The 56,073-nt window shown below is 72.7% G+C and carries 53 protein-coding genes, 1 tRNA gene and 1 pseudogene (1 of these 55 cut by a window edge); 21 read left to right on the top strand and 34 right to left on the bottom strand.

Going from position 1 to position 56,073, the window contains the following annotated elements:
• The first annotated feature begins 38 nt into the window (after positions 1–38).
• Positions 39–1,043 (top strand): SDR family oxidoreductase, encoded by a 1,005-nt coding sequence (locus tag NBH00_RS03820; protein ID WP_254572025.1) that lies wholly within the window; start codon positions 39–41, stop codon positions 1,041–1,043.
• On the opposite strand, the gene NBH00_RS03815 is transcribed toward NBH00_RS03820, so the two are convergent.
• Both NBH00_RS03815 and NBH00_RS03810 read right to left on the bottom strand, forming a co-directional pair.
• A complete protein-coding gene (locus NBH00_RS03815; protein ID WP_254572024.1) occupies positions 1,026–1,787 on the bottom strand; it encodes a helix-turn-helix domain-containing protein in 762 nt (253 codons plus the stop codon). The genes NBH00_RS03820 and NBH00_RS03815 overlap by 18 nt on opposite strands.
• A 22-nt stretch (positions 1,788–1,809) precedes the next feature.
• Positions 1,810–3,582 (bottom strand): glycoside hydrolase family 15 protein, encoded by a 1,773-nt coding sequence (locus NBH00_RS03810; RefSeq protein WP_254572023.1) that lies wholly within the window; start codon positions 3,580–3,582, stop codon positions 1,810–1,812.
• A 100-nt stretch (positions 3,583–3,682) separates the two neighbouring features.
• On the opposite strand from NBH00_RS03810, the gene NBH00_RS03805 reads away from it, so the two are divergent.
• Positions 3,683–3,895 (top strand): hypothetical protein, encoded by a 213-nt coding sequence (locus NBH00_RS03805; RefSeq protein WP_254572022.1) that lies wholly within the window; start codon positions 3,683–3,685, stop codon positions 3,893–3,895.
• On the opposite strand, the gene qcrB is transcribed toward NBH00_RS03805, so the two are convergent.
• The 9 genes from qcrB to NBH00_RS03760 all read right to left on the bottom strand — a co-directional run bounded on the left by qcrB (position 3,892) and on the right by NBH00_RS03760 (position 13,809).
• Entirely contained in the window at positions 3,892–5,235 is a 1,344-nt protein-coding gene (gene qcrB, locus NBH00_RS03800; RefSeq protein ID WP_254572021.1) for a cytochrome bc1 complex cytochrome b subunit, read from the bottom strand. The two genes, NBH00_RS03805 and qcrB, sit on opposite strands and share 4 nt — an antisense overlap.
• Positions 5,232–6,212 carry a QcrA and Rieske domain-containing protein gene (locus tag NBH00_RS03795; protein WP_254572020.1) on the bottom strand — a complete coding sequence of 327 codons (981 nt, stop codon included), beginning with the start codon at positions 6,210–6,212 and terminating at the stop codon, positions 5,232–5,234. Before NBH00_RS03795 ends, qcrB begins: the two co-directional genes overlap by 4 nt.
• Positions 6,209–6,958 (bottom strand): cytochrome bc1 complex diheme cytochrome c subunit, encoded by a 750-nt coding sequence (gene qcrC / locus NBH00_RS03790; protein WP_254572019.1) that lies wholly within the window; start codon positions 6,956–6,958, stop codon positions 6,209–6,211. Before qcrC ends, NBH00_RS03795 begins: the two co-directional genes overlap by 4 nt.
• Positions 6,955–7,614: a cytochrome c oxidase assembly protein gene (locus NBH00_RS03785; protein WP_254572018.1), complete on the bottom strand. Its 660-nt coding sequence runs from the start codon at positions 7,612–7,614 to the stop codon at positions 6,955–6,957. The genes qcrC and NBH00_RS03785 overlap by 4 nt, the downstream gene beginning before the upstream one ends.
• The gene (locus tag NBH00_RS03780; RefSeq protein WP_254572017.1) at positions 7,611–7,952 is read right to left on the bottom strand and encodes a hypothetical protein; all 342 of its coding nucleotides are present in this window, start codon (positions 7,950–7,952) and stop codon (positions 7,611–7,613) included. The genes NBH00_RS03785 and NBH00_RS03780 overlap by 4 nt, the downstream gene beginning before the upstream one ends.
• Positions 7,949–9,574 (bottom strand): cytochrome c oxidase subunit I, encoded by a 1,626-nt coding sequence (locus NBH00_RS03775; RefSeq protein WP_254572016.1) that lies wholly within the window; start codon positions 9,572–9,574, stop codon positions 7,949–7,951. The genes NBH00_RS03780 and NBH00_RS03775 overlap by 4 nt, the downstream gene beginning before the upstream one ends.
• On the bottom strand, positions 9,571–10,182 hold the full coding sequence (locus NBH00_RS03770; RefSeq protein WP_254572015.1) for a cytochrome c oxidase subunit II: 612 nt from the start codon (positions 10,180–10,182) through the stop codon (positions 9,571–9,573). The genes NBH00_RS03775 and NBH00_RS03770 overlap by 4 nt, the downstream gene beginning before the upstream one ends.
• 110 nt (positions 10,183–10,292) lie before the next feature.
• A complete protein-coding gene (locus tag NBH00_RS03765; RefSeq protein ID WP_254572014.1) occupies positions 10,293–11,204 on the bottom strand; it encodes an amidohydrolase family protein in 912 nt (303 codons plus the stop codon).
• A 127-nt stretch (positions 11,205–11,331) separates the two neighbouring features.
• Positions 11,332–13,809 (bottom strand): putative bifunctional diguanylate cyclase/phosphodiesterase, encoded by a 2,478-nt coding sequence (locus NBH00_RS03760; protein WP_254572013.1) that lies wholly within the window; start codon positions 13,807–13,809, stop codon positions 11,332–11,334.
• Positions 13,810–13,935: 126 nt separating this feature from the next.
• Here NBH00_RS03760 and NBH00_RS03755 point away from each other — a divergent pair, with 126 nt between their 5' ends.
• Together NBH00_RS03755 and NBH00_RS03750 are read left to right on the top strand one after the other, a co-directional pair.
• Positions 13,936–14,469, top strand: a complete 534-nt coding sequence (locus NBH00_RS03755) for a hypothetical protein (protein WP_254572012.1) — start codon at positions 13,936–13,938, stop codon at positions 14,467–14,469.
• 91 nt (positions 14,470–14,560) lie between these two features.
• Positions 14,561–15,592, top strand: coding sequence for an IS110 family RNA-guided transposase (locus tag NBH00_RS03750; RefSeq protein ID WP_254569497.1), 1,032 nt, complete (start codon positions 14,561–14,563; stop codon positions 15,590–15,592).
• 204 nt (positions 15,593–15,796) lie between these two features.
• Here NBH00_RS03750 and NBH00_RS03745 read toward each other — a convergent pair whose 3' ends face one another.
• Positions 15,797–16,519: a GntR family transcriptional regulator gene (locus tag NBH00_RS03745; protein ID WP_254572011.1), complete on the bottom strand. Its 723-nt coding sequence runs from the start codon at positions 16,517–16,519 to the stop codon at positions 15,797–15,799.
• Positions 16,520–16,602: 83 nt separating this feature from the next.
• On the opposite strand from NBH00_RS03745, the gene NBH00_RS03740 reads away from it, so the two are divergent.
• From NBH00_RS03740 to NBH00_RS03730, 3 genes are all read left to right on the top strand, one after another.
• Complete coding sequence (locus NBH00_RS03740) at positions 16,603–17,712, top strand: chloride channel protein (protein WP_254572010.1); 1,110 nt, start codon at positions 16,603–16,605, stop codon at positions 17,710–17,712.
• Positions 17,713–17,724: 12 nt separating this feature from the next.
• Positions 17,725–17,964, top strand: a complete 240-nt coding sequence (locus tag NBH00_RS03735) for a hypothetical protein (RefSeq protein ID WP_254572009.1) — start codon at positions 17,725–17,727, stop codon at positions 17,962–17,964.
• A 177-nt stretch (positions 17,965–18,141) separates the two neighbouring features.
• Complete coding sequence (locus NBH00_RS03730) at positions 18,142–18,573, top strand: ATP-binding protein (RefSeq protein ID WP_254572008.1); 432 nt, start codon at positions 18,142–18,144, stop codon at positions 18,571–18,573.
• Here the strand turns inward: NBH00_RS03730 and NBH00_RS03725 are convergent.
• Positions 18,570–18,905 (bottom strand): hypothetical protein, encoded by a 336-nt coding sequence (locus tag NBH00_RS03725; RefSeq protein WP_254572007.1) that lies wholly within the window; start codon positions 18,903–18,905, stop codon positions 18,570–18,572. The genes NBH00_RS03730 and NBH00_RS03725 overlap by 4 nt on opposite strands.
• A gap of 58 nt (positions 18,906–18,963) precedes the next feature.
• Here NBH00_RS03725 and NBH00_RS03720 point away from each other — a divergent pair, with 58 nt between their 5' ends.
• Complete coding sequence (locus NBH00_RS03720; RefSeq protein ID WP_254572006.1) at positions 18,964–19,434, top strand: carboxymuconolactone decarboxylase family protein; 471 nt, start codon at positions 18,964–18,966, stop codon at positions 19,432–19,434.
• A 10-nt stretch (positions 19,435–19,444) separates the two neighbouring features.
• On the top strand, positions 19,445–20,329 hold the full coding sequence (sigJ, locus tag NBH00_RS03715) for an RNA polymerase sigma factor SigJ (protein ID WP_254572005.1): 885 nt from the start codon (positions 19,445–19,447) through the stop codon (positions 20,327–20,329).
• 447 nt (positions 20,330–20,776) lie between these two features.
• Here sigJ and NBH00_RS03710 read toward each other — a convergent pair whose 3' ends face one another.
• The 3 genes and pseudogenes from NBH00_RS03710 to NBH00_RS03700 form a co-directional block, all read right to left on the bottom strand.
• Positions 20,777–24,178, bottom strand: coding sequence for a hypothetical protein (locus NBH00_RS03710; protein ID WP_254572004.1), 3,402 nt, complete (start codon positions 24,176–24,178; stop codon positions 20,777–20,779).
• Positions 24,179–24,627: 449 nt separating this feature from the next.
• Positions 24,628–25,011: a MerR family transcriptional regulator gene (locus tag NBH00_RS03705; protein WP_254572003.1), complete on the bottom strand. Its 384-nt coding sequence runs from the start codon at positions 25,009–25,011 to the stop codon at positions 24,628–24,630.
• An 8-nt stretch (positions 25,012–25,019) separates the two neighbouring features.
• Positions 25,020–25,937 (bottom strand): annotated as a pseudogene (locus tag NBH00_RS03700) (SulP family inorganic anion transporter); the annotation flags it as partial.
• Positions 25,938–26,073: 136 nt separating this feature from the next.
• Here NBH00_RS03700 and NBH00_RS03695 point away from each other — a divergent pair.
• Positions 26,074–27,159: an IS630 family transposase gene (locus tag NBH00_RS03695; RefSeq protein ID WP_254569016.1), complete on the top strand. Its 1,086-nt coding sequence runs from the start codon at positions 26,074–26,076 to the stop codon at positions 27,157–27,159.
• Here NBH00_RS03695 and NBH00_RS03690 read toward each other — a convergent pair.
• Positions 27,156–28,250, bottom strand: coding sequence for an AAA family ATPase (locus NBH00_RS03690; RefSeq protein WP_254572001.1), 1,095 nt, complete (start codon positions 28,248–28,250; stop codon positions 27,156–27,158). The genes NBH00_RS03695 and NBH00_RS03690 overlap by 4 nt on opposite strands.
• A 377-nt stretch (positions 28,251–28,627) precedes the next feature.
• On the opposite strand from NBH00_RS03690, the gene NBH00_RS03685 reads away from it, so the two are divergent.
• Positions 28,628–30,060 (top strand): IS3 family transposase gene (locus tag NBH00_RS03685; RefSeq protein ID WP_254573690.1). Its coding sequence is split into 2 segments (ribosomal slippage): positions 28,628–28,976 and positions 28,976–30,060, totalling 1,434 coding nucleotides; the frame shifts between segments, so codons are not numbered across the junction.
• 788 nt (positions 30,061–30,848) lie between these two features.
• On the opposite strand, the gene NBH00_RS03680 is transcribed toward NBH00_RS03685, so the two are convergent.
• Both NBH00_RS03680 and NBH00_RS25410 read right to left on the bottom strand, forming a co-directional pair.
• The gene (locus NBH00_RS03680) at positions 30,849–32,132 is read right to left on the bottom strand and encodes an IS1380 family transposase (protein ID WP_254570445.1); all 1,284 of its coding nucleotides are present in this window, start codon (positions 32,130–32,132) and stop codon (positions 30,849–30,851) included.
• Positions 32,133–32,179: 47 nt separating this feature from the next.
• Positions 32,180–32,623, bottom strand: coding sequence for a DUF429 domain-containing protein (locus tag NBH00_RS25410; protein ID WP_367401281.1), 444 nt, complete (start codon positions 32,621–32,623; stop codon positions 32,180–32,182).
• On the opposite strand from NBH00_RS25410, the gene NBH00_RS25405 reads away from it, so the two are divergent.
• Complete coding sequence (locus tag NBH00_RS25405) at positions 32,525–32,971, top strand: YbjN domain-containing protein (protein WP_437126603.1); 447 nt, start codon at positions 32,525–32,527, stop codon at positions 32,969–32,971. The two genes, NBH00_RS25410 and NBH00_RS25405, sit on opposite strands and share 99 nt — an antisense overlap.
• 112 nt (positions 32,972–33,083) lie before the next feature.
• On the opposite strand, the gene NBH00_RS03670 is transcribed toward NBH00_RS25405, so the two are convergent.
• Together NBH00_RS03670 and NBH00_RS03665 are read right to left on the bottom strand one after the other, a co-directional pair.
• Positions 33,084–34,337, bottom strand: a complete 1,254-nt coding sequence (locus tag NBH00_RS03670; protein ID WP_254569724.1) for an IS701 family transposase — start codon at positions 34,335–34,337, stop codon at positions 33,084–33,086.
• 603 nt (positions 34,338–34,940) lie between these two features.
• Positions 34,941–35,504, bottom strand: a complete 564-nt coding sequence (locus tag NBH00_RS03665; protein ID WP_254571999.1) for a TetR/AcrR family transcriptional regulator — start codon at positions 35,502–35,504, stop codon at positions 34,941–34,943.
• Positions 35,505–35,577: 73 nt separating this feature from the next.
• Between NBH00_RS03665 and NBH00_RS03660 the strand changes: the two genes are divergently transcribed.
• The 5 genes from NBH00_RS03660 to NBH00_RS03640 are packed head-to-tail and all read left to right on the top strand — an operon-like array spanning position 35,578 to position 40,106.
• The gene (locus NBH00_RS03660; RefSeq protein ID WP_254571998.1) at positions 35,578–36,435 is read left to right on the top strand and encodes an SDR family oxidoreductase; all 858 of its coding nucleotides are present in this window, start codon (positions 35,578–35,580) and stop codon (positions 36,433–36,435) included.
• The gene (locus tag NBH00_RS03655) at positions 36,432–37,292 is read left to right on the top strand and encodes an alpha/beta fold hydrolase (protein WP_254571997.1); all 861 of its coding nucleotides are present in this window, start codon (positions 36,432–36,434) and stop codon (positions 37,290–37,292) included. Before NBH00_RS03660 ends, NBH00_RS03655 begins: the two co-directional genes overlap by 4 nt.
• Positions 37,292–38,146 carry an SDR family NAD(P)-dependent oxidoreductase gene (locus tag NBH00_RS03650; RefSeq protein WP_254571996.1) on the top strand — a complete coding sequence of 285 codons (855 nt, stop codon included), beginning with the start codon at positions 37,292–37,294 and terminating at the stop codon, positions 38,144–38,146. The genes NBH00_RS03655 and NBH00_RS03650 overlap by 1 nt, the downstream gene beginning before the upstream one ends.
• The gene (locus NBH00_RS03645; protein WP_254571995.1) at positions 38,143–39,381 is read left to right on the top strand and encodes an NADH:flavin oxidoreductase/NADH oxidase family protein; all 1,239 of its coding nucleotides are present in this window, start codon (positions 38,143–38,145) and stop codon (positions 39,379–39,381) included. The genes NBH00_RS03650 and NBH00_RS03645 overlap by 4 nt, the downstream gene beginning before the upstream one ends.
• On the top strand, positions 39,378–40,106 hold the full coding sequence (locus NBH00_RS03640) for a hypothetical protein (RefSeq protein WP_254571994.1): 729 nt from the start codon (positions 39,378–39,380) through the stop codon (positions 40,104–40,106). The genes NBH00_RS03645 and NBH00_RS03640 overlap by 4 nt, the downstream gene beginning before the upstream one ends.
• Positions 40,107–40,333: 227 nt before the next feature.
• Here the strand turns inward: NBH00_RS03640 and NBH00_RS03635 are convergent, their stop codons facing one another.
• The 8 genes from NBH00_RS03635 to NBH00_RS03600 form a co-directional block, all read right to left on the bottom strand.
• A complete protein-coding gene (locus tag NBH00_RS03635; protein WP_254571993.1) occupies positions 40,334–40,531 on the bottom strand; it encodes a hypothetical protein in 198 nt (65 codons plus the stop codon).
• Positions 40,532–40,548: 17 nt separating this feature from the next.
• The gene (locus NBH00_RS03630; RefSeq protein WP_254571992.1) at positions 40,549–40,944 is read right to left on the bottom strand and encodes a hypothetical protein; all 396 of its coding nucleotides are present in this window, start codon (positions 40,942–40,944) and stop codon (positions 40,549–40,551) included.
• Between the two features lie 106 nt (positions 40,945–41,050).
• Positions 41,051–41,308, bottom strand: a complete 258-nt coding sequence (locus NBH00_RS03625; protein ID WP_254571991.1) for a hypothetical protein — start codon at positions 41,306–41,308, stop codon at positions 41,051–41,053.
• Positions 41,309–41,415: 107 nt separating this feature from the next.
• Positions 41,416–42,579, bottom strand: a complete 1,164-nt coding sequence (locus NBH00_RS03620; protein WP_254571990.1) for a site-specific integrase — start codon at positions 42,577–42,579, stop codon at positions 41,416–41,418.
• Complete coding sequence (locus tag NBH00_RS03615) at positions 42,566–42,808, bottom strand: helix-turn-helix domain-containing protein (RefSeq protein ID WP_254571989.1); 243 nt, start codon at positions 42,806–42,808, stop codon at positions 42,566–42,568. Before NBH00_RS03615 ends, NBH00_RS03620 begins: the two co-directional genes overlap by 14 nt.
• Before the next feature lie 280 nt (positions 42,809–43,088).
• Positions 43,089–44,519 (bottom strand): IS66 family transposase, encoded by a 1,431-nt coding sequence (gene tnpC, locus NBH00_RS03610; protein ID WP_254569056.1) that lies wholly within the window; start codon positions 44,517–44,519, stop codon positions 43,089–43,091.
• A gap of 87 nt (positions 44,520–44,606) precedes the next feature.
• A tRNA-Thr gene (locus NBH00_RS03605) sits at positions 44,607–44,679 on the bottom strand.
• An 84-nt stretch (positions 44,680–44,763) separates the two neighbouring features.
• Entirely contained in the window at positions 44,764–45,183 is a 420-nt protein-coding gene (locus tag NBH00_RS03600) for a CoA-binding protein (RefSeq protein ID WP_254571988.1), read from the bottom strand.
• Positions 45,184–45,304: 121 nt separating this feature from the next.
• Between NBH00_RS03600 and NBH00_RS03595 the strand changes: the two genes are divergently transcribed.
• Both NBH00_RS03595 and NBH00_RS03590 read left to right on the top strand, forming a co-directional pair.
• Positions 45,305–45,541 (top strand): hypothetical protein, encoded by a 237-nt coding sequence (locus tag NBH00_RS03595; protein WP_254571987.1) that lies wholly within the window; start codon positions 45,305–45,307, stop codon positions 45,539–45,541.
• Positions 45,542–45,569: 28 nt separating this feature from the next.
• The gene (locus tag NBH00_RS03590; protein WP_254571986.1) at positions 45,570–46,094 is read left to right on the top strand and encodes an NUDIX domain-containing protein; all 525 of its coding nucleotides are present in this window, start codon (positions 45,570–45,572) and stop codon (positions 46,092–46,094) included.
• A 374-nt stretch (positions 46,095–46,468) separates the two neighbouring features.
• Here NBH00_RS03590 and NBH00_RS03585 read toward each other — a convergent pair whose 3' ends face one another.
• The gene (locus NBH00_RS03585) at positions 46,469–46,858 is read right to left on the bottom strand and encodes a response regulator (RefSeq protein ID WP_254571985.1); all 390 of its coding nucleotides are present in this window, start codon (positions 46,856–46,858) and stop codon (positions 46,469–46,471) included.
• Between the two features lie 171 nt (positions 46,859–47,029).
• Positions 47,030–47,398 (bottom strand): FKBP-type peptidyl-prolyl cis-trans isomerase, encoded by a 369-nt coding sequence (locus NBH00_RS25400; protein WP_367401300.1) that lies wholly within the window; start codon positions 47,396–47,398, stop codon positions 47,030–47,032.
• A gap of 319 nt (positions 47,399–47,717) precedes the next feature.
• On the opposite strand from NBH00_RS25400, the gene NBH00_RS03575 reads away from it, so the two are divergent.
• Positions 47,718–48,896, top strand: a complete 1,179-nt coding sequence (locus tag NBH00_RS03575) for an FUSC family protein (RefSeq protein ID WP_254571983.1) — start codon at positions 47,718–47,720, stop codon at positions 48,894–48,896.
• A 47-nt stretch (positions 48,897–48,943) separates the two neighbouring features.
• A complete protein-coding gene (locus tag NBH00_RS03570; protein ID WP_254571982.1) occupies positions 48,944–49,894 on the top strand; it encodes an alpha/beta fold hydrolase in 951 nt (316 codons plus the stop codon).
• Between the two features lie 13 nt (positions 49,895–49,907).
• Here NBH00_RS03570 and NBH00_RS03565 read toward each other — a convergent pair whose 3' ends face one another.
• The 3 genes in view from NBH00_RS03565 to nirB are tightly spaced (at most 4 nt apart) and all read right to left on the bottom strand, a layout consistent with a single transcriptional unit that may run on beyond the window.
• Complete coding sequence (locus tag NBH00_RS03565) at positions 49,908–53,561, bottom strand: molybdopterin-dependent oxidoreductase (RefSeq protein ID WP_254571981.1); 3,654 nt, start codon at positions 53,559–53,561, stop codon at positions 49,908–49,910.
• A gap of 3 nt (positions 53,562–53,564) precedes the next feature.
• A complete protein-coding gene (locus tag NBH00_RS03560; RefSeq protein WP_254571980.1) occupies positions 53,565–53,942 on the bottom strand; it encodes a Rieske 2Fe-2S domain-containing protein in 378 nt (125 codons plus the stop codon).
• A gap of 4 nt (positions 53,943–53,946) precedes the next feature.
• Positions 53,947–56,073: the 3' portion of a nitrite reductase large subunit NirB gene (gene nirB / locus NBH00_RS03555; RefSeq protein ID WP_254571979.1), read on the bottom strand. Its footprint extends 348 nt past the window's final position; the window shows 2,127 of its 2,475 coding nt (coding positions 349–2,475); the start codon falls outside the window, past its right edge; the stop codon is at positions 53,947–53,949.

Genomic DNA, 56,073 nt, shown 5'->3' with positions numbered 1-56,073 from the left:
GCGGCCCCGTCCGCCGACGGACCGGGCATCCGCCCGGCATGAGCACCACATCGAGGGTCATCGTCATCACGGGTGGATCGGCCGGCGTCGGCCGGGCGACCGCCGTCGCCTTCGCGCGCCGGGGTGATCGCATCGCGCTTGTCGCCCGGGGACGGGCGGGGCTGGAGGCCGCCGCCGAGGAGGTCCGCGCGGCGGGCGGGACCGCGTTGACGATCGTCGCGGACGTCGCGGATCCCGAGGCGGTGGAGGCCGCCGCCGCGCAGGTCGAGCGCGAGCTGGGCCCGATCGACATCTGGGTCAACAACGCGATGGCCGCGGTCCTCGGGGAGGTCGCGGACACGACGGCCGAGGAGTTCCGCCGCGTGACGGAGGTGACCTACCTCGGCACCGTCCACGGGACGCAGGCCGCGCTCCGGCGCATGCTCCCGCGCGACCGCGGGCACGTCATCCTCATCGGCTCCGCGCTCGCGCGCCAGGGGATCCCGCTGCAGGCGACGTACTGCGGGGCCAAGCACGCGATCCAGGGCTTCTTCGAATCACTGCGGTGCGAGCTGCGCCACCGGGGCAGCGGCGTCGGCCTCACGATCGTGCAGCTCCCGGGGATGAACACGACGCAGTTCTCGTGGGTGCGCCTGCACGTGCCGCGCGAGCCACAGCCGGTCCCGCCGATCTACGCGCCCGCCGTCGCCGCCCGCGCGGTGGTCTGGGCCGCCGACCACCCCCGCCGGCGCGAGGTCTGGGTCGGGGCGCCCACGGTCCTGACGATCATCGGGAACCGGTGCGCGCCGTGGCTCGCCGAGCGCTACCTCGCGCGGACGGGCTTCGGGTCCCAGCAGACCGACACGCCGGCCGCGCCGGACCGGCGCGACTACCTCGAGACCCCGCTCGACGACCGGGAGGACCACGGCACGACCGGCCGCTTCACCGAGCAGGCCCACCACCGCAGCCCGCAGCTGTGGGCGGCCACGCACCGGGCCTCGGTCGCCGCCGCGACGACCCTCGCCGCCGCGGCCGGCGGCGCGTGGTCACACCGGCGGGGCTGACAGCAGCGCTCGCGACGGCAGCGACGAGGTCGCCGCGCCGCGGAGCAGAGGCAGGTCCTGCGGCGGCGGGCCGAGGAGGAGGAAGCCCTCGCGGCCGAGGCTGCGGACGAGGTCCTGCTCGGCCAGCGCCCCGAGCGCGGTCGTGACCGACGGCCGGCGGGCGCCGATCGTCAGGCCGAGGAGCCGGTGCGTGAGCGGGACCGGGAGGAGCACGCCGTCGGGACGGACGCGCCCCCAGAGATCGGCGAGCTGCCACAGCACGAGCAGCACGCGGTGCTCGACCGACGCGAGCTGCGCGAGGACGAGGTGCCCGGCGACCCGGCGCGAGCGGCTCATCGCGCGGCCGGTGATCGCCGCGGTCACCTGCGGGAACGGACCGAGCCGGCTGGCGAACGCGAGGTCGAGGACCGCGAAGGTCACCCCGGTCACCGCCCGCCAGCCCGGGACGTAGGGGTAGACGGCGTACTCCCCGTCGTCCTGCCACGGGCGCAGCAGGTCGCCCGGCCCGAGGACCTCGGCGCCCGCGCGGTGCTCGAGCTTCACGTGCCGGACGATGAACCCGTCACCGATGAGCAGGCCGATCCCGCCGCGCGCCCCGAACTCGTCGGGCTGCGGGTGCCAGTCACCGGCCGGGAGGCGCTCGAGGCGGACGATGAGCCGCTCGGCGGCCAGGGCGCAGCTCTCGTCCGGCAGCTCGCTGCCGAGGTCGGGGTCGAGCTTGAGCAGCGACGCGCGGTCCACCACCGGCATCCAATCATCTCGCACCTCAATCGGACCGGTGCCGGCCCAGCGCCACGGCCGCGCTGACGTGCGCGAGGTGCGTGAGGGCCTGCGGATAGTTGCCGACGGCCACTCCGGCGCGCGTGTCGTACTCCTCGGAGAAGAGCCCGAGCGGACTCGCCGTCTCCATGGCCCGCTCGAACACCTCCGTCGCGGCGTCGAGACGACCCTGGCGCGCGAGGCATTCGGCCAGCCAGAACGAGCAGGCGAGGAAGCACCCCTCCCGCCCGGGGAGCCCGTCGACGGTGTCGTACCGGCGGAGCAGCCCGTCCTCGCCGAGCGCGTCGGCGAGCACGTCGACGGTCGAGCGCATGCGGGGGTCCGTCCACTCGACGACGCCCGTATGCGGGAGCAGGAGGGCGGTCGCGTCGAGGTCCGGACGGCCGACGGCCTGGCGGAAGACGCCGCGCTCGACCTCGAACCCGGCGTCGAGCACCGTCTCGCGGGCGGCTTCGCGGGCCTCGTGCCAGCCCGCGGTCGACGCCTGCGGCCGCTGCGCCGCGGCGATGGCCAGCCCGGCGTCGAGCGCGGCGAAGCAGGCGGCCTTGGAGTACACGAACTGCCGCGGCTCACCGCGCAGCTCCCAGAAGCCGCGGTCGGGTTCGTGCCAGTGGCGCGCGACGCGGTCGAGGACCCGGGAGATGAAGCGCCACTCGTCGTCGTCGAAGCGGTGCCCGCGCTCGTGCCGCTGGCGGCACTGCTGCAGGATCTCCCCGGCCTCGTCGCGCTGGATCTGCTGCTCGGCCGCGTTGCCGACCCGGACGGGGCCGACGCCCCGCCAGCCGGCGAGCGAGACCTCGTGCTCGTGCAGCCGCCGCTCGCCGCCCACGCCGTAGACGACCTGCATGTCGTCCGCGTGCCCGGCGCTGGCCCGCATGACGAATGCGGAGAACGCGTCGCCGACCCCGGTGATGCCGAGCGCCGCGAGCGCGCGGGAGGTCCACGTGGCGTCCCGCACCCAGGCGTAGCGGTAGTCCCACGTGCGGCCACCGTCGAGCGCCTCGGTCAGCGAGGTCGTGGGGGCCGCGACGACGGCCCCGGTCCGCTCGTACACGAGGGCCTTCAGCGTCAGCGCCGAGCGGACGACCGCCGCGTCGTCGGTGCCGGCCTCCGCGTCCGCCCACCAGCGGCGCGTCCAGCTCAGCGCGTCCCGGATGTCGGCCGCGGCGGTGCAGCGCGCGTCGGCCGTGAGGGTCGCGGCGTCCTCGGGCCGGCAGGAGGCGATCGAGACCTGGAGCCGCTCGCCGGTGCCGACCCGGGCGTGGACCTGCAGCTCGTGGTCGCCGCAGCGCACGATCGTCCCGTCCGTGCTGACGATGAGCGCATCGTCGCCGCCGACGATCCACGCCCGGTGCTCGTCGTGGCGGTGCAGCCACGGCCGCGTCTGCCCGTAGTCGAAGCGGGCGACGATCCGCACGACGACGTCGCACCGTCCCGAGAGCACGTGCACCACCCGCGCCAGCCGCTGCTTCCCGGGAGCGAGCGCGTCCTCGACGCGGACGCGGCCCGCGCCGCCGGCCAGGTCCACGACGTGCACGAGCGAGCCGTCGGCGTAGCGCGCGGCGCCGCGCTCCGCGTCGCTCCCGTCGAGCTCGATCGAGCAGAAGCCGCCCTGCTCGCCGTCGAGCAGCGCGCCGAAGCAGCTGCCGCTGTCGAACCGCGGCAGGCAGCACCACTCGATGGTCCCGTCCGCCCGGACGAGCGCTGAGCCGCACCCGTCCCCCAGAAGGCCGAGCTCGTGCAGATCCGTGTCGCTCACGATCGGGCGCTTACCCGGTGGTCACGGGTCGAACGGACCGGGGTCCGTCAACAGACCCCCGGTCCCCGGGGCCCGCGAGGGGCCGGGCATCACCTGGTGCATGCCGGTCGATCGCGCCACCCTGCAGGCCAACAGCCCGATCCGGGTGGCGCTGCGGCGCAGCGCCGAACGCCGCGAGCGGGCCCGCCGCCGCGCCGCCGACACGATCACCTGGGATCGCCGCCCGCCGGCGTGGAGGGCGCCCCCGCGCGACGCCCGCCGGCGCCCGCCGGCGGAGGGCGCCGAGCGTCGCGCGCCGTCCGGGCCGTCCTAGCGACGGACGTCCCCCTGCCGCCGGGCCGCCCGCGCGGCCAGCCCCCCGACGACGGCGGGCACGACGAACACGGCGGCGCGGAGCACCCAGACCTGCGCCTCGTAGGGGACGCCGGCGGCGACGAAGAGGCGGTCGGCAGAGCCGGCGAGGAAGATCGTGGCGACGAACGCGGCGAAGGCGGCGGTCGCCCCCACCCGGCCGGGCTCGTCGCGGAGCAGCGAGAGCAGGTGGTGGTCGAGGCGGTCGCGGGTCCACAGCCGCCGGTCGACCCACGGCCACGCGGCGAGCAGCCCGAAGACGGCGGTGGGCAGCAGCACGCCGCCGAAGAACGGGTTGCCGGCCCAGGTGTGACCCCAGAACCGGGGCTCGATCGGGGGCATGAGCCGTAGCGCGCCGATGAGCCAGCCGAGGTACCAGTCGGGCTGCGCGCCGTTGCTGCCGAGCCACGGCTCGTACGGTCCCCACTGCCAGATCGGGTTGATCTGCACGAGGCCGCCGAGCAGCAGCAGGACGGCGAACGTCGCGCACATCCAGGCCAGGGACCGCAGGGCGTAGCCGGGCCACATCGGCGTCCCCACGACGTTGCGCTCGGTCCGGCCGGGCCCGCGGAACTGCGTGTGGTGGTGCCGGGCGACGAGCGCGAGGTGCGCGCCGATGAGCGCCGCCATCGCGGCGGGCAGGAGGAAGACGTGCGCGATGAACAGCCGGCTCTCGAACGCGCCCGCCGTGGGGAACGAGCCGCCCCACAGCAGCGTGCCGAGCTGGCCGCCGACGAGCGGGATCGACAGCACGACGCCGTAGGCGATCGCGAGGCCCATCCCCGAGAGGAGGTCGTCGGGCAGGGAGTAGCCGGCGAAGCCCTCCACGAGCCCGAGGCCGAGCAGCAGGACGCCGAGCAGGTGGGTGAGCTCGCGCGGCTTGCGGAAGGCCGCGGTGAACATCACCCGGATGACGTGGACGATGATCCCCGCGAGGAAGAGCAGCGCCGCCCAGTGGTGCGTCTGCCGGATGAGCAGCCCCATCGGGACGTCGAAGCTCAGGCGCATCGTCGACGCGTAGGCGTGCGAGACCTCGACCCCGTCCAGCGGCTGGTAGCCGCCGTGGTAGGTCGTCGTCGCGGTGCTCGGCGAGAAGAACAGCGCGAGGAAGACGCCCGTCACGATGAGCATGACGAACGCGTAGAGGGCGAGCTCGCCGAGCAGGAAAAACCAGTGGTCGGGGAACACGTAGCGCAGCGCGCCCCGGGTCACCTTCGCTGCGCCGAGGCGCTCGTCGACGAACCGCACGGCGGGGGTGTCGCCCACCGGCTCCTCGCGTTCGGCGGGCACCTGGGTGCTCACGAGTGACCCACCCCCCACCAGGCCGGCCCGACCGGGCCCGACAGCGGCCCCGCGGCCTGCAGGGTGCCGTCGGGGGCGATGCGCAGCGGCAGCTGCGGGAGGGGGCGCCCGGCCGGCCCGAAGGTCACCTTGGCGGCGCGGGCGGGGTCGAACGTCGAGTAGTGGCACGGGCACACGAGCGCCGGGGAGGTCGACGTCTCCTCGTTCAGCGGGTAGCGGAACAGCGCCACTGCGCAGCCGGCGTGCGTGCAGATCTTCGAGTAGGCCAGCAGGCCCTGGGGGGCCCACGCCCGGCGGCCGGGGGGCAGCGACACGTCCTCGGGGCGCAGGCGCACGACGACGACCGGCGACCCGAGCTCGCGGGGGTCCGCCCCGTGCGGGAACGCGGTGAGGAAGGCGCCGACCTCGAGGGCGTCGGCCCGGATGGGGGCGCCGTGCTCGTCAACGAGCGGGACGCCGGTCGTCCACCGGGACTCCCCGAGCCGCCCGCCGGGCCGGGGCCCGAGCGCCGCCAGGGGCGCGGCGGCGGCGGTCGCCAGCCCGGCGCCGGCGACGCCGGCGGCGCCGCCGAGGAGCGCGCGGCGCGACACGCCGTCCCCGCCCGCGCGGACCGTCTCGGTCAGCGCGGCCCGCGTCTGCGGGTCGGTCACCGGCGGGCGGTCCTCGACCGCGGTCTCCTGCGGCACGATGCGGAAGCTCGCGACGGCGAGGGCGACCGCGAGCAGGACGAAGGCGAGGGCCGCGGCGAGGCCGAGGAGCTGCGTCGAGGCGTGCAGCGCGAGCAGCACGCCGACCGCCGCCCCGGCGCAGCCGGTGAGGACGAGCAGGACGGCGACGAGCCGCGTGGCGGCCGGGCTGGCCCCGGCCGTCCGGTGCTCCGGCCCGGGCGGCCCGTCGGGCGCGGGGCCGCCGGACGCCCCGCGCCGGGCGGCGCGCAGCGCGACGGCCGCGGCCAGGGCACGGGCGAGGACGTTCATCGCGCGCGCTCCCCGAGGCTGCGGGCGGCGCCGAGCAGCAGCACCATCGCGATGCCCCAGCAGACGAGGCCCTCCGGGACGGGCCCGAGGTTGCCGATCGCCCAGCCGCCCGGGTTCTGCAGGTGACGGGTGTAGGTGACGTACGCGGCGAGGTCCGCGACGTCGCCGTCGGTGAGCTGCCGGGGCCCGAAGCGCGGCATGAGGTAGGGACCGAGGCGGACCGCCTCGGCGACCTGGACGGGCGTCGCGTCCTGGAGCGCCGGCGCGACCGCACCGGTCGCGATGCCGCCCCGGCCGACGATCTGATGGCACCCGGCGCAGCTGTCGGCGAAGCGCTCGTGGCCGCGCCTGACCGAACCGCCCGACACCACCGGCACGGGCGGGCCGCCGAGGCTCCCGATGTACGCGACGAGGTCGGCGATCCGGGCGCCGCTGAAGGCGGGGTGGTGGCGCATGGGCTCCTGGTGGGGTGCGGCGAGCGGCATGCGTCCCGTGCGCAGCTCGAAGTCGGCCGCGAGCGCGCCGACCCCGACGAGGGACGGGCCGCGGCCGCGGACGCCGCGGGCGTCCTGCCCGTGGCAGCTGGCGCACGAGGCGACGAACATCGAGCGGCCCCGGGCGGTCGACGGGGTGGTCGTGGCCGTCGCCGCAGTCGTGGTCGTGGCGGCGCGCGGCGCGGACGCCAGCGCCAGCGTGCCGAGGCCGCCGAAGCCGACGGCGAGCAGGACGACGAGCGCGCGCCTCACGACCGCACCGCCTCGCGGCGCCGCTGGCGCTGCTCCTCACGCCACAGCTCGTGGGCGCAGGCCGCCAGCCCGCCCGGGACGAGCACGCCCATCGCCGCGAGCCACATGACCGTCCCGGCGCTGTGCTGGTCGGCGACCGAGGCGGTGCCGTCGGGGAAGAGGACGCGGTCGCTGCCGAGGAACGTCGCCCCGACCGCCGCCATCGCCCCCATCACCGCGGTGACCCAGGCCAGGCGCGCGATCGCACCGCTGCGCCGCCCGACGGGGTCCACCCCGAGCAGCCCGGCCCACGCGATCAGGCCGGTCCAGAACAGCGCCGCGTGCTCGGTGGCGTGCACCCACGGGTGCCGGAGCGCCACGGTGAACGCCGGCGTCAGATGCACGCCGAGCAGGACCGCGATCGAGGCGGGGAAGCTCACCGCGGGGCGGCTGAGCGCGCGCACCGCCGGGTGGTGCAGCAGCCCGACCAGGCGACGCCGGGTGGGCGTGCGCAGGTGCGGCAGGAGCGTGCGGACGGGCGCGCCGGCGGCGACGAGCAGCGGGGCGAGCACGCCGATGAGCAGGTGCTCGACCATGTGCCCGGTGAGCGTCCGGTCCGGGACGAACGCGGCGGCCGGCAGCGTGATGAGGCCGGCGGCGAGCAGGACGCGCCTCATCGCCGCGGCTCCGTCGTCAGCAGGACGACCCCGGCCACCGCGACGCCGGCGCCGGTCGCGACGAACCACGGGCTCACGGCGCTGCCGAGCGCCGCCAGCCCGACGCCGGCCGCGAGCGTCGCCGCCCCGGGCGAGGTCCCGGCCGCAGCGGGCGCGCCCCGGGCGGCGCCGTCGGTCGACGCGGCCGCCCGCCGCCAGGCCAGGCCGCCGAGGACCGCGGCCGCGCCCGCCCCGCCGAGCAGCGCGACCGTCGTCGACCGGGGCGAGAAGAGCAGCTGGACGGCGGCGCTGGTGAGCAGCAGCGCACCCCACACGCAGAGGACGAGCGGACCCTTCATCGTCCCTCCTCCGCCGCGGGCGCGAGCGGCGCGACCGACCGCACGACGGGGACCGCGCCGACGAAGTTCCCGCGCGGGGGCGGCGACGGCGTCGCCCACTCCAGCGTGAGGCCGCCCCAGGGGTCCGGCGGCGCCGGGCGACCGTGACGGGCCGACCGCCACAGGTTGAGCGCGAGCGCGGCCATCGACAGGGCCAGGACGGCCGCGCCGATCGACGAGAGCAGGTTCGGGGTCGCGACCCGCTGCGGGTAGTCCGAGACCCGGCGCGTCATCCCGTGCTCCCCGGCGAAGAACATCGGCAGGAACGTGAGGTTCGTCCCGACGACCCCGAGGACGAGGTGCACGACGCCGAGCCGGTGGCCGAGCAGCCGCCCGGTGACCTTCGGCCACCAGTGGTAGAGGCCCGCGAAGAGCCCGAAGAGGCTGCCGCCGAAGAGCGTGTAGTGGAAGTGCGCGACGACGATGTAGGAGTTGTTCGCATGGTTGTCCAGCGCGGGCGAGGCGACCCACACGCCGCTGAGCCCGCCCACGAGGAACTGCACGAGGAACGCGATCGCGAACCACACCGGCAGGCCGAGGCGGAGCGTCCGCGACCACAGCGCGCCGACGAGCTCGAGGTACTCGAGGCCCGCCGGCACGACGAGCGCCGTCGACGTCAGCGCGAAGTACCGCACGTCCACCGCGCCCGTCGTGAACATGTGGTGCGCCCACACGCTCATCGACAGCGCCGTGAAGAGCAGCAGGCTCCCGACGAAGAGCGGGTAGTAGCGCAGCGGCCGCCCCGAGGCGGTCGTCAGCACCTCGGCGACCGCCCCGACGAACGGGAAGAACATGACGTAGACGACCGGGTGCCCGTAGAACCAGAAGAGGTGCTGGTAGGCGATCGCCCCGTCGCCGCCGCGGAAGATCGAGACCCCGTGCCGCTCGAGCCACAGCAGGCCCATCGTGACGATGAGCACCGGGAAGGCGAAGACGGCCATCAGGCACGTGACCACGAGCGTCCACGTCAGCGGCGGCATCCGCAGCAGCGTCATGCCCGCCGTCCGCAGGCGCAGCGCCGTCGCCAGGACGCAGCCGGCGAGCAGGAGCTCGCCGAAGGTCGCGATCGCGACGCCGAGCACCCACACGTCCATGCCCGCCCCCGGCGTGCGCACCGCGTCCGACAGCGGATCGATGCCGGTCCACGTCGCGCGGCCGGCCCCCTGGGAGGTGAGGAACCCGGAGAACATGACCACGCCCCCGGCCGCGTACAGCCACGCCCCCGCGAGCGCGGCCCGGGGCGCGGCGATCCGCCGCGCCCCCACCTGGAGCGGGACGAGGTACACGCCGAGCGCCAGCGCGACCGGCGTGACGACGAGGTAGATCATCCCCGACCCGTGCATCGTGAACAGCTCGGCGTACGTCCCCTCCGACACGACCTGACGGCCGGGCTGCGCCAGCTCGGCGCGCATGAGCAAGGCGAAGACGCCGGAGACCAGGAAGAAGACCGCGGCGACGCGCCCGATGCCGCGCGCGATCGCCTTGTGGTCGGTGCTCGCCACCGTGGCCGACAGGACGCTCGGGCCGTCGGGGACCGGGAGCGGCGTCGCGGCCGGGGGCGGCGGCGGGATGACGCTGCTCACCGCGACCGCCTCGCCTTGAGCCACGCGGCGAACCGCGCCGGCGGCATCGCCTGCACGACGAAGTGCATGTCCTGGTGGTAGAGCCCGCAGAACTGCGCGCAGAGGCCCTGGTAACCGCCCACCCGCGGGAACACGAGCTGCCACGTCGTCGTCCGCCCGGCGAACAGCTGCCGCTGGAAGCGCACGTCGGGCACCCAGAAGTCGTGGTCGACGTCGGCGGACGTGCCGACGAACCGGACGGGGCGCCCCGCCGGCACCCGCAGCACCGCCGGCGCCGTCGGGCTCACGGGCGGCGCGCTCCGCACGCCCCCGCCGTAGTCGAAGCGCCACATCCACTGCGAAGCCGTCACCCGGACCGTCAGCGCGGGCGGGCTCGCTCCCGCCGTCTCGTCGGACGTGGCCTCGAAGGTCAGCACCACCAGGACGGCCGCCGCGATGACGAGGGCCGCCGGACCGGCGATGTGCATGACGCGATCCACGCCGGGCGGCACGTCGCGGCGCAGGAGGAGCGCCGCGGCGATGGCCACCACGACCACGCCGAACACGACCAGCGCGACCGGCAGGTAGACGCCGCTGAGCTCGTCGTAGGTGTGGCGCGTGCTGGTCAACGGTCCGCGGGGTCAGGAGCGCGGAGAGCATCGGCCACCGCGGCCCCGCAGCTGCTACCCGGCGTCCGGGCCGATAACCCGCGGAGGTCCGCCAGCGGACCTCGAGGCGCCTACAGGCCGAAGAACTCCGCGGCGTTCTCGCCGCGGATCCGCCGCTTGCTCTCCTCGCGCAGCGGCAGCTCGTCGAGCTCCGCCAGGCAGCGGTCGAGCGGGAACCCGTTGGTGCCGAGCATGATCTTGTGCCGGAGCTGGCGATCCATCGCGCGGACGAGCTCCGCGTCGAGCGTCTTCGGGAAGTAGGCCGAGATGTCGCCGTAGACGTTGGGGTGCCGCCACAGCATCGAGATGAACTCCCCGGTCCACGGCCAGCCGGTGTGGGACAGGTTGATGCGCAGGTCCGGGAAGTCGATCGCCACCTCGTCGACGAGCATCGGCCGGCCGACGTCGGACGGCAGGGGCTCGGCCGAGTGACCGACCTGCAGCCCGACCGGGATGCCGAGCTCCGAGCACTTGGCGTAGAGCGGGTAGCAGCGCCGGTCGTTGGGCGCCATGCCGAAGGTGATCGGGTGGAAGTACACGTACCGGAAGCCGTGCTCGCGCACGAACGTCTCGATGCGGCGCAGGCTCTCGTCGATGCGCCACGGGTTGTAGCCGGCGCCCCCGATGAAGCGGTCGGGCGCGGCGGCCACCGCCTGCGCCACCACCTCCTCCGGCATGTCCATGATGAGCTGCTGGTGCGAGCGGTAGGAGTACATCTTCAGGCAGGCGAGCACCACCGCGTCGCAGCCGGAGGCGTCGAGCTGCGCCACCGCCTCGTCGATGTGCAGCTCCGGGTCCGGTTCCGTCGGCGGGTTCGCGACGTCGACGACGCGCCCCCACTGGGTGGTGACCTTCCCGTCCCGCAGCAGCGGGCGCAGCGTGGTCCGAACCATCGTCTGGAACTCGTCGTACTGGTACTCGGTCCCCGACAGGCCGGGCGCCACGAAGGGCGCGTAGTTCATGACGTCGATCACTCCTGGCATGGTCCGGCGACGGTACGACGCGGCCGCCCCGTCCACCAGTCACCATCGGGCGGACCGCCTCCCCCCTCAGCGGGAGACGGTCCGGGCGCACGCCGGCCCGGGCGCCCTCCCCCGGCGCCGCGCGCGGTCAGCTCGTCGCGGCCCTTCCGGCGGGCGCGGGCGGCTTTCGGAGCAGGTGCGGGAGGACGCGGTCCAGGGCCTCGGGCCGACCGAGGTGATAGCCCTGCGCGGCGTCGACGCCGAGGGCTCGCAGCAGGTCGGCCGTGGCGTCGTCGCCGACGAACTCGGCGATCGTGCGGGCGCCGAGCCCGCGGGTGATGTCGACGACGGCGCGGACGACGAGCTGATCGCTGGGCGTCGTGCAGAGGTTGCGGATGAACTCGCCGTCGATCTTCAGGTGGTCGAAGCTGAGGTGCTTGAGGTAGTAGAACGAGGCGAAGCCGGCGCCGAAGTCGTCGAGGGCGATCTGGCAGCCGAGGCTCCGCAGGTCGCGGGCCAGCGCCTGGGCGCGCTCGATGTTCGTGATGGCGGCGGTCTCGGTGACCTCGATGATGAGGCGGCCGGGGGTGATCGGCCGGCGGTCGAGGAGCGAGGCCACGTAGGCGCTGAGGCTCGCGTCGGTCATCGTCTTGCCGGAGACGTTGACCGAGAGCGCGAGGTCGATGCCGGCCGCGTGGCTGTCGGCCAGGAGGGCGACGGCCTGCGCGAGGACCCACTGGTCGATCGGGGTGATGAGCCCGAACCGCTCGGCGTTGTAGAGGAACGTGCCCGGCGGGATGAGGTCGCCGTGGTCGTCGGGGAGGCGCAGCAGCAGCTCGAACGTCGGCGGGGTCGCCCGGCCGAGTGAGACGATCGGCTGCGCGTGGAGGACGAAGGTGCCCGCCTCGACCGCCGCGGACAGGCGGCGGTTCCAGTTCTCCCGGACGGTGAGCCGTGCGTGCTGGAGGCCCGTGCGCTCGTAGATCGAGTAGCGATCCTTGCCCGCCTCCTTCGCGTCGTACATCGCGACGTCCGCCTCGACGACGAGCTCGTCGGCGGTGACGTCGTCCTGCGGCGTGAAGAGCGTGATGCCGATCGAGACCGAGACGTTCGCATGGCGCTCGTGGCTGACGACGACCCCGTCGCGCCGGATGCTCGACAGGAGCTTCTCGGCGACGCGGACGGCGTCGGCCTCGTCGCTGCGGGTGAGGATGAGGGCGAACTCGTCGCCTCCGACGCGGGCGAGGATGTCGGTCGTGCGCACGGCGGACGCGAACATCCGGCCGACCCGGGCGATGAGCTCGTCACCGGCGGCGTGCCCGAGCGTGTCGTTGACCCCCTTGAACCCGTCGAGGTCGAGGAACAGCACGGCGCCCGGCTCCCGGTACCGCGCCGTCTGCGCGAGGCAGCGCTCGAGCTCCTCGGTGAAGCGCCGCCGGTTGAAGAGGCCAGTGAGGGCGTCGTGGTCGGCGAGGTGCTGCAGCTGCCCCTCGTAGGCCTTGCGCTGGGAGAGGTCGGTGAAGTTCGCGACGATGAGGCCCGGGTCGTCGTCGTGGGCGGGGATGACCGCGGCTGTCACGAGGGCCCAGACCGGGTGGCCGCCGCGGTGCATGAGCCGGACCTCGGCCTCGACCTTGTCGGCGGTGTCGCGGGCGAGCTCGGCGAGCCGTTCGGCGAGCAGCCGCTGGTCCTCGGGGTGCGTGTACGTCGCCAGCGGGTTGCCGGTGAACTGCTCCACCGGCTGGCCGAGCAGCTCGCTCATCGCGTCGTTCGTCGAGACGAAGCGCGCGGTGCCGTCAGCGTCCACGGAGAGCAGCGAGACGCCGATCGGCGCGGCGTCGAAGGCGGTGCGGAAGCGCTGCTCGGCCTGGAGCAGGGCCGCCTCCATCGCCTTCTGACGCGTGACGTCCTGCACCGTTCCGGCGACGGCCACGACCGTGCCCGCGGCGTCCAGCACCGGACGGACGTGGAGCTGCAGCCGTGCCTCGGAGCGGTCCTCGCGGATGAGTCGGCAGCTCGTCTCGGCCGCCTGCCCTCGCCCCGCGCGATCGATGGCCACGCGGACGTCGCCCTCGTCGTCCGGGTGGACCGCCGACCAGCGGGCGCGCGGATCGTCGCCGGGCTCGAGCTCCAGGATGCGCCGGAACTCGTCGGAGGTCTCCCACTCGTCCGAGGCGATCTCACGCCGCCACGAGCCCATCTGACCGATGGCCTGCGCCTCGTTCAGCGCCTCGTGCTCGGCGGCGATCGCGGCGTCGACCCGCGCCTGCGACATGTCCCGGAACATCGCCGGCGTCTGCAGCAGCCGGCCGAAGGAGGAGCGCAGGCTGAGGTACACGACGCCGACGCACGCCCCGAAGATGTCCCAGCCGGCCATCGGCCAGCCGAACGCCCGGCGCATGGCCTCGCCGTGGGCATCGTGCCCGACGAGCGGGAGCAGGAGGTGCACCGCGTGCGAGCCGTGGTGCACCGCGCACGTGAAGAAGATCAGGGCGGTCGCGACCCCGAGGGCGTTGCTGCGGACCTGGTGGGTGCGCAGCAATCCGCCCGCGATGACCCACACGATCCCGAAGTAGCACGCCGCGATCAGCGCATTCGCGCCGGCAGCGATCGGCCACACGGCCACGCCGATGACCACCGTCAGGCCGATCGCCGTGTTGCGCGCCGGGCGTCCACGTGCATGTCATCGGCAATCTGTCCATCCGACTTGAGCGCGCTCAAGGTGGCGGCGCGCCATGCCGACAGGGACGCGATGAGTCCGGTGGTCTCCTCTGCCGACGAGCTCGCGCTGGAACCCCGGCTCCTCCTCCGGGGCGTCACCGCCGCCCTCGCCGTGGCGGCCGCGCTCTGGCACGTGACCGGCGCCCTCTCGCTCCCGGCCGGCGCGGACGCCGCCATCCTCGTCGCCCTCACGACCGCGGCGGCGCACGTCGCGTGGGCCACCTGGCTCGTGCTCCGCCCGAGTCGCGCGTGCCTGACGGTCGGAGCGCTCGCCTCGGCGGTCATGCTCGTGGGCTCAGGGGCGCTCGTGGTGCTCGTCGGTAGCGGCGGGCAGGGCGCGGCGGTCCTCATCGGCCTCGGCGTGCAGCTGTCCCTCCTGTGGCTCATCCTCGTCGCCCGGCAGCCCGCCACGCCGCGGGTCGTCCTGGCGACGGCGCGCAGCGGCGCCGTCGCGGCGGCCCTGCTCTTCAGCATCGCGGCGGCGGGCGGCGTCCACGATCATCCCGCCACCGCCTCCGGGCCCCGGACCGTCGCCGCGCCGGCCTACCTGTGCCATCTGCTCTGAATGTCGTGAAGGAGGGCCTCCCGGTGGCACGCTCCAGCGTGTCACCGAAAGAGCAACCACGAGGAGGCCCGCTCACATGTTGCATGCTGGATTGGATCTCAGCCGCAAGCGGCTGGACTATTGCCTGCTCGCCCCGGATGGCGAGCAGATCGAGGCCGGCGCGACGCCGCCGGACGCTGACGGGCTGCGCGGGTTCGCGCGCGGCGTAGAGACCCGGCATGGGCCGGTCCTAGTGCGGGCGGCGATCGAGTCGATGAACGGCGCCCGGTTTGTCCATGACGAGCTTGAGCGGCTCGGATGGGAGGTCGAGGTCGCCGACGCGCAGAAAGTCAAAGGCCTCGGCCCGTTGGCGTGCAAGACCGACCGGATCGACGCGTGGGTGCTCGCCGAGCTCTCACGGCGTGACCTGGTCCCCGCGGTGTGGCTTCCGGGCTTCGAGCAGCGCCAGGAACGCGAACGCGCGCGCTGGCGCCTGTTCTTGGTGCGCAAACGCAGCTCGCTGAAGCACCGCATCCACGCGCAGCTGCTCGCGTTCGGCCATACCTGCCCGGTGTCGGACCTGTTCGGCGCCCGCGGCCGCAAGCTCCTTGCGCGGCTCGAGTTCCCCGAGCCGTGGCACTCAGGGGTCCTCGCCGCGGTGCAGATGATCGACGAGCTCGACGCCGAGATCGCCGCGATCGACAAAGAGCTCAAAGCGCTCGGGGCCGATCACCGGTACATCCCGCTGCTGATGAGCGCCCCGGGGATCGCGTGGATCCTCGGGTACACGATCGCCGCGGAGATCGGCGACATCACCCGCTTCTCGAGCCCGAAGAAGCTCGTCGGCTACACCGGCCTGTGCCCACGCGTCTACCAGTCCGGCAACACCGACCGCCGCGGCCCCTTGACCCACGCCGGCCCGAAGTACCTGCGCTGGGCCTTGATGGAAGCCGCCGTTCACGCCTGCCGCCATCAGGTCTACGCCGCCCGCTACCAGGCCAACAAGAAGCGCCTGGGCAAACAGCGCGGCGCCAAGGTCGCCCAGGTCGACATCGCCCGCCGGCTCGCCGAGGCGATCTGGCACATGCTCACCCGCAACACCACCTTCGCTCCGGCAGGCGCCACGCGCGCTCTGGCCGCATAGACGGCCCTCTCTGAGATGCGCCACCGGAGCGATGCCCCTACAGCACCTGGTCCTCACACGATGAGGCGATAGAGAGTCGAGCCCCTGCTCCACGACCGACCCAGAGGACAACGACCCAGAACCCACACTTGACACCTCACCCTCCTTCATAGAGAGCGTCGTGACGGAGGCCGTCCGGCGGCACGCGCGGGCGGGGCACCGCCGTCAGGCGACCTCGGCCGGGACCCACGGGACCCGTGCGGAGCGGGCGAGCTCGAGGCTGATCGTGTAGCGGTCCCCGCGCACGATGCTCGTCCGCCACTCGACCGGCCGGCCGCCCGACCGCGTGAGCCGGGCGATCGAGAAGGCCGCTTCACCGCGCGGGAGCCTCAGCGTCCGGCGGTCCTCGGCGGCCGGGATGACGGGCCTGATCTGCTCGCTGCCCCCGTCGACCTGGAGGCCGGCGGCGCGCAGCAGCTCGACGTAGATGCCGGTGTGGCTGAGGTCGGCCTTCATGAGCGACGCGGCGACACGCGCCGGAAGCCACGCGCGGTCCAGCGCCAGCGGCTCCTCGTCGGCCAGCCGCAGCCGCTCGATGTAGACCAGCCGCGCGTCGGGCGCCAGCCCGAGGCGCTGCGCCACCGGACCGTCGACCACGCGCTCGCGCGCCTGCACGACGCTGCGCTGCGCGGCGCCCTGCGCCTCGATCTGCTCGTACAGCGACTCCAGGCTGCCCCCGACGTGCTCGAAGCCGCGGACCGTCGTCCCGCGGCCGCGGGTGCGTTCGAGCAGACCCTCGTCGCTCAGCCGCCGCACGGCCTCGCGCACCGTCTGGCGCGAGACCCCGTAGCGCTCGACCAGCGCGCCGTCGGTCGGGAAGCGATCGGCGAACTCGCCGCCGGCCAGCCGCGCACGCAGGTCGTCGAGGACCTGCGCCCAGAGCGGCATGGGACTCGTGCGGTCGATCAACCCCGGCGCCCCGAGTTGTACGTACAATCGGACAACATGCGGTCAAGCGTACTCCCCCGCCGGTGACCGGTCGCGGCTCGCACCAGCCCAACGTCCCGGGGCGCGGCATCGTCGCCGGCTACGGGGCGCGCTTCTGGGCACTCGTCTGCGGCATCGGCGTGGCGGCGGGCCTGGCCGCGGCGGCCTACCTGGAGCTGCTGAAGGCCGTCGAGCACGCGGCGTGGCCCCGGGACTCAGGCTCGTTCGTGCACGCCGTGGACGTCGCCGCGCCCTCGCGGCACATCCTCGTGCTGCTCGCGGCCGGCGCCATCGCCGGCAGCGCGATGCTCATGCTGCAGCGGCTCTCGAGCTCCGGCGGGGGCGAGGTCTCCGAGGCGCTGTGGCTCCGCGACGCGCGCCTCCCCCTGGGCTCGAGCGCGCTGCGAGGCGTCGTGTCGATCGTCACCGTCGGGATGGGCGCGTCCCTCGGGCGCGAGGGCGCGCCGCAGCTGGCGGGCGCGGCGGTCGCCGGCCGGGCGTCGGAGCGGATGGGCGTCTCCGCGTGGCAGCGCCGCCTGCTGGTCGCCTCCGGCGCCGGCGCCGGCATGGCGGCGATCTACAACGTGCCGCTCGGCGGCGCGCTGTTCGCGCTGGAGGTCCTGCTCGGCGCGGTGACCCTCCCCCTGGTGCTCCCCGCGCTGGCGACGACGCTGGTGGCGACGATCACCGCCTGGGTCGCCGTCCCCGACCACCCGACGTATCACGCCCCGATCTTCGGCGTCAGCGCGTCACTCGTCCTCTGGGCCGCGCTCGCCGGTCCGCTGGCCGGTGTCGCCGCGGTCGGCTGGGTGCGCCTCATCGCCCGCGTCAACCGCCTGCGCCCCAGCGGCTCCGGGCGTGTCCTCGCGCCCATCGTCGTCTTCACCGCGCTGGGCGCCGTCTCGATCGCCTACCCGCAGCTGCTCGGCAACGGGCTGGACATCGTGCAGCTCTCCGTGCTCGGGGAGCTCTCCTTCGGGCTGCTGGCCGTCCTGCTCGTGCTCAAGCCGCTGGCCACGGCCGCCTGCCTGGGCAGCGGCTCCCCCGGCGGCCTGTTCACCCCGACCCTCGCCTTCGGCGTCCTCCTCGGCTCGGTGCTCGGTCACCTCTGGGGCCTCGCCTGGCCGGACGCCTCGCCGGCAGCTACGCGCTGATCGGCGGCGGGGATGCAGGGGCCGCTGTCGGCCGCGGTGCTCATGCTCGAGCTCGTCGACCAGGCCGACCGGCTCGTCGTGCCGATGCTCGTCGCGATCGTCGGCGCGACCGTCGTCTCGCGGCTGCTGCACGCCCCCTCGATCTACTCCGCCCGCCTCTCCGAGGACGAGCCGCCCGCGGACGAGCCGGAGCCGTTCTTCGAGGTGCCGGGCTCGGCGCGGCTCGGCCACACCGGGCCGGAGCCGCGCTGAGAACCCCGTGAGATCCCGGAATGCGGTTCATGCCGACGCGCCATATTGCTCGGAATGCGACCCACCGGGGCATGACACGAGGCCCGGCCGGGTACACCGTCCCGGTCGCGACGGGAACGCCGCTCGCGTCGATCAGCCGGGACGAGGGGCACACGCAGTGCAGCGAGCGGGATCGATGTGACCGACGACGGACGACACCCCACCCCGCCCCCGGGCCGGCCCTCACCGCACTTCCGCGAGGACTTCCCGGCGCACCCGAACTCCATCGGCACGATCAGAGGACGGTGTCGCCGCGTCGCGGCCCAGCTCGGAGCCTCCGACGATCGCCAGGAGGAGATCGCCCTCGCGGTGACCGAGGCGGCCACGAACGTCGTCCTCTACGCCTATCCGGGCACGCTCCGGGGGCTCATCCACCTCCGCACGGCCTCTCCCGCCGTGCGGACGCTCGAGATCACGATCGCCGACACCGGCGTGGGGCTCGGCCGCACGCCCGTCCCGGGAGGCCTCGGCCAGGGCCTGCTCATCATCGAGCAGGTCACCGACTCGCTCGTGGTCGGCCCGAACACGCCGTCCGGCACCACCGTGCGGATGCGGTTCGAGCTCCCCTAGTCGCCGCGCGGGTCCTCGTCCTCGGCGATCGCTCCCGCCAGGTCGCGCTTCTCCACGACGACGTACGACCCGTGCCGCGAGACGACCGTCTCGACCGCGTCGATCTCATGACCGTCCACGACGAAGAACCGCCTGGGTTCGCTCCGCACGCGCTCGTACTCGCGCAGCGACAGCTCGATCAGGTCGCTGCACCCGATCCGCCCGCACTCGCAGCAGAACGGGACGGGCTCGGAGGCGTCCACGGAGCCGACCCCCGCCCGCAGGCTCTCGTTGACGTTCCGGAACGCCACCTCATTCCCGGCCACGCGCTCCTGGAACAGTTCGTCGCTCACCGCGCGAGCCTATCCGGCGCGGGTGTCACAACGAGGGGCGCCGGGCCGTCGAAGGAGCATGACCACCACCGAGACCCATACCCACCCCCAGCCGCGCCTTGACCCGTTCGGGCTCGCCGGCTCCGTCGCCGCCGCCATGGCGCGGGTCGAGGAGCGCATCAAGCTCGATCCCGCCCTGCGCGAGCTCATCAAGCTGCGGGCCTCGCAGATCAACGGCTGCGCCTACTGCCTGGACATGCACTGGGCCGACGCGAAGGCCGCGGGCGAGAGCGACGTCCGCCTGGCCCAGCTCAGCGCGCACGCGGAGAGCCCGTACTTCGACGCCCGCGAGCGCGCCGTCCTCGCCCTGACCGACGCGGTCACCCTCGTCGCCGAGACGCAGGTGCCCGACGAGGTCTGGGACCGCGCCGCGCAGCAGCTCGACGAGGTCGAGCTCGCGAACGTGCTGCTCCAGATCGCGGCCATCAACTTCTGGAACCGGGTCGCGGTGGCGTCCCGCCTGGTACCGGCGAGCTGGACCGCGGCGTAAGGTGGCTCGCGTGGCGTGTTCGGACCCGCTCTCCGGCCCGAGGCAGACCGCGTTCGCGATCGCCTACCGCATGCTCGGCACGGTCGCCGACGCCGAGGACGTGACCCAGGAGGCGACGCTCCGGCTCTCGCGCCAGGACGCGCCCGTGCACAACCCGGAGGCGTGGATCACGACGGTCGCCACGCGCCTGTCGATCGATGCCCTGCGGGCGGCACGGACCCGTCGCGAGAGCTACAGCGGGCCCTGGCTGCCGGAGCCGCTGCTGACCGACCCGGGCCCGGGCCCGGTCGACCACGCCGAGCTCGCCGACACGCTGTCGCAGGCGCTGCTCGTGACGCTGGAGCGGCTGACGCCCGTCGAGCGGGCGGCGTTCCTCCTCCGCGAGGTCTTCGACTACGACTACCCGCGGATCGCCGAGATCATCGACCGCAGCGAGGCCAACGCCCGCCAGCTCGTCGTCCGCGCCAAGAAGCACATCGCCGCCACCCGGCCGCGGTTCGACCCCGACGGCGCCGCCCGGGAGGCGCTCGTCGCCCGCTTCACCCAGGCGGTCGAGGACGGCGACCTCGCCGCCCTGGAGGCGTTGCTCGCCGAGGACGTCGTCCTGTGGGGCGACGGCGGCGGGCAGGTCGTGGCGGCCCTGATCCCCGTCCGGGGTGCGGCCCCGGTCGCGCGCTTCCTCACCTTCACGACCAGACGCCGGCGCGAGTGGGAGCCGACCTGCACCGAGGCGGCGCGCGTGAACGGCCAGCCCGGCCAGATCGTCCGCCGGGCCGACGGCACGGTCTACTCCGTCCTCGCCCTGGACGTCTGCGGCGGGCGGATCGCCGCCATCCGGATCGTGCGCAACCCCGACAAGCTCGACCACCTCGCGCGGCCGTCGGCCGGCCGGTAGCGGCGCGCCGACCCCATGCCGCTCCCACGCTGGCGGCGGTCCGGCACGCCTGCAGCGAGCTACGGCAGGAGCGATCTATCGGGCCGTCAGGTCCGCCTGCGAGCTGTAGCGGCGTCGCCCGCTTGCTCTTGCCACGCCAGCGGGAGGAACACGCGTGTGCGTCGATCCCGGCGATCCGCGAAACGCGCAAGCCTCGTCGCGACAGACTCGAACGACCCGACGAAGTCGCGTCAGAGGAGCGACGCCGCCGGCTTGCGGCCTGCCCTCCGCAGAGGGGCCGCGACACGCCCGGACGCGCGCGCCGCCGCAGTATCGAACGGCAGCGGATCAAAGTCGGCCTCCGCCTGCTGCAGGTGTGCCGGACGGGCCGCCCGCTCACCCTCGTCGACCGCGACCAGCGGACCGACCTCCAGCGTCTTGTACCCGTCGCTCGGGGCCTCGCGTGCTCTAGTGCACGACCGCCCGCCCGACGGTGCCGCGACGCCCGTCGGCGCCGACCGGGGTGACCGTGACCTTTGCCCGCACCCCCTTCTTCACCTTCGGAATCGTCAGGCCGTGCTTAGGGGCCTTGACCGTGCGCAGCAGCCCACGACCGTCGGAGAGCAGGACCTTGACGGTATAGCTCTTTGCACCACGCGCGCCCGCGAAGCGGATGGAGAGCCCACCGCCGGTGCGGGCCACACGCAGTCTGCCGACAGAGCCGGGCCGCGGGATCGCGGGCGCGATGTAGTGGGCGACCTCCGGCGAGACGTATGGGAGACCCCCGCGCGTCGCCTGCGCCAGGATCTGGCGCGATCCGCCGGGACCGTTGCCCGAGGTGAACCGCAGCGTCCCGGCCGCGCCCTTGGCGGTGCCGATCGGGACATCCCCCGCCGGGCCGCGCTCGACAAACACGATCGTCGTTCCCGGCGCGCTGTTGCTGACCTGGTAGCGCAGGGTCCGCTTGCGGCCCGTGCCGCCCAGCCGAGCGCTGACCTTGGGCGTGGCGTAGCCCCGCGAGACCTGGAGCGCCGCGATGGCCGGCGACGCGGCGGCCGGGACGAGGGTGTACGTCCCGGCCTTCGGGTGAGCCAGTCCGACGAACGTCGTGTTCGACTGTGGGACGCCCGGGATGGTCGCGGCCACCGTCCCCCTGGCCTTCGGATCGCCGAACGGGACGACCGCGCCCGCCGGATCGAGCAGGCTGACCTGTGGCGCGCCGCCGGCGCCGGCCACGGCGACCGTGTAGGAACTGGCTCCGGCCGGGACCGTGAACGTCTGCCCGGGCGGGCCGCCGCCCGCCCGCGGGACGGCTCGTGTGCCGGCCGGTGCGCCGTACTGGTCGGCGACGCAGTCGAGGAAGTGGACCTTGATGCTGTAGAAGGCGTCGTCCCAGTCGTGGGAGATGCTGCCCGGGGCGCCGAGGCACACCGCCAGTCCGCGCTGGTTGGCGGCGACGGCGACGCGGTCGCAGAAGCCGAACGCGCAGGCGTTCGCGTCGATGCTGCCGCCGAACGCCTTGCCGATGATCCCGAACTTCAGCGCGCCGGAGATCCCCAGACCGGGCGGGCTGCCGATCGTGACGTCGGCGAGGATCCGCAGGGTCCCGTCGCTGGAGTAACGGAAGAACGCGTGGGCCAGGTCGACCCCGAAGACGGAGCCCGAGCCGACGATCTGCACGACCACCGGGGGGCCGGTTTCGATCCGGAAGTCGCCGCGCACCCCGATCGCGTACGAGTTCGGTGGGGCGATGGGCTGGAAGCCGAACGTCACGCCTCCGGTGAACACGATGGGATCGAGCTGGAAACCGATGCGGATCTCGTTGAGGAAGACGTCGCTGAACACGGGGATGCCCGGGAACTCCGCGACCTTGAAGTCGCCGCCGTTGAACGAGCCGCGCGCGAAGTGCAGCTCCGCTCCGACGGTGACCCCGGGGCCGGGGACGATCAGCTGCGCGCCGCCGTCCCACGTGTCACCGTTGGACATGTACTGCACGTTGGCGTCCTTGAGCTCGACCGCACCGATGTCGACGTCGGCGATCGCGAAGTTCAGCGTGTCCAGGTGCAGCCCGCTCTTGGTGTCGACGACGAGGTCCGCATGGCCGGTGATCCCCCCGAAGTAGTCGGGCATCTTCAGGTCGACCGGGATCCGCACACCGTCCGAGGTCAAGATCACCACGGCGTGGGCGCTGATGCCGAAGCCCTCGACGTTGGCGGCGAACTTGTCCATCGGGAGGTCGAAGAGCGTCGCGCCGTCGGTGGCTCCCGCAGGCACCGCGACGTGCAGCGGACCGTGCCACAGCGTCACGGGATTGGAGCCGGCGCCCTCGGCGATCACGCTGACGGCGCCCTGGGTGTCGATCGTGTGGGCGTGGGGATCGATGAAGATCCGCGCACCGGCGTCCGGGACGATCTGGAGCCCGTTGAGATTGATCGCGCTCTCGGCGACCCCGGCCCCGCTGGACGGGTGCTTGGGGTCGCGCAGGAAGCAGCCCGCCGTGGCCTGTATGTCCACGGTCCCGAAGTGGATCTGCGAGCACGCCACGAAGCCGGCCTGGTCGCCGCTCGGAGGGCCGCTGCCGCCGGCGGCGAGGCCGAGGCCCGGGTGGCCCGTGGGACCGATCGGGCCGAACTGCCCGGCCAGGATGCGGCCGTTGTAGACCGTTGGTGCGTCCTTGGCGTCGCGCAGCGCGACGAAGCCGCCGCCGTCGGCCGTGGCGGCCACATCGAGCTCGCCGAGATCGCCGCCCGGCACGCGCATCACGAGCTGGTCGGGGCCCCAGGCGCGCCCGTCCGGTGACGTGCGCACGTGGACCGATTCGTCGGCGCCGTCGATCCAGGCGGCCGCGAACATCCCGCTCACCGGGTCGGCCGACAGGGTCGGGGACCGGGCGGGCTTCGTGGTGAGGAGCTGAGGCGGTCCGGCCGAGCCGCCGCCGGAAGCGATCGAGCGCACCGACAGGGCGCCGTTGGCGGTGCTTGGCTCGGTCAGCAGCGCGATGCCCCTCGGGCCGCCGGCGATCCGCGGCTGGTCGGCGCCGGCGACGCGCAGCGTCGTCCACTGCGCGGCGTCGTTGACGCTGCCGTTGCCCGTCCACTCACGCACCGTGATCGTCCCTGAGAAATCCGAGAACGCCGCGATCGGGCGCGTGCCGTCAAGCCCGAGGCGCCCGTTGCTGGCGTCCTGCTTGTCGGGGCGCAGCGACAGGTTCGCCGTGTCGGTCGTGAAGCTGCCCGCCGGAACACCCTGGAAGACCGTGCCTCCGGTCTGCACCGAGGAGATAAGGCCGATCGAGGGCACATCTCCCCCGTAGACGATCGCATCGCCCGACGGGTCCTGGGTGCCGATGACCCCGGCGCCCGGGTTGGCATCGGTGGGTCCGGTGAACGTCGCGCCGGCGTCCTCGGACGTGTACAGGTACACCGGAGTCTCCGTGATGCTGCCGCCCGTGATCGGCACGCGGTTGCAGCAGCGTGAGTCGAGGACCAGCAGCTCGTTGCCGACGGCGAGCGGGAAGGGGCCGTCGAAGTCCTGGTTGGTCTGGGGGTCGTTGCCCGCCGCGGGCTGATTGGGGGTCAAGGTCGCCCCCGCCACGCAGCCTTTTCCGCCTCGCAGCAGGCGGCACGTGCGGATCGTGTCGGCACCGGCGCCGCTGGGCTCGGCGAACACCACGTGGGCAGAGCCGGCGCCGTCGACGAAGACGTGCGGGGTGTTCCCGCTGGGCTGCAGCACCACGGGGGGTGGTGGCTTGGCCGGCACGAAGTTCTTCGGGATCCGAGCCGGCTTGTATCCCGGAGAGGTATACGTGGCCGTGCGCCTGCCCATCGCCGCCGGCGCGGCGGCCAGGGCGACCACCACCGCGACGACCATCGTGCTGCACAGGCGGCCGTTGGCCCCCGGACCGCCCAGGCCCCGATGTCGACGCATGACGGTGACCCTACTCCCGCCTCCGAGGCGCAGCCGGTGCTCGCGCGACGGACGCACGCCGCCCGGACCTCTACGAGACCCGGTGCGGGCCCAGACAGCACCGAGCGGAAAGCGGCCTACTTACAGGCCTGTCGCACTCAAGCTCTCTATCGGACTCGAACCGATGACCCCTTCCTTACCATCCGGTCCCGGGCCAACATCGGCGGGGTTTACGTGATCACGCCCGACACAAAGTAGCTGCTACTCGAGCGGTTGTGGGAATTCGTCTGCGACGCCGGCAGACGCCCGCGGTGCAGGCGATGTACCCGTTTGGTACCTCACGGAGCGCGGTTGCCGGGCGCTCCCTCGCGCGCAGGGCGTGGCCCCCGGCCGCGCCCTGCGCGCCACTGGGGTCAGTTGTCGGCCATCTGGTCGATCTGGCGGGCGAAGTCCTCGGCGCGGTCGAGTTCGGCGCGGAGCTTGTCGCAGCGCGCGTGGGCGTCGGCGGCGAAGCCGGCGAGCTCGCGTTCGGCGTCGGTGCGACGACGCTGGTCGGGATGCTGCAGGTCGTCGGACGCCGCCAGAAAGTCGCACATCTGCTGCACGGTGAAGCCGAGCGGCTTCATCTGCTTGATGAGGGAGAGCCGGTCGATCTGCTCTTCGGTGTAGAGGCGAAAACCTCCTTCGGTGCGGCCCGCAGGCTGGATGAGCCCCTGCTCTTCGTAGTAGCGGACGGTGCGCAGCGAGAGCCCGACGCGGTCGGCGACCTCGCCGATGTGGAGGGTCTCGTTTGACAAGGGCTCGGTCATGCGTGGGCGCCCGCGAGCTCGCCGGAGAGGGCGCCGTGTAGGTCGGCGCTGCGCTCGTTCAAGCCGGTGATGGTCACCGCGACGCCGTGGCGGCGGTAGTGCCCTTCGATCGCGTCCAGGGCGGCGACGGCGGAGGCGTCCCAGACGTGCGCTCGGGAGAAGTCGATGATCACGCGGCCGGGGTCGGTCGCGTACTCGAAGGCGTCGATAAGTTCCTGGTCAGAGGCGAAGAACAGCTCACCGTGCACGCTGTAGAACGCGGTGCTGGCGTCCGGGTCAAGGACACGGTCGACCTCGACGAGGTGAGCGACCTTGCGCGCGAAGGCGGCCATCGCGGTGAGCACGCCTGCGCCGACGCCGATCGCGAGGTTGTCGGTGGCAACGGTCCCCGCGACGGTGACGAGCATCACCACCGTCTCGGAGCGGGGCATGCGCCGCAGAGTGGCCGGGGCGATCGAGTGCCAGTCGAACGTCGAGAGCGAGACGAGGATCATGACCGCGACGAGAGCCGTCATCGGTATGACGGCGACGAGGTCGCCGAGCACGACGACGAGCAACAGGAGGAACAGGCCGGCGCAGAACGTCGACAGGCGGGTGCGGGCACCGCTGACGCGGACGTTGATCATCGTCTGGCCGATCATCGCGCAGCCGGGCATGCCGCCGAAGAATCCGGTGACGATGTTGGCGATGCCCTGACCGCGGGCCTCGCGGTCCTTGTCCGAGCGCGTTTCGGTGATGTCGTCGACCAGGCGGGCGGTCATGAGGGACTCGAGCAGGCCGACGGCGGCGAGCGCCAGAGAGTAAGGCAGGATGATCTGAAGGGTATGCAGCGTGAAGGGGACGCCGGGGATCCCGAGCAGCGGCAGGGTGCTGGGGAGCGCGCCCTCGTCTCCCACATTTGGGAGGTCGATGCCACCGCGATCGCTCTCAACGAACGCCTCGGCCGCCCACCACGCAACCTCACTGCCTACTACGCCTGACCGATCCGTGGAACGAACCATCTAGTGTCCTGATTGATTAGTTCTGTTGCAGCGGGGGCATGGATACTTCATGCCTATCGCTGCCGCCCGTGAGATCGTGTTGACCGACCAGGAGCGCGCCGTTCTGGAGGGCTTCGCGCGGCGCCGCAAGAGCGCCCGGGGGTTGGCGCAGCGCTCACAGATCGTGTTGGAGGCGGCGGCCGGGCGGACGAACACGGAGATCGCGCAGCGGTTGCGTGTGAGCCGGCCGACGGTCACGCGGTGGCGCAACAGGTTTGTCGAGCGGCGCGTGGACGGGCTGCTGGATGAGCCGCGTCCGGGGCGCCCGCGGACGATCACCGATGAGGATGTGGAGGCGGTGGTGGTCAAGACTTTGGAGTCCACGCCCAAGGACGCCACGCACTGGTCGACGCGGTCGATGGCCAAGGAGGCCGGCCTGACGCAGAACGCGGTCCTGCGGATCTGGCACGCGTACGGGTTGCAGCCGCACCGCCAGGAGAAGTGGAAGCTGTCCAAGGATCCGTTGTTCGTCGACAAGGTCCACGACGTCGTCGGCCTCTACCTCAACCCGCCCGAAAGAGCTGTCGTGCTGTGCGTTGATGAGAAGTCCCAGATCCAGGCACTGGACCGCACCGCCCCGATCCTGCCGATGCGCCCCGGGACCCCTGAGCGCGTGACCCACGACTACAAGCGCTTCGGGACCTCAAGCCTCTACGCCGCGCTGGACGTGAGAAGCGGGCAGGTCATCAGCGCACTGCACCAGCGCCACCGCGCCGTCGAGTTCAAGAAGTTCCTTCAGCGCATCGACAAGGCCGTCCCGGCCGACCTGGACGTGCACCTGGTCCTCGACAACAGCAGCACGCACAAGACCCCGGCAATCCAGCGCTGGCTCAAAGCGCACCCCCGGTTCGTGCTGCACTTCACCCCGACCAGCAGCAGCTGGATCAACCTCGTCGAGCGCTGGTTTGCCGAGCTGACCCGCAAGCTGCTGCAGCGCTCAGCTCATCGCTCAGTTCGCAAGCTGAACATGGACATCACCAACTGGGTCGCGACCTGGAACGAGGACCCCAAACCGTTCACCTGGACCAAGAGCAGCGACGAGATCCTCGAATCCATCGCCATCCGCTGCAACGAAACTAACCGATCAGAACACTAGCTGGGTGCTGTGAACCCAATCGACCGCGCGGCACCGTCGGTGCAGCTTCGGCCGTCGGCATGTGCGAAGAGTTCGGCCAACGGCCAGGGCCCCGATCCGCTGGGCGGCGACACGTCGTGGCGAGTGCACCACTCGTGCGCTTCGCAGCGGTCGAGCTTGCCGAACTCGACCTTGGCGAGGCAGCGTCCCGGGCGCGCAAGCGCCGGGTGCAAGGTGTCAACCCTCTCGTTGGTCGTGACAAGCACGAGGGCTTGCATCGCCTGTCCTAGGACGCCATCGCCGACGTTCAGTAGGCGCGACAGTGCTTGGCCTTGCAGATGTTTGGCGTCCGGTTGCAGGAACTCGCCCGAGTCCTCGAGCACGACGACTCGCCACGGCTTCGCGACTCGATCGCCCGCAGGCCGCCGGCGCCCCGGGGCGACCGTGTTCATCAGGTACCCGGGGTTTTGTAAGAACTGCTCCGGGTCGGTCACGAACTGAAACTCAGCCCAGTCGCGCCATTCGCGGGCTAACGCGCGCGCCGCGTTCGTTTTGCCGGTTCCCGGGTCTCCGTGCCAGAGAATCAGTCGCCCGCCGACCGGCGGACGATTCCAGGCCATCATCGAGTCCAGCGACGTGCGTGTCCCCGGTTCGTAGTTCTCCGCGACCTCTTTCCAGCTGGGAACCGACAGGACTCTTGCGAGCTGCTGAGCAGAATCCTCTTGCCACCACCAGAACCGGATCGGCACTTCGAGCTGCGACCCGTCTACTTCAGGGAGCGCCTCGCTGAGTCTGTCTCGCACCCGGTGCGCCGAATCCTCAGAAACAGCAGCGATACGAACCACAAGCGACCGCTCACGCAGGGTCAACTGGGCGACCGAGCCGGCCAGTCGGATGAGCATCTCGGTGGTCTCAGCGTGATGGTACGAGGCCTTGGCGAGAACGTCGCCCGGGGCGTCCTCGAGCGACGCACCGGTAACCCATTCCGCGCCAAGCATGAAGGGCAGGTCGTTGTTCAGCGTCTCGTGAAGAAAACGCGAGTCGATGACTCGGAAATACGTCGTGTCGTGGTTGAACGCGAGCGTCGACGGTTGGTGGGCATCGGTATGCATGCCGGGCGAGTCGCCACGAGAGGTGCCAGCCTGACACCGATAGTTCACCCCGAGGTGGTGCACAAGGGCGGGAGTCCTCAACGTGAGCATCTTCGGCCCGGCTACTGCTCCGGAGGAGAAGTCTCCGGTCAGATTCGGCGACACATCAAGGCTCGGCTGCCGGGCTCGCTAACTGGGCGGGTCGTACGCGCTTCGTGGGGTCCGCCCGCCCGCCCCTCTCTGCCAAGGTGACGTGAGACAGGTTCTACCGTTGTATTTACTGAGCCTGAGGGCGAGAACGGACGTGCGTTGTGTCGCAGTTCTCTGCAGGGATGAAGGACGAGCTGGAGGGTTCCGCCGGCGGTGTGCCGGAGGGAGCCGAAGGCGAGCGTAGGCACATCGCCGGCGGCGCGTCGTCGCTGGTGGGGGTCCCGGATCCCGAGCTCGTGCCGCGGGCGACGCGCCGCAGGTTCACCGCGGCGTACAAGCTGAAGATCGTGCTCGCCGCCGAGGCGTGCACCAAGCCCGGCGAGATCGGCGAGGTGCTGCGCCGCGAGGGCTTGTACTCCTCGCTGCTGACGGAGTGGCGGCGGGCCCGCGACAGCGGCGCGCTCGGGGCGCTGGAGCCTCGCCAGCGTGGCCCCAAGCCGCCGAGCGCCGAGCGGATGGAGAACGCGGCGCTGCGTCGCCAGCTGGAGCGCTCGCAGGCCGATCTGGTGACGGCGCGTCGGGTGATCGAGGTGCAGGGAAACGTCTCCGCGCTCTTGGAAGAACTGCTGGCCAAGAGCGCGCCGGAGACCGACGAGCAGCCGCCGCGATCATGATCGATCAGGCCGTCATTGAGATCGAGCCGCTGGTCGGCATCCTGCCCGCGTGCCGCGCCCTCGGCGCGTCCAGGGCGTCGTTGTATCGCCGACGCAGCCCGCCGCCCGCGCGCGCGTCAGTGCCGCGCAGGCGGCCCGGCCGGGCGCTGTCGGATGAGGAGCGTGCCGCGGTGCTCGAGCAGTTGCACAGCCCGCGCTTTCAGGACGCCTCCCCTGCCGAGGTCTGGGCGACGCTGCTGGATGAGGGGATCTACCTTGCGTCGCAGCGCACGATGTACCGGATCCTCGCCGCCGAGTACGGCGGCGTCACCGAGCGCCGCGCGCAGCTGACCCATCCGCCCTACGCCGCACCGGAACTGCTCGCCGAGCGGCCGAACGAGATTTGGTCCTGGGACATCTCGAAGTTGAAGGGTCCGGCGAAGTGGACCTACTACTACCTCTACGTCATTCTCGACGTCTACAGCCGCTACGCCGTCGGCTGGACGGTGCAGCACCGCGAGAACGCGCACCTGGCCAAGGCGCTGATCGGCCAGGCGTGCGAGCAACAGAACATCGTCCGTGGCCAGTTGACGGTGCACGCCGACCGCGGCCCGGCGATGACGTCCAAGCCCGTCGCGTTCCTCCTCGCCGACCTCGGCGTCCTGCGCTCGCATAACCGGCCGTACACGTCGACGGACAACCCGTACTCCGAGTCACAGTTCAAGACGATGAAGTACCGGCCCGGGTTCCCCGCACGGTTCGACCACATCGACCACGCCCGCGCCTTCTGCCGCGACTTCTTCGGCTGGTACCACCACGCTCACCGCCACGCCGGCATCGGCCTGATGACCCCACACGACGTCCACCACGGCCACGCTCCGGCCGTCCACGCCGCCCGCACCACCGTCCTCGACGCGGCCTACGCCGCCACGCCCGAACGCTTCGTCCGGCACCCGCCCCGACCGCCCGCGCTGCCGACCGCCGCCTACATCAACAAGCCCAAGCCCGAGGAGCCCGCCGCTCACTAAATTCGCCCCGACACTGTCTCATCCGGCTTGACAGGTTCCGCGCCGTTGAAGCGCAGGCCCTCGCGTTCCAAGAGCTCGCGGACGTCCTGAGCGTTCTGCGGAAGCTCCGGGCCCGCAGGCTTCCAGCCCGCGTTGACCTCGCCATGGGCATTCAGCACTCGGTACACGTGGCTGAGTTCGTGTCCGCGGCTTCCGATCCAGGACACGACACCCTGTGCCGCGTCCGCCCCTCGGCCCCCCGCGACCGCCACGTCGCCGTAGGAGGTCCAGCACCCTGTCGGTATCGACCGGAGGAACGCCTCCGCGCGATCCAGATCTAGCTTTCGCGAAGCAGTCACGGCGCAACCGTAACCCGCCAGGCCCAAACTACCGCTTCGGGCGATCAGCGTAGCTCGGAAAGCGCGCTGGTCGGGAGATGAATCCACCCCTCAGCGAGCGCAGCTCGTTGCGACGCCGCGGGCGGCAGGAGAGTGAGCTTGAGCTCGCACGCGCGAGCTACGAGCGCGGACACCAGAGCGTCGATGTAGTCGTCCGCCGGCGAGCTGTAGGCCTTCTTAAGCAGCCCGTGAGGGTCCCTTAGCCTCGATCCACCGTTCGCCCCTGCGGTCGGCCGCGTCAGCGGCCGAGTGGGTCAGCTCGGAGTGGCGGCGCGGGTGATCGAGCGCGCTGAGGGACTCGGCGTGCGGGTGGGGCCAGTTGAGGCCGTCGCGCCAGCGTGATTGCGGCCGGTGGCGGGCAGGCCGAGGCCGGCAGTGCTGCGGCTGATTATCGTCGGTGGCCGGCGAGTGTCAGGTGGGTGGCGGGAGCGCCCGGATGTGCTGTAGGGCGGTGAGGAAGTCGTGGGCCCAGGGCCAGCGGGCGGGCATCCGCAGCAGCGTTTTGCGGCCGCTGCGGGCGAGTCGTCCGGGGATCGTGAGCAGCCTGCGGCGGAGGGTCCGCGCGGTGCGGGTGGTGGCGTCGGGGAGGGCGATCTTCTGGGTCCAGCGCAGCAGGTTGTGCGCGATCGCGGCGATGACGGTCCAGGCGGCGTTGGCGTTGTACTTGCCCGAAGGGAAGTGCGCGAGCGCTTGGTCTTTGAGGTCGCGGATCGCGAGCTCAACGACGGCGTGCTGGCGATGCTCGGCCTCGACAATCTGGAGGTCGTCGGTGCGGTTGGTGGCGAACGGGTAGTGCTCCCAACTCGGGAGCAACTCGCCCTGCTGGGAGAGCGTGCGAACCCGCCTGACGATCATCCGAAAGTCGCCGATCGTCGTCTCGGCGATCTGCGCGATCGACGTCTTGGGGTAGTCCTCCAACGTGGCCCAGGCGTCCTCGGGAATCGCTTCTACGAGCGCGCGAACATGGGGCTGCATGCGGATCCCGATCGAGAACTGCCAGCCGGCCCGGTCAAGCCGCACGAACGTCTTCTTCGCCCAGAACCCCGAGTCGGTGCGCATGAGCTTCTGGCCGGTGGCGCCGGCGCGGTCAACGCGGGCGATGAGCTCCTCGCAGAAGCGGAGCATGCCGCGGGAGGTGTTCGCCGAGCCCTTTCGCAGCCGGATGTGGAGGACCTCACCGGTGTCCGCGCGGGTCGCCAGGAGTGGGTGGTAGCCGAGCTGGCGGGTGTAGCCGTAGCCCGCGCCCTGCTTCTTGTAGCCGTGGACCTCACCGACGAACGAATCAACGTCGATCACCAGCCGCTGATCGCCCGGGCCGGCGCCCGCCGCCCACGCGCGTTCAAGCGCGAGGCCGAGCACCCGGTCCAGCTGCCTGACGTGCCCGAACGTGAACGCCCGCAGGAACGTCCCCAAGGTCGAGGGCGCCGCAACACGATGCCCGAGCACCGCCGCGGTCTGCCCCGACCGAAGCAGGTCGCAGTCATCGATGCAGTCCGCGCCGAGAACCATCGCCGAGCACATCGTCATGACCTTCCGGCCCGGGTTCGCCGCGCCCGGACGGTCGCCGAGATCAACACAATCGTCGACCAGCGCCTCCAGGCCGAGGCGGCCGGCGAGCAGTGCCGGGAGCATCACGCCCGCGTTCGCCACCGCCCGCGCATCATCGAACACCACGACCGCCGACTCGTTCACCATGAGGGTGACCTCCTGAGCAGAGCCGCGACAGGCGCAATCTGTCGCTTTCAAGCCCTGCTTGGGAGGTCACTTAAGCGAACCGTCCGGCGGAACGGTGGATCAAGGCTTAGCTGTAGCTGCGCGACGATCGTCTTGAGCAGGTCCACGCGCCGAGCAACCTTCTCGACGGCGGGGCCTTTGTAGCTCTCACGCGGCGCGAGCGCGGCCGCGGAGCTCTGAGTCCAATGGCGAAGCGCAGGTGCCGGGTAGACCTCGCAGACGAGGTGACCGCCGTCGCGTTCAACGGCTTCCGGACCGCACCGGTCGGCCACCTCGGCAAGGATTCGCGCACTCCGCATCGCGCAGTACGCGATTCGGTCGGACGAGACCGACAGGGGGTTGGCGAGCCCCTCGTGGCGAACGAAGTCGTCGGTCGCCCGATAGAGCAACGGGCGCTGCGCCTTCTTCTGCTCGTCGTGTGGGCGAGCCGGCCAAGCAGTCGGGCTGGTCATGTGGCCCGCCACCGCTACGAGGCCTTCGGCGATCAGGTCACCGAGGAAATCGACGACCCAGACTGGCCGCTGCTGAGGATCGCTCGGCCAGGCATCGACAACGTCACTTCCGCACGAATCGACGAAGACGAAGACGTGGTCCAGGTCACGATGTATGCAGAACGACTCCGCCCTGCCTCGCCCGCGGTACTCGCGAAAATCAACGAGCTGAACTACTCGTTGACGCTCGAGAAGGTCACCGTCGATCCCACGAGCGGCGTGGTCGAGGTGACGGCGGCCGCGCCGCGGGTCGGCCTGACCGCGGACACGTTGACGTTCCTCGTCGACAGCGTAGTAGTGCTCCGTTAGGTGTCGTTGAGGTAGGGGGTGTCGGGCGGCAGCCGTCTGCGGCAGGTCGGGCATGTCCCGTGCCAGCAGGCCAAGAGCGTTTGCAGCTCCCGAACGACCTCGAACAGTGAGGTCAGGCGGCCGCCCGGCGTTGAGGTCGCCGCAGTCGTTCCAGGGTCAGGAAGCCGTGCGCGACGGAGACGAGGGTTGTGTGGTGGTGCCAGCCGGGCCAGGAGCGGCCTTCGAAGTGGTCTAGGCCGAGGGCGTCTTTGAGCTCGCGGTAGTCCTGCTCGATCCGCCAGCGCAGCTTCGCCAGCGCGACGAGGTCCGCGATCGGCGTGTCGTCGGGGAGGTCGCTGATCCAGAAGTCGGTCGGGGCGCTCTTGCCTTCGGGCCACTCCGCCAGCAGCCACCGGACCGGCAGATTGCCGTCTGCGTGGGCGCTGCGCAGCTTGATGTTGCAGAGCTTCACGCGGATCGCGGTGAAGCGCGAGGCCAGCTCGCCCTTGGTGCCCTGGCGCCAGCAGATCCGCAGATAGGCGTCCTCGCCGACCTCGGCCGCCAAAGCCGCGACGCTGCTGAACGGTCGGCGGTAGCGCGGCGCGGGCGGCCGTCCTTTGCCGGCGTAGGTCGGCGTCTGCGGCTCGGTGCTGGCCGGGAGCGCCGACGTGGTGCCCTTGACGTCCAGCACGTAGCGGATGTCGCGCTCTTCCAGGCCGATGCGCAGCTCCGTCACGTCACCGTAGGCGGCGTCGCCGAGCACCGGCGGAGCCTGCAGCCCCCACGCCTGAAGCTCGTCGATCATGTCCAACGCGAGCTGCCACTTCGGCCGATGCACGACGTCGTCGGGGACTTTGCAGCCGGCGCGGCGCGGGTCCTCGTTCCACGACTCGGGCAGGAACAGACGCCAGTCGATCGGGCACGACGCGTGCACGGTGGCGGCGGTGATCGAGACCCCGATCTGGCAGTTGCCGACCTTCCCCAAAGCGCCGGAGTACTGGCGCGCCACGCCGACTGACTTGTCGCCGAACTTCGGAAAGCCGGTGTCGTCAATCACCCAAGCCGCCGGCACGATCGCCTCGCTGAGCCGGACCGCCAAGCGCTTACGCACCGGTTCCCACCGCCACGGCGACTGGTTGACGAACTGCTGCAAGCACTGCTCATCGCCATCTTCCAGGCGGGCAGCCATCGGCTCGATGCTCTTGCGCTTGCCATCGAGCATCAACCCCCGCAGATACACGCCGCCCCACCGCCGCTGATCGCGACGCACCATTGGCTCGAACATGTCCTCCGCGAACGCCTCAAGCCGCGGCCGCACCCGCGCCAGCTGCTTGTCCGAGAGACCGGCCACCGACCCGATCTTGACCTGCCCCGCCGACGAACTCATGCACAAGAAGTTCGCCAAGACTCCATAACCTCCTGCAACAACCTAACGGAGCACTAGTAGTTGGGACCATGGAGTGGTTTGACGCGGAGATGGACGGACTTCCGGTCTGGGTCGAAGACTGACGCCGCCCCGCACAGGCATCAGCGTCGCGCACGCGATGTCCAGATGGCATGACGCGCGCTCCGGGCGCCGCCACAAGGGTCGTCCGACAGGCGCCGCCGAGCTGCGCACGGACAAACTGGGGTCGTCCGTGCGAGTACCGGGTGTGGATCCCGGTGGCGTTGTCAGTTCGGCCGCCACCAAAGGGCTCCTTCCGCGTAGTTGCCAGCGCCGTGCCACTACCGCTCCGGACGAAACGGGAGTGCGAAGCCGGCCTGCTGCGGGGCCCGGCCCCGTCGGTGTCGTGCTCGGGGGCGGCGACCTGACGTCAGGACAGCACGGAGCGCGTTCCGCAGCTGCGGGCCAGCTGGGCTCTCAGCGCTGCGTGGAGTGAGGCTCGGTGCTCGTCGGGACGTTGGATACCCCGCGAGGTTTTCGCGACCGCGGTCACGCGACGGGGGTGGGCCCGCGGTCGAGCGGAGACCGCCGCGTTTCCCTTCTCGCTCAGCCGTGAAGCGCTTCGCGGACGTCGCGGAGGAGGGCGTCCGACTCGGGGGTCGGTCCGAGCCCGCGGGCGACAATGAGCGCGCCGACCATGGTGCAGAGCGTCGTGGTGGCGCGGCCACGGGCGTCGTCGCCGCTACCGAAGAGCGGCTCGAGCTGGTCGCGGTAGCGGTCGACCTGGTCGCGGAAGGCGTCCTGTGGCTCGGCGCCCAGGCGCGCGACGTCGGCGCCGAGCGCGGCGACGCCGCAGCCGCTGCCGGGATCGTCGCGGTGCTCCTCGGAGAGGTAGGCGTCGACGAAGGCCGCCAGGAGGTCGTCGGGCTCGGCCTCGGCGATGAGCGCGGCGATGCGCGGTCCGCTGTCGACCATCGCACGTTCGACCGCCTCGGCGATGAGGTCCTCGCGGGAGGCGAAGTGCTTGTAGAAGCCGCCGTGGGTCAGGCCCGCCGCTTTCATGATCTCGGCGACGCCGGGCTGCTCGGTGCCGGCCTCACGGATCCGGGCTGCGGCCACGGTCACGATCCGCTCGTGGCTGGCTGCCTTGTCCTCGCGAGAGCCCCTCATGGTGATTTAGATGATACCAGTCATCTTTCGTGTTAGGATGATGTGCGTCATCCAATTTCCTCGAGGTCACAGCATGAAGAACGACGGACCCGACACCGGCGGCAAGGCGATCCTTGTTACCGGCGCCAGCAGCGGCATCGGCCGCGCCACCGCGATCCAGCTTGCCGCGGCCGGGCACACCGTGTTCGCGGCCGCCCGCCGCCTGGACCGCCTGACCGAACTCGCGCGCACCACGCCCGGGACGGTCATCCCGGTCCGGCTCGACGTGCGTGATCCCGAATCGGTCCGGGCTGCCGTGGCGACCGTCGCCGAGACATGCCCCGACGGCCTCGACGTCCTCGTCAACAACGCGGGCTACGCCCTGATCGGCCCCGCGGAGACGCTGAGCACCGAGGGCGTCCGCGCGCAGTTCGAGACGAACGTCATAGGCCTGCTCGACGTGACCCGCGCCTTCCTGCCCCAGATGCGCGCCCGGCGCTCGGGGCGGATCGTGAACATCAGCTCACTGCTCGGCGCGATCACCGTGCCCGGCAGCGGCATCTACGGCGGCAGCAAGCACGCCGTCGAGGCGCTCTCCGACGCCCTGCGCATGGAGCTGAAGCAGTTCGGCGTCGAGGTCGTCGTCGTGCAGCCGAGCTTCGCCAGCACCGACATCGACGTCACGCAGCACATGGCCTCCGGCGGCGGCGCGATCGCCGAGTACGCGCCCCTCGAGCGCCAGCTCACGGCCTACCTCGACGAGCAGATGCAAAAGGCCGTGTCCGGGGAGGTGGTCGCCGCGTGCGTCGTCCACGCGAGCACCACCGCGCGTCCGAAGGCGCGCTACGTCACCCCGCAGCGCGAAGCCGTGACCCTCGGCCTGCTCACCGCGCTCCCCACCCGGCTCACCGACGCGCTCAAGCTGCGCCTCGTCCGGGGGGCTGCGGCATGAGCACGACCGCCATCACCTGGAAGATGGCCCCGACGCGGACGCTCGACGTCGCGGGCACCCCGTTCGCCTACCGCGTGCTCGGCCCCCGCGGCGGCGTCCCCGTCGTCTTCCTGCACCACCTGCACGCGATCCTCGACGAGTGGGACCCGCGGACGGTCGACGGCATCGCCGCGGCGCGCCACGTGATCACCTTCGACAACCGCGGCATCGGCGGTACGGGCGGCAAGGTGCCGCTCACCGTCGAGGCGATGGCCGACGACGCCGCCGCGTTCATCCGCGCCCTCGGTCACGAGCAGGTCGACCTGCTCGGCTTCTCCCTCGGCGGCGGCGTCGCGCAGTCGGTCCTGCTGCGTCACCCGCAGCTCGTGCGCCGCGCGATCCTCGCCGGCACCGGCCCGGCCGGCGCCGGCGGCCTGGAGAAGATGCCGCTGATCGCCGGCGGTGCCTACCTGAAGGCGCTGCTGACGCTCCGCAACCCGAAGCACTTCCTCTTCTTCCCGCGCACGCCGGCGGGCAAGGCGGCGGCGACGGACTACATGGCGCGTCTGAAGGAGCGCACCGCGGACCGCGACAAGCGCGTCTCGCTGCAGGCGCGTGTCGCGCAGCTGCGGGCGATCGTCACCGCCGGCGGCCAGGCCCCTTACGACCTGTCGATCATCAGCCAGCCCGTCCTCGTCGCCAACGGCGACCACGACGTCATGGTGGCCTCCGCGCACTCCGAGGACCTCGCCCGGCGCATCCCGGGCGCGCATCTGATCATGTACCCGGACTCCGGGCACGGCGGCGTCTTCCAGTACCACGAGCAGTTCGTGCCGTCGGTGCTCGAGTTCCTCGCCGCCGGCGACGAGGCGGCCTGATGGGACGCCAGCTGGATCTCAGCGCCCGCACGGTGCTCATCACCGGCGCCGCGGGCGGCCTCGGCTCGGCGCTCGCGCAGGCGCTGCGCGAGCGCGGCGCGTACCTCGCCCTGCTCGACCTCGACGCGGACGCGCTCGCCGCGCAGGCCGACGCCCTCGGCGGCGCCGACGTCGCTCGCGGCTGGGCGGCCGACGTCACCGACCTCGCGTATCTGGAGCGCGTGATGGCCGAGGTCCGCGCGCACTTCGGCGGCATCGACGTCGCGGTCGCCGGCGCCGGCGTACTGGGCCCGGTGAAGACGATGACGGCCACCAGCGCGGCCGAGTGGGACCGCGTCATCGACATCAACCTCGGCGGCGTGTGGCGCGCGCTGAGGGCCGCCGCGCCGCACGTCGCCGCCCGGCAGGGCCACCTCGTCGCGCTCTCTTCGCTGATCGCCTACGTGCACCCGCCACTGCTCGGTGGCTACGCTGCGAGCAAGGCCGCGGTCGCCGCGCTGTGCGACGTCCTGCGCCTGGAGCTGCGGCCGGCCGGCGTCACCGTCGGCTCCGTCCATCCGGCGATCTTCCGCACCCCGCTGATCGCCGGCGGCCTCGACAGCCCCGCGGCGGTCGCGCTCGTCCGCGACTTCACCGGCGTCTTCCGGACCGTCGAGCTCGACGCGGTCGTCGCCGACGTCGTCCGCGCGATCGAGCACCGCTCGGCGCGGCTCACCGTCCCGCGCGCCCACCGCGCGACGCCGTTCGCGGCCGGCGCGGTCCAGGCCGTGGTCGAGCGCCTCGCCTTCCGCCCCCGCACCGTCCGCCGCGCGATCGCGCTCGGATCTATCACCACCGCCACGGAGTCCCGATGACCGCCACGACCCCCGACACCGCCGTCCTCGGCACGCCGCTCACGCTGCCCGGCGGCGCCGTCCTCAAGAACCGCCTGGTCAAGGCGGCGATGAGCGAGCAGCTCGCCGACCGCGCCCACGCCCCGACCCCGCAGCTCGAGCGCCTCTACGGCACCTGGGCGCGCGGCGGCGCCGGCCTGCTCATCACCGGCAACGTGATGATCGACCGTCGCTCGCTCGGCGAGCCGCTGAACGTCGTCGTCGAGGACGAGCGCGACCTCCCCGCGCTCCGCCGCTGGGCCACCGCCGCCAAGGCCGCCGGCGCCGCCGCGATCGTCCAGATCAACCACCCCGGCCGCCAGACCCTCGCCGGCCTCTCTGAGCGCGCCGTCGCGCCCAGCGCCGTTCAGGTGGACGTCGGGCCGGCGTTCGCCAAGCCGCGCGCGCTCACCGGCGCGGAGATCCACGAACTCATCGCGCGCTTCGCGGAGGCGGCACGCGTCAGCGTCGCGGCCGGCTTCGACGGCGTCGAGATCCACGCCGCCCACGGCTACCTCATCAGCCAGTTCCTCTCGCCGCTGACGAACCTGCGCGCCGACGAGTGGGGCGGCGACCCCGAACGCCGCCGCCGCTTCCTGCTCGAAGTCACCCGCGCCGTCCGCGCCGCGATCGGCCCGGACCGCATCCTCGCGATCAAGCTCAACTCCGCCGACTTCCAGCGCGGCGGCTTCACCGAGGAGGAGTCCCTGGGCGTCATCGCCGAGCTCGACAAGGAGCCGGTCGACCTGCTCGAGATCTCCGGCGGCACCTACGAGTCCCCCGCCCTCTACGACGGCGGCACCTCCGAGAGCACCCGCCGCCGCGAGGCGTTCTTCCTCGACTTCGCCGAGCGCGTACGGAGCACGACCACGATCCCGCTGCTCGTCACCGGCGGCTTCCGCAGCGGCGCCGGCATGACGGACGCGGTCGCCGGCGGCGCCACCGACCTCGTCGGCCTCGCCCGCCCGCTCGCCCTGCAACCCGACCTCCCCGCCGCGCTCCTGCGCAGCCCGGGCACCACGCGCTCCGCCTTCGAGCTCAAGACCATCGGGATCAAGAAGCTCGACTCGATCGCCGACCTGTGGTGGACGCAGCACCAGCTCCACCGGCTCGCCGCGGGCAAGCAGCCCGACCCCGGGTACGGGCCGCGGCGCGCCGTCCTGGCCGCGCTGCGCCGCGACGGCACGAACATCCTCAAGCGCCGGCGCGGCGCATGACCACCCCGTCCGCCGACGTCCTCACGATCGACGTCTACACCCACACCGTGCGCCAGACGCCGTCCCGGCGGCGGCAGCTCAGGGCGGCCCTCGCGCGGCCCGTCCCGGGCCTGCGCCAGGCGACGGTGAACTACGCCAACAGCGGCACCTACGAGATCGTCCCCAAGCCGCTCGGCACCTGCCTGCTGCTGGCCTGGGACTCGCTCGAGGCCGCCGAGGCCGCCTGGGCGGGGCCGTTCGGCGCCGCCGCCGGCGGACCGGGCGACTACCGGCTCGACGGCGAGGTCGCCCGGGCCCGGACCGAGCACCCCGACGACACCTGGTTCGGGTGGCGGCCGAGCGACGCAGGGAGTGCGCCGATCGCGCGCGACGAACCGCTGGTCGTCGTGGTCCACGGGCTGGTGAAGCGCGGCAACCTCGCCGGCTTCCTGCGCGACAACGTCCACGCCGCCAGCCGCGCCGCCCACCACCCCGGCCACCGCGGCAGCATCGACATCCACTCACGGCCACCGTTCGAGAACACCTCCGTGAGCATCTGGAGCACCCTCTCCGAGGCGCAGGACTTCGCCTACGCGCCCGGCGGCCACGCCCCGGCCATGAAGCGCGCCCGCGCCGAGGACACGCACGAAGCCGGCGTCTACCTCCAGGTCCGCCCGCTGGCCAGCACCGGCAGCCTAGGCATCGACCGGCCCGCGCTCCCCGAGCATCCCGGCACCACCCGTTGACCCGGCGGTCGCGCGCGCGACCGTTGGGCCGGGCGTCCACATGCAAGTCGCCATCAGCAGCCGGCCGGGCGCAACCTATTGAGCAACTGCCGAACGCCCCGGACTACTGCCTTGGACGACGACCGGTGCTCTCGGATTGCGGGGCGCCGCTTCTCCTATCGCGCGAACGCGAGAGCGCATGTTGCCCCGAGGCAGTGCTGCTCCTAGGCCGCGCCTGGGGTGCTCCGCTACGCCGGAACGGACACGGACGAGGCAAAGACGGTCTCGCCGACCGTCTCGCCCGCGTCGTTCTGCGCGATGAGGAAGACCTCGTCGGCGGCAGCGGGTTCGGCTTGGGCGATGCCGGCCAGACAGTCGAGGGCGGCGGCGCGATCGGTGAACGCGTCGATGAGATTGCCGGTGCCGTCGAAGATCGAGTAGGTCATGTGCATCGAACCTGTCTTCAGGATAGGTCCAAGTCGTCTACCTGCACAACATCGGTCACGCAGGCTGCAAGCTGAGCGGGTCGCCCCCAGACGGACCAGTGTGCGGGACCGCCGGTCTTCGAGACGCAGATACCAAAGTCCGGCTGCAGGTCGATGACCGCGACGTGGCCGCCGAGCTTCGGCACGCGGATCGCCAGGTCGTGCGCACCCCGCGCCGTGTCGAACATCGACAGCGCCATGTGGATCGCGGCCGCTCGGTTCTCCGGCCCGCGCGGCGGTCGGCCCAGTTCGTAGTGCGACCGCAGCGCGTCCTCGAACGCCTCGTCGTCCCGCGGACCGCACACGCGGTACAGCCGCATCTCTTCCTCGAGGACCGCGACCTTCAGCTCTCGCAGCAACGACATGCCCGCCATCAGCCGCACCGTAGCCCGCGCCGCAGACGCAGTCGGCCCAAGCCCTCACGGCCCGCCGGCGGACCACCACCAAGAAGCGCACACACTTGCATCGCTGATGCCTCGTCTACTCGTAGACGTCCAGCGGCGCCGGACGCGGGTGGTGGAGCCGGCGCTCCAGGCGGGCGACGACGGCGGTGAGGTCGGCGTGGAGCTCCCGCGCTTCGTCGAGCGCGTCGACGAGCTCGCGGTCCTCCACGGCGCCGGCCTCGAGCCGCTCGCGGCGATGGCGGCGGACCTCGTCCTCGACGAGCTCGGCGAGCAGCGATGAGAGCGGGCGGTCGCCGGCGGCCGCGCGGAAGTCCGCCCAGACGTCGTCACTCACGCGCACCCGCGCCATGTGATCGCGCGTCGACGTTCCCGCGGGAACGTCGACAGCGGCCTCAGCAGAGCCACCCGCCGACGCCGACCGCCCCCTCCCGCGCCGCCCCATCAGACCGTCCCCGCGTTCCGCCGCGCCTCACGTATCCAGCCCTCCGCCTCCCGCGGCGGCGCGCCGCGGTGCTCGCGCATGACGTGGGAGTAGGTGTCGAGCGTCATGGTGGGGGCGTGGCCGAGCTGGTCGGCGAGGTCGACGATCGACTGGCGCTGCTCGCGGATGAGCAGCGAGGCGAATGAGTGGCGCAGGTCATACGGGCGCGGCATCCCGAGGCCGGCCGCGCGGCTGGCCTTGTGGAAGCAGCGGTTGCGCCAGTTGTTCCAGTCGTCGAGTCGCCACGGCTGGCCGTCGTCCCGGCCGAACAGCAGCGGACCCGACTTGCCACAGACGGACTGCCGCGCCAAGAGGTCGTTGCGGAGCAGCGGGAAGAGGTCGACGGTCCGGTAGATGCGCCCGGTCTTCTGGACCTTGAGCCGGCCGTGGGCGACGGCCTGGTCGACGAGCATCGTGCGCTCGCGGATGTGCCGGCCCTCCAGGCCGAGCATCTCCCCCGGCCGCAGCCCGGCGTAGGCGAGCACGCTGACCATGGTCGCCGAGCGGAAGTCATCGACGGCGAGCAGCTGCGCGCGGATCGCCTCGACGGCCTCGGGCGCCAGCGGCTCGACGACCCGGCGCCTCCCCTGCTTCGGTTTGCGTACGGCGGTGACGGGGTTGGCGTCGGCCTCGCCCCACTCGACGGCGACGGTGAACATCGCCTGCAGCAGATTCATCGCCTTGCGCACGGCCTCGGCGCCGCCGTCGGCGAGGAGCTCGGCCCGCCACTGGGCGACCATGCGCGGCTTGATGCGCCGCAGCTCCATCTCGCCGAAGCGCGGCTCGACGCGGTTCTCCCACACGCGCACGTGCTGGTCGACCGTCTCGGGCTGGATGCGGGCGCGGGCGTCGGCGACCCACACCGGCCAGAAGGACGCGAGCTTCGTCGTCCCGTCCGGCTCGTCGCCGGGCGGGGGCGGCGCGTAGGCCGCGGCCTTGAGGGCGAGCCGCGCCCGCTCGAAGTCCGCGTGCTCGCGCGAGCGACAGACCATCCGCAGCCGGCGCCCTTTCACGTCGTAGTAGCGGACCGACCACGTCTCGGTCACCGACCCGTCGACGCGGACGTGCCTTCGGACTTCGAGCGTCGGCACGCGGCGCGTGCGGCTGCCGTTACGTGTCGCCATCGTCGTCCTCGCGGAACAGCCACGCCTCGAGGTCACTCGGCCGGATGCGGTAGGTGCCGCGGTTGCTGCCGCCGCCGCGCACGCGGCCGGCGCGCAGCTCGTGCGAGTCGATGGCGCGTCTGATCGTGCGCTCGCAGCAGCGCACGCGCTCGGCGGCCTCCGCGATCGTCAGGTAGTCGGCGGGCGCGGCGCCGCCGTGGTCGTCAAAGGGAAGGGAGAGCTGGCTCATGGGGTCACCACAAGTCCAGTCGCACGACGGGCCAAAGACCCCAGGGGCAATCGCCTCTCAGTGTCTGCGCTCGACCCGAGACGAAGCAGAAGGTCGGTCATGGTCCTTAGTCGCCTGAGCGACCGAAACCACCCCTCCGAGTTGCCCCGAGTGGTCAGCGCTCGACCCGAAAAGCCCTCACTGGGTCCGCTTCCGGACCCACCCAAGACCCACCAAACGCGCTTTTCGAGCGGCCCCGAAACGAGGAAAGTCGTAGGCGTTCAGTGCCCTGCGGCTGGTGTTAGGCCAGCAGCGGCACTGGTTCGCTGTGTGCGTTGGCGTGGAGCACCTGGATGAGGTACTCGTGGAGGCTGCGGCCTTGCATGCGGCAGGTGGTGTGGGCGGAGAGCAGCCGGGCGATGCGGGCTTCGCCGTTTTCGGATTGGCTGCCGAAGCTGAGTTTGCGGTAGATGACGGCGCCGCGTAGGCCGCGTTCGGCGTGGTTGTTTGTCGGCGTGACGCCGGGCTGGCGGGCGAAGGTCCAGAGGGCGGGCCACAGGTTCAGCAGGCCGCGGGAGAAGCCGCGGCCTTGGCGGTAGCGCACTTTCTTGCCGCCGTGCTCGCGTAGCACCGGTTTCAGCCGTCGCTGCAGAAGCCGGATCTGGCGCTGCAGTTCGGGGCGGTCGCCGGTCTGCTGAAACGCGGCCCAGGCGGCGAACAGGTCGGCGCAGACGGCGAGGCCGGCCTCACCGAGTTGTTTTTCGATGCCGCGGCCTTCGGCTTGGAAAGCGAAGTCGCGCTGCAAATGTGACCAGCAGATCTGCCGTCTTCGGACCGGCAGATGGTTGTAGGCCCACCACCTGTCAGAGGTGATGATCGCCCGGCTACCACCGAGGAGTTCTTTGGCGTGGTCATCGTGGCGGCTTGCGGTGATCTGCAAGATCGCGTGACGCTCGGTGAACGCCCCCCACATCGCGCGCTGTCCACCGCGCAGGCGCCAGCCGGTCTCGTCCATGTTCACCGCCGACGCTGAGCGGACGCGGTCAAGGAGGTCCTCGCACGGGACGATCAGCGCGTCGGCGACGCGGGCGAGGATGGTGTCGACGGTCCCGACGCTCACGCGGGCGTTGAACAACTGTTCGCAAAGCTCGACCACGTCGCGGCGGCTGATGCGGTTGCGGACCGACAACGTCACGACCGCCGCCTGCAGCCGCGGACCCAAAGCGCTCGCGGCGACTGCCGCGGGAAGTTCGCCGCGCCGCTGAGCTCCGCAGCCGGGACAGATCACGTGGTGACAGCGGTGCTCGGTCACGGTGACGGCCATCACCGGCAGCTCCTCGACCTGATGCCGTGCCGGGCCCCCGACCGCAACCAGGTCGCCCGGGGCGAACAGCCTGCCGCACCCGCATCCGGCAGGCCAGTAGTCAACGACCTCGTCAACCGCGGCGGCCTCAAGCAACGAGCGACCCTTGCCCTCATGCCCGGGCTGACCGCCCGGTGCCCGGCCTGACGGGCCCTTCACCCGCGGCGGCACACGAGGCGGGTCGGCGCTCGGCGGCTGCGACGAGTTCCGCGACGACCGGCCCAGCTGCCGCTCCAGCACGGCGATCCGCTCGTCTTGCTGAATGACGCGCTTCTCAAGGCGCTGGACCTGCTCGTCCAGCCGCATCAACACCGCGACAACGACATCGCGGCCCTGCTCATAGATCGCCTCCGCGTCCTGCCGCTCCACACAACCAAGTTCGACAACCCCCGGTTATGTCCCCCCGACCAACTGAACGCCTACGGAAAGTCCCCGCTCTGCAGGGATTTTCACCGAAGCTCTCTATCGGACTCGAACCGATGACCCCTTCCTTACCATGGAAGTGCTCTACCAACTGAGCTAAGAGAGCGGGTCCGGGGAATCCTAGCGGCTGGTGGCGGCGGGGCGCGCGCCGGGCGGCCGCGTCCGGGCGGGGAGCGGGACCGGGCCCGGATCAGGCCGCGATGCGGGGCAGCTCGATCGCTGGGCAGCGGTCCATGACGACGTCGAGGCCGGCGGCGTTCGCGCGGGCGGCGGCGGCGCCGTCGATGACGCCGAGCTGGAGCCAGACCGCCTTGGCACCGGCGGCGATGGCCTCGTCGACGTGGTCGCCGGCGAGCTCGCTGCGGCGGAAGATGTCGACGACCTCGACCCCGGCCTCGGCGGGGATGTCGGCGAGGCTGCGGTAGCAGCGCTCGCCGAGGATCTCGTCGGCCTCGGGGTTCACGGGAATGACCCGGAAGCCGCGCTCCTGCAGGAAGCGGGCGACACGGTGGGAGTCGCGAGCCGGCTCGGGCGAGCAGCCGACGACCGCCCAGACCTTCGTCCCCGTGAGGACTTCGCGGATGGTCTCCTCGGACGAGTCGTGGCGCATCCCTCCATCCTTCCCGACGACACGAACCCGAACCCTCGCGCGAACCGGCACCGGCACCGGCGCCGGCCGCGGCGCCGGCCCGCGCCCGCGCCCGCGCCCGCGAGCTAGCCTGGATCCTGCGATGACGGACCGCCCCACCAGCGAAGCCCCGGCCACCCCCATCCCGCACGACGCCTGCGGGACCGGTATCTGCGGCGCGGACGTCCCGCCGCTCGTCGGCTCGACCCTCACCGGAACCGGCCTGACGCTCGACCAGGCCGCCCGCGTCCTCATCGAGGACGGCGCGCCCCCGCCGCTCCTCAGCCCGATCCAGCGCCGCCTCGTGGAGGAGCACGCGGCGCGCCTGGACGTCCACTGACCACCGCCGGTCGCCTACGCTCCTCCCCGTGAGCCTGAACCCGGCGCTGCGTGACGTCTCCTTCTGCCCGCGCTGCGCCGCGCCGGCGACGGTCGACGAGCCCCGTTCGCTGCGCTGCGCGAGCTGCGGCTACGTCGCCTTCTACAACCCGAAGCCCGTCGCGGCCGCGATCCCGCGCGACCCCGACGGCCGCATCATCCTGCTGCGCCGCGGGGAGGCGCACGCGCCGGGGCTCGGGCTGTGGACCTTCCCGGGCGGCTTCGTCGACCTCGGCGAGTCGGTCGAGGACGCCGCGGTCCGCGAGGCCCGCGAGGAGCTCGTCATCGACATCACGCTCGACGGCCTGCACGGCGTGTACTCGCGCCCGGACGAGCGCGTCGTCCTCATCGTCTTCACCGCCACGACCGACCAGGAGCCGCAGCTCACCGCCGAGGCGACCGAGGTCCGCGCCTTCGCGCCCGACGCGCTCCCGTGGGACGAGCTCGCCTTCTGGTCGACGACCCTGGCCCTCGAGGAGCTCGTCGGCTCCGCGCGGCGCCCGCCGCCCGCCTGAGCGCGGCCAACCGCGCGCACGCTCCCCGCCCGAGCCCACGCTCACGCTCACGCCCGCGGCGGACCGGCCATCGTCGGAGGCAGCCGACCCTGGCCGATCGCGGCCGTGCAGCGCCCACGGCCCGTCCCCCGATCGATCAGCGCCCGGCGAAACCCGTCCATCGAGCAGGCCGCATCGCATCGCCTCGGGGACCGCGGCGGCGCGATCGTTCACGGCGAGCTTCTCGTACAGCGACTTCCAGGTAGGTCCCCATGGTCGACTGGCTCAGGTGCAGCTGCTCGCCGATGTCCGTCGCGCTTGATCGCGTGGAGGACGTCGTCGCCCTGCAGCCCGGGCATCTGGACGTCGAGCGCCGCGACGTCCGGCTCTGACGCCTAGTCCAGACCGCGACCCACTCGGATCGCCTCAGAGCAGATCTCTCGGCGCGACGCCGCCTTGGAGAGGTACCCGTCGGCCCCCACCTCACGCGCCCGCGCGACGACCGTCGCGTCCATGTAGGCGCTGAGCAACACGACCTTCGTGATCGCCGACGTGCCCATCGCCCGCACGCGCTGACAGACCTCGAGCCCGTCGAGGCCCGGCATCCGGACGTCGAGGAGCGCGATGTCCGGCGTCAGCTCCGAGATCGCCTCGAGAGCGGCATCGCCGCCGTCGACCTCGCCCACGAGCTCGAGATCGGCATGGGCCCTGACCGCTCGCGCGATCCCCGAGCGGTACGCGTCCGAGTCGTCCGCGATGAGCACGGTGAGGGGGCGGTCGAACACAGGTGCGGCAAGTCTCCTCCATCGGCCTCCGCGTGTCATCCTGCGGCCGCAGCGCGAGCGGCCGATTCCCCCTCATCCGATCGGTCGGCCGCCCATCCCTCGCCCGGACGAGGATCGAGGACTCCGAGGTGGCACGGAGTCGTGCCCACCCCGGGTCCGGCGGGCCGCTGGCTAGGCCTTGACGAGGTCGATGACGAACACGAGCGTCGCGTTCGGGGCGATGGCGGGCGGCGAGCCCTGCGCGCCGTAGGCGAGCGCCGGCGGGATGACGAGCTCACGCCGGCCGCCGACCTTCATGCCGACGACGCCCTGGTCCCAGCCCGGGATGACGCTGCCCTGACCGAGCGTGAACGGGAAGTCCTGCCCGCGGTCCCACGAGGCGTCGAACTGCTTGCCGTTGGAGTAGCTCACGCCGACGTACTTCACGGTGACGGGCGACCCGGACTTCGCGACGGCGCCCTTCCCGACGACGATGTCCTTGACGACGAGGTTCTTCGGCGGCGTGCCCTTCGGCTTCGGGATCTTCGGCTTCTTCTTCAGGTCGGTGCTGATGGGCAGGACCGCGCCCTTCCCGGACGTGTCGACCTTCGCGGTCGGCGTCGTGGCGGTCGACGCCGTCGAGGCGGTCGACGCGGTCGAGGCGGTCGACGCGGTCGAGGCGGTCGACGCGGTCGAGGCGGTCGTGTCGACGCTCCCGGCGGGCGACGAGGACATCGCCTGGTCGGCGGCCCCGGGCTTGGTCGAACTGCCGCAACCGGCGGCGGCGAGGGCGAGCAGCGCGGCGGACAGGACCGCCGCGGACGTTCGGGTCGGCTTCATGGGGCGGCAGTGTCGCAGAGCGCGCGCGATGATGGCGCAGATGACGGGCCGCGCCTCCCAGCTGCTGGACACCGCCGCGCAGCGGTCGCGGACGACCCTGCGCCAGCGGTGGGCGCGCCTGTGGACCGTTCTGCCCGCCGTCCTGCAGACCGCACTGGCCGCCGCGGCCGCCTTCACGATCGCCCGCGACCTCGTCGGCCACCAGGGCCCGTTCGTCGCCCCGGTCAGCGCGATCGTCGCCCTCGGCATCACCTACGGGCAGCGGACCCGGCGCGCGGTGGAGATCGTCCTCGGCGTCGCCGTCGGCGTGCTCGTGTCCGACCTCATCACGATCGGGCTCGGCACCGGCCCCGCGCAGATCACGCTCGTCATCGTCCTCGCGATGAGCGCCGCGGTCGTGCTCGGCGGCTCGCGGCTCGTCGTCTCGCAGGCGGCGACGTCGTCGGCGCTCGTCGCGACGGTCGCGGTGCCGGCTCATGTCGCGTTCACGCGGCCGCTCGACGCGCTCATCGGCGGGACGCTCGCCCTGCTCGTCAACCTCGTGATCTCGCCGGTGAACCCCGCGCGCATGGCCCAGCGCGCCGCGACCCCGCTGCTCGAGGAACTCGCCGCCGTCCTGCGCGACGTCGCGTCCGCCCTCGAGTCGGCCATGCTCGCGGCGTCGGAGGCGGGGCCGGGGACGACGGCCCCAGACCACGTGCACGACGCGGCGGTCGACGCCCTCGCGCGCGCCCGCGGCCTCGACCGGCTCATGGCCCGCTTCAGCGAGGCGGCGGCGGTCGGCGTCGAGGTCGCGACCCTCTCCCCCGTCCGCCGTGGCCACCGGGGCGACCTGGAGGCGTACGCCCGCGAGGCCGAGCAGATCGACCTCGCGGTGCGCAACGTCCGCGTCCTCGCCCGCGGCGCCATCCGTGCCGTCGACCTCGCCGCCCACGTCCCGCCGGAGATGATCGCCGCGCTCCGGGACCTCGCCTCCGCCGTCGTGGCGCTCGCGCCCGAGCCGCTCGACCCGGCCCGCGCGGCGCGAGCCCGCGCGCACGCCCTGCAGGCCGCCGCCTCCGCGACGCTGAGCCTCGAGCGCACCGGCAACCTCTCGGCCTCGGTCATCGTCGGGCAGTTGCGGGCGATGTCGACGGACCTCCTCAAGGGCCTCGGCGCCACCGACGCCGAGGCGATCGAGGACGTGCGGCAGGCGATCCGCGACGGCCCCGGCCTCTGAGCTGGGCCGGCCTCGGCCACGGCCCCAATGTCCGCTACCGTCCCTCCATGCCCTCCACCGTCGACCGACCGCGCGCGACCGTCCCGGACACGGGGGCCTACGCCTCCGGTCCGCACCCGGCCTGGCTCGACACCGACTGGTCGCAGTACTTGAGGTGGCACACCATCGCCGGCCGCGCGGTGAACGTCCTCGACACCGGGCCGCACCCCGACCGCCCGGGCGAGGCGCCGCTCGTCTTCATCCACGGTCACTCGGCCTGCTGGCAGCACTGGCTCGAGCAGCTGCCGCACTTCATGCGCACCCACCGCTGCATCGCGCTCGATCTGCCCGGCTTCGGCCGCTCGGAGATGCCCGCCGACGGCATCTCGATGAGCGGCTACGCGCGGGTGGTCGACGAGGTCCTGCAGCAGCTCGGGGTCGCCGCGGCCTGCGTCGTCGGCAACTCGATGGGTGGCTTCGTCGCGGCCGAGCTCGCGATCCGCTTCCCCCAGCGCGTCGAGCGCCTCGTCCTCGTCGCGGCCGCCGGCCTCGCGGGGAAGTACATCGGCCTGCCGACCGAGTTCATCCGCCACCCGTCGGGCGCCGCGGCCGGGCGGGTCCTCTTCGGCCTCGGCGGTGTCCCGGACGGCCTCGCCACCGCGCTCGCCCGCCGCCGCAACGGCCGCCGCCTCGCGCTCGGCTTCGTCACCACGCACCCGCGCCGCCTGCACCCCGCGCTCGTCTGCGAGCTCATCGGCGGGACCGGCAAGCCCGGCGCCGCCCCGGCCGCCGTCGAGCTCGCGACGTACGACTTCTCCGACCGCGTGCCGGACATCGCCTGCCCCACCCTCATCGTGTGGGGCGACACGGACAACCTCGTCCCCGTGACGAGCGCCGGCCACTACGAGGACCTCATCCCGGACGCCCGCAAGGTCATCTACGCGGACACCGGCCACGTGCCGATGCTCGAGCGGCCCGAGCGCTTCAACGCCGACCTCGCGGCGTTCCTGGCGGAGTAGGCGCGGGGCCGGGTCAGCCCACGCGCCCCGCGGCGAGCGGCTCGCTGCCGCGCGCCTTCTCCGCCAGGAGGATCGCCGCGACGTCGGCCCGGCAGCCGCCGCAGCCGGTCGACGCCCGGGTGTGCTCGGCGACCTGCTCGACGCTCGTCAGGGCGCGGTCGCGGATCGCGCGGGTGATCTCCCCGCGCTCGACGTTCATGCACGAGCACACGGTGGTGGTCGGGTCGGCGGGGACGCTCGCGGCGCCGGGGTCGACGGCGGCGGGCCCCGGGCACAGCAGCGTCTCGGGCACCGGGTCCCCGGACGCGAGCAGCTCGCGCAGCGGCCGCGCCTCGCGCAGGTCCCCGAGGAGGATCGCGCCGACGAGCCGGCCCGAGTCGAGCACGAGCCGCCGGTAGATGCCCTGGCGCGAGTCGAGCGCGAGGAGCTCCTCGTCGTCGGCGGCGCGCTGGGAGCGGCCGCCGCTGAAGAGGTCGATGCCGGCGACCTTCAGCGTCGTCGCGGGGACCGCGCCGCGGAACGCCGCCGGCTCGCCGCACAGCGACGCGCCCGCGACCTTCGCCTGCTGCAGGAGGGGCGCCCAGAGGCCGTACACGACGCTGCGGTGCTGGACGCATTCGCCGACGGCGTACACCCCGGGGGCGCTCGTGCGCAGCTCGTCGTCGACGACGATGCCGCGGTCGACCTCGAGGCCGGCGTCACGGGCGAGCTGGACGTCCGGCCGCACGCCGGTGGCGACGACGACGAGGTCGGCGTCGAGCTCCTCGCCGTCCGCGAGGACGACCCGGCGCACGCGTCCGTCGTCCCCGGCGGCGATCGCGCTCGTCGTCGCCGCCAGGCGCAGGCCGACCCCGAGCCCGGCGAGCGAGCGCGCGAGCATCTGCGCGGACAGCGGGTCGAGCTGCTGCTCCATGAGCCGGTCGGCGAGGTGGACGACGGTGACCCGCAGGCCGCGCTCGCGCAGGCCGCGCGCCGCCTCGAGCCCGAGCAGGCCGCCGCCGATGACGACGGCGGCGCGGGACGCCGGCCCGTCCCCCTCGGCCGCCGCCGCGAGAATCGCGCGGCAGTCCTCCATCGTGCGGAACGCGAGGACGCCGTCGAGGTCGATGCCCGGGATCGGCGGCACCGCGGGCTGCGACCCGGTCGCGACGACGAGCCGGTCGTACGGCAGGCGCTCACCGTCGGCGAGCTCGACCTCACGCGCGGCGACGTCGATCGCACGGACGCTCGCGCCGCTGCGCAGCGTGATGCCGCGGTCGGCGAACCACGGCACCTGGCGCAGGTGCAGCTCGCCCTCGCCCATCGCCCCGGCGAGGAGCTTGCTGAGCATGACGCGGTTGTAGGGCAGCCCCGGCTCGCGGCCGACCATCGTCACGTCCCACGCCTCGGCCCCGCCGTGCGCGAGCGCGGCCTCGACCGTCGACATGCCGGACATGCCGGTGCCGATGACGACCAGGCGCCGCCGCGGCGCGCGCCCCGCGCCCTCGCCGCGCGCCACGCGCGGCATGCCCGCGGTGCCGTCGGCGCGCTCGGCGGTGCGGACCGGCTCGACGCAGATCGCGGTCGCCTTGAGCTCCGCCTGCTTGGATGTCGGGTCGATCGCCCGGGCGCTCACCGCGTTCAGCGCGCCCGCCCCGGGGTCGAGGTGCAGCGCCCCCCAGTGGAACGGGGCGAACGCGACCCCTCGCGGGATGCCGTCGGTGACGCGCGCGCGGAGCATCGCGCGGCCGCGGCGCGAGCGGATCCGCACGCGCTCGCCGTCCGCGACGCCGGCCGCCGCGGCGTCCTCGGGGTGCAGTTCGACGAAGGGCTCGGGCTCGGCGGCCACGAGGTCCTTCGCCTTGCCGGTGCGCGTCATCGTGTGCCACTGGTGGGCGACGCGCCCGGTCGTGAGGACCAGGGGGAAGTCCTCGTCGGGGGTGTCCGCGGGCTCGCGGTGCGGGGTGGGGGTGAAGCGGGCGCGGCCGTTCGGGGTCGGGAACCGCCGCGAGGTGTAGAGGCGCTCGGTGCCGCCGTGGTCCTCGCCGTCGACGCCGCGCGCGGGGATCGGCCACTGCAGCGCGCCCTCACGGCGCAGGCGCTCGTGCGAGAGCCCGGTCTGGTCGCATAGGCGCCCCTCGGTGGTCCTCACGTACTCGGCGAAGACCTCCGCCGCGGTCCTCCAGCCGAAGGCCGCCTTGTGTCCCATCGCGCGACCCAGGCGCGCGAAGATCTCCCAGTCGGGGAGCGCCTCGCCGGGCGGATCGACCGCCTTGCGGACGAGCCCGACGCGACGCTCGGAGTTCGTCATCGTCCCCTCCTTCTCCGGCCACTGCGCGGCGGGAAGGACGACGTGGGCGACCGACGAGGTCTCGGTCGGGTGGTAGGCGTCCTGGACGACGACGAGGTCGGCGCGGCGCAGCGCGGCGGTGAAGCGCTGGGCGTCGGGCTGCGAGACGACGGGGTTCGTCGCGACGATCCAGACCGCCTTGACCGTCCCGTCCTCGAGCGCCTCGACGAGCTCGGTGGCGGGGATGCCCGGCGCGGGCGAGATGCCCGGCTGGTCGGCGGGGATGTCCCACAGCGTGCGCATCTGCGCGCGGTGCTCGGGGTCCTCGACCTTGCGGTAGCCGGGGAGCAGCGTCGAGAGGCCCCCGGACTCACGGCCGCCCATCGCGTTCGGCTGACCGGTGAGCGAGAACGGGCCGGTGCCGGGGCGCCCGATGTTGCCGGTCGCGAGGCAGAGGTTCGTCAGCGCCTGGTTCTTCAGCGTGCCGACGGTCGACTGGTTCGCGCCCATCGACCACAGCGCCATCGCGCGGCCGGCGGTGCCGAACATGCGCGCCGCGGTGACGATGTCGTCCGCGGGGATGCCGGTCGCCTCGGCCGCGCGGGCGGCCGGCCAGTCGGCGGCGACGTCGAGCGCCGCCTCGAAGCCCTCGGTGTGGCGGGCGATGAACGGCGGGTCGGTGAGGCCCTCGCCGTCCAGGACACCGAGCATCGCGGCGAGCAGCGGCAGGTCGGCGCCGGGCCGGACGGCGAGGTGCAGGTCGGCCGCCTCGGCGGTCGGCGTGCGGCGCGGGTCGACGACGATGAGCTTCGCGCCCTCGGCCTGGCGGGCGCGGATCTTCGACCACACGATCGGGTGGCAGGCCGCGGTGTTCGACCCGAGGACGAGGATGCAGTCGGCCTGGGCGAGGTCGGCGTACGAGGACGGCGGGCCGTCGGAGCCGAGCGACCCGACGTAGCCGGCGACCGCGCTGGACATGCACAGGCGGCTGTTGGAGTCGACGTTGTTCGTCCCCAGGAAGCCCTTCGCGAGCTTCGAGATGACGTAGTAGTCCTCGGTGAGGAGCTGGCCGGAGATGTAGAACGCGATGGCCTCGGGCCCGTGCTCGTCGATGATCCGCTGCAGCCGGGAGGCGAGCTGCGGGATGATCGTCTTCCACCGTGCGGGCTCCCAGCGGGCGTCGCCGCCGGACCGCATCATCGGGACGGTCGCGCGGTCCTCCGCGTGGACGGCGTCCGGCAGGCGCAGCGGCTTGCGGCATGTTGCGCCGCGGTTGACGGGGTGCAGCGGGTCGCCGGCGACGGCCGTGACGCGACCGGCCTCGACGGAGGCGACGAGGCCGCAGCCGACCCCGCAGTACGGGCACTGCGTCCGGACCTCGCGGGTGTAGGCCGACACGCGCTAGACGCCCGACCCGAGGGGAGCGCTCTGCGCGAGGTCCTCGGTGCCGACCATGAGCGCGGCGGGCACGAGGAGCTCGAGCGTGCCGTCGGCGGCCTCGCGGATCTCGTAGGTCGCGACCCGGTCGTCGCCGCCGACCTGCATCCCGGTCCGCAGGTCGTAGCGCCGGTTGTGCAGCGGGCAGGTGACGCAGCGGTCGGCGACGATGCCGTCGGCGAGCGGGCCGCCCCGGTGCGGGCAGGCGTGGTCGATGGCGGCCCAGCCGCTCGGCAGGCGGAAGACGGCAATGCGCTGCGGGCCGACCGTGACCGAGCGGCCCTCCAGCAGCGGGACGTCCTCGGCGCGGCCGACGGGAACCCAGGCGGAGCGGAAGGCCATGGGCTCAGGCCTCCGCGCCGGCGGGCGGGCCGACGGGCAGCAGGGCGGGCGCGGTGTCCAGCGACGCGAACTGCTTCGGCGTCGCCGGGGCGTGCCGCTCCTTCCACGGGTCCGGGTCACACGCCGCCTTGGCGATGCGGTAGCGCTCCAGGTACTCCTCCTGCTTCTCGGGGTCGAGGACCTCGGCCTGGACGGCCTCGGGGCCGACGCGCTCCATGTACGTGTAGGTCCGCTCGAGGTAGTCCGCGTGCTCGCGGTAGTACTGCAGGAAGGCGAGGGCGACGCGCTGGGCCTCGTCGGCCGTGTCGACCGTCGCGAGCAGGTCCCCCTTGCGGACGGACGCGCCGGCGGCGCCGCCGACGTAGATCTCCCACCCGCCTTCGACGGCGACGAGGCCGATGTCCTTCACGTACGCCTCGGCGCAGTTGCGCGGGCAGCCGGTGACGGCGGCCTTCACCTTCGCCGGGGTGTAGAGGCCCTCCATCGCGGTCTCCAGCTCGATGCCGACCCCCATCGCGTCGCCGAGGCCGAAGCGGCAGTGGGTCGTGCCGACGCACGTCTTCACCGTCCGGACCGACTTCGCGTACGCGTGGCCGGAGGGCATGTCGAGCTCCTCCCAGACCGCGGGGAGGTCCTCCTTCCTGACGCCGAGCAGGTCGATGCGCTGGCCGCCGGTGACCTTCACCGTCGGGATGTCGTACTTGTCGGCGACGTCGGCGATGCGCCGCAGCTCGGCCGGCGTCGTGACGCCGCCGCGCATGCGCGGGACGACCGAGAAGGTGCCGTCGTTCTGGATGTTCGCGTGGACGCGGTCGTTGATGAAGCGCGCGTGGCGCTCCTCGCGGTGCTGGTTGCCGTTGATCTCGCTGACGAGGTAGGCCATGCCGGGCTTGCAGGCGCCGCAGTCGCGGCCGGCACCGCACGCTGTGGCGATCTCGCTGACCGACTGCAGGCCGCCGTCGCGGACGTGGCCGGCGATGTCCGCGCGGGTGAGCTTCTTGCATGGACAGAGGTACGTGGCCTCCTCGACGGCGCCGCCGCGGGCGTGCGCGAGCAGCTCGGTGACGAGCGGCTTGCACGAGCCGCAGCCGGCGCCGGCGCGGGTGACCGAGACGACCTCCTGCGTGGAGCCGAGGTCGCCGTCGGTGATGGCCTTGAGGATGTCGCCCTTGCAGACGCCGTTGCAGTTGCAGATCTGCGCGGCGTCGGGGAGCTCGGCCGCGGTGGCGGCGGACGCGGCGGCGAGCAGCGCCAGCGGGTCGGGCGCCTCGAGCCCGCTCCTGACCGCCTCGAGCAGCAGCTCGGCGCCGCGGGTGTCGCCGAGCAGGACGGTCCCGACGACGCGGTCCTCCGCGTCGACGACGAGCTTGCGGTAGACGCCGGCGTCGGCGACCAGCACCTCGCGCTCGCCCGAGGCCTCGCCGGCGGTCACGAGGCCGACGCCCATGACCTTGAGCTTCGCGCTGGGGATCGACCCGAGGTAGGCCGAGTCGGCGGCTCCCGTGAGCGTGTCGGCGGCGACGGCGGCCTGCTCGTGGATCGGGGCGACGATGCCGTGGCAGACGCCGCGGTGCTGCGCGCACTCGCCGACGCTGAGGACCTTCGGGTGCGAGGTGACCATGCGGTCGTCGACGACGATGCCGCGCTCCACGGCGAGTCCCGACGCGCGGGCGAGCTCGGCCTGCGGTTTGATGCCGACCGCGACGACGACGAGGCCGGCCCGGAGCGCCGTGCCGTCCGCGAAGGTCAGGCCCGCGACGCGGCCGTCGGGCCCGGCGTCGATCGAGGTCGTCGACGTCTCGAGGAGGACGTCGACGCCCAGCCCCTCGATGGCCGGTGCGAGCAGCGCGGCGGCGCCGGCGTCGAGCTGGCGCTCCATCAGGCGGTCCATGAGGTGCACGACGGTGACCGGGCAGCCGAGCGTCGCGATGCCGTACGCGGCCTCGAGGCCGAGCAGGCCGCCGCCGATGACGACCGCGCGCCCGGCGTCCGCGGCCGTGACGGCGGCGGCGATCGCCTCGCAGTCCTCGGGGCCGCGGAAGACCTCGACGCCGGGGGCGTCCGTACCGGGGATCGGCGGGACGAAGGCGTCGCTGCCGGTGCAGAGGACGGCGCGGTCGAAGGTGAGGAC

Origin of the sequence: Paraconexibacter antarcticus (assembly GCF_024220175.1) — a bacterium.
Classification (GTDB): domain Bacteria; phylum Actinomycetota; class Thermoleophilia; order Solirubrobacterales; family Solirubrobacteraceae; genus Paraconexibacter; species Paraconexibacter antarcticus.
The sequence above is the reverse complement of the archived record's forward strand: the minus strand, read 5'-3'. Positions and strand labels throughout refer to the sequence as shown.

Bases quoted from the DNA above. Each gene is read 5' to 3' on its own strand.
- NBH00_RS03820 (WP_254572025.1), top strand. From the start codon at position 39: ATGAGCACCACATCGAGGGTCATCGTCATCACGGGTGGATCGGCCGGC.
- NBH00_RS03805 (WP_254572022.1), top strand. From the start codon at position 3,683: ATGCCGGTCGATCGCGCCACCCTGCAGGCCAACAGCCCGATCCGGGTG.
- NBH00_RS03795 (WP_254572020.1), bottom strand. From the start codon at position 6,212: ATGAACGTCCTCGCCCGTGCCCTGGCCGCGGCCGTCGCGCTGCGCGCC.
- NBH00_RS03785 (WP_254572018.1), bottom strand. From the start codon at position 7,614: ATGAGGCGCGTCCTGCTCGCCGCCGGCCTCATCACGCTGCCGGCCGCC.
- NBH00_RS03780 (WP_254572017.1), bottom strand. From the start codon at position 7,952: ATGAAGGGTCCGCTCGTCCTCTGCGTGTGGGGTGCGCTGCTGCTCACC.
- NBH00_RS03765 (WP_254572014.1), bottom strand. From the start codon at position 11,204: ATGCCAGGAGTGATCGACGTCATGAACTACGCGCCCTTCGTGGCGCCC.
- NBH00_RS03755 (WP_254572012.1), top strand. From the start codon at position 13,936: ATGAGTCCGGTGGTCTCCTCTGCCGACGAGCTCGCGCTGGAACCCCGG.
- NBH00_RS03745 (WP_254572011.1), bottom strand. From the start codon at position 16,519: ATGCCGCTCTGGGCGCAGGTCCTCGACGACCTGCGTGCGCGGCTGGCC.
- NBH00_RS03735 (WP_254572009.1), top strand. From the start codon at position 17,725: ATGCAGGGGCCGCTGTCGGCCGCGGTGCTCATGCTCGAGCTCGTCGAC.
- NBH00_RS03720 (WP_254572006.1), top strand. From the start codon at position 18,964: ATGACCACCACCGAGACCCATACCCACCCCCAGCCGCGCCTTGACCCG.
- NBH00_RS03710 (WP_254572004.1), bottom strand. From the start codon at position 24,178: ATGGTCGTCGCGGTGGTGGTCGCCCTGGCCGCCGCGCCGGCGGCGATG.
- NBH00_RS03695 (WP_254569016.1), top strand. From the start codon at position 26,074: ATGCCTATCGCTGCCGCCCGTGAGATCGTGTTGACCGACCAGGAGCGC.
- NBH00_RS03690 (WP_254572001.1), bottom strand. From the start codon at position 28,250: ATGCATACCGATGCCCACCAACCGTCGACGCTCGCGTTCAACCACGAC.
- NBH00_RS03680 (WP_254570445.1), bottom strand. From the start codon at position 32,132: ATGGTGAACGAGTCGGCGGTCGTGGTGTTCGATGATGCGCGGGCGGTG.
- NBH00_RS25410 (WP_367401281.1), bottom strand. From the start codon at position 32,623: ATGACCAGCCCGACTGCTTGGCCGGCTCGCCCACACGACGAGCAGAAG.
- NBH00_RS03670 (WP_254569724.1), bottom strand. From the start codon at position 34,337: ATGAGTTCGTCGGCGGGGCAGGTCAAGATCGGGTCGGTGGCCGGTCTC.
- NBH00_RS03665 (WP_254571999.1), bottom strand. From the start codon at position 35,504: ATGAGGGGCTCTCGCGAGGACAAGGCAGCCAGCCACGAGCGGATCGTG.
- NBH00_RS03660 (WP_254571998.1), top strand. From the start codon at position 35,578: ATGAAGAACGACGGACCCGACACCGGCGGCAAGGCGATCCTTGTTACC.
- NBH00_RS03655 (WP_254571997.1), top strand. From the start codon at position 36,432: ATGAGCACGACCGCCATCACCTGGAAGATGGCCCCGACGCGGACGCTC.
- NBH00_RS03650 (WP_254571996.1), top strand. From the start codon at position 37,292: ATGGGACGCCAGCTGGATCTCAGCGCCCGCACGGTGCTCATCACCGGC.
- NBH00_RS03645 (WP_254571995.1), top strand. From the start codon at position 38,143: ATGACCGCCACGACCCCCGACACCGCCGTCCTCGGCACGCCGCTCACG.
- NBH00_RS03640 (WP_254571994.1), top strand. From the start codon at position 39,378: ATGACCACCCCGTCCGCCGACGTCCTCACGATCGACGTCTACACCCAC.
- NBH00_RS03635 (WP_254571993.1), bottom strand. From the start codon at position 40,531: ATGACCTACTCGATCTTCGACGGCACCGGCAATCTCATCGACGCGTTC.
- NBH00_RS03630 (WP_254571992.1), bottom strand. From the start codon at position 40,944: ATGGCGGGCATGTCGTTGCTGCGAGAGCTGAAGGTCGCGGTCCTCGAG.
- NBH00_RS03620 (WP_254571990.1), bottom strand. From the start codon at position 42,579: ATGGCGACACGTAACGGCAGCCGCACGCGCCGCGTGCCGACGCTCGAA.
- NBH00_RS03615 (WP_254571989.1), bottom strand. From the start codon at position 42,808: ATGAGCCAGCTCTCCCTTCCCTTTGACGACCACGGCGGCGCCGCGCCC.
- NBH00_RS03600 (WP_254571988.1), bottom strand. From the start codon at position 45,183: ATGCGCCACGACTCGTCCGAGGAGACCATCCGCGAAGTCCTCACGGGG.
- NBH00_RS03595 (WP_254571987.1), top strand. From the start codon at position 45,305: ATGACGGACCGCCCCACCAGCGAAGCCCCGGCCACCCCCATCCCGCAC.
- NBH00_RS03575 (WP_254571983.1), top strand. From the start codon at position 47,718: ATGACGGGCCGCGCCTCCCAGCTGCTGGACACCGCCGCGCAGCGGTCG.
- NBH00_RS03570 (WP_254571982.1), top strand. From the start codon at position 48,944: ATGCCCTCCACCGTCGACCGACCGCGCGCGACCGTCCCGGACACGGGG.
- NBH00_RS03560 (WP_254571980.1), bottom strand. From the start codon at position 53,942: ATGGCCTTCCGCTCCGCCTGGGTTCCCGTCGGCCGCGCCGAGGACGTC.